Annotated in this window: 51 protein-coding genes and 2 pseudogenes (2 of these 53 running past the window's edge); 27 read left to right on the plus strand and 26 right to left on the minus strand. The window is 47.7% G+C overall.

Going from position 1 to position 57671, the window contains the following annotated elements:
* Positions 1-958, minus strand: partial view of a xanthine dehydrogenase family protein molybdopterin-binding subunit gene (locus tag D4L85_RS24440; protein ID WP_119756775.1) — the 5' portion only. Its footprint begins 1307 nt before the window's first position; only the first 958 of its 2265 coding nucleotides appear in the window; the start codon lies at positions 956-958; its stop codon lies off the left edge, out of view.
* Positions 955-1422 (minus strand): (2Fe-2S)-binding protein, encoded by a 468-nt coding sequence (locus tag D4L85_RS24445; RefSeq protein ID WP_119756776.1) that lies wholly within the window; start codon positions 1420-1422, stop codon positions 955-957. The genes D4L85_RS24440 and D4L85_RS24445 overlap by 4 nt, the downstream gene beginning before the upstream one ends.
* Positions 1423-1610: 188 nt before the next feature.
* Between D4L85_RS24445 and D4L85_RS24450 the strand changes: the two genes are divergently transcribed.
* From D4L85_RS24450 to D4L85_RS24460, 3 genes are all read left to right on the plus strand, one after another.
* Entirely contained in the window at positions 1611-3725 is a 2115-nt protein-coding gene (locus D4L85_RS24450; protein ID WP_119756777.1) for a PQQ-dependent dehydrogenase, methanol/ethanol family, read from the plus strand.
* A 61-nt stretch (positions 3726-3786) separates the two neighbouring features.
* Complete coding sequence (locus D4L85_RS24455; protein WP_119756778.1) at positions 3787-4152, plus strand: DUF2200 domain-containing protein; 366 nt, start codon at positions 3787-3789, stop codon at positions 4150-4152.
* 42 nt (positions 4153-4194) lie between these two features.
* The gene (locus D4L85_RS24460) at positions 4195-5493 is read left to right on the plus strand and encodes a hypothetical protein (RefSeq protein ID WP_119756779.1); all 1299 of its coding nucleotides are present in this window, start codon (positions 4195-4197) and stop codon (positions 5491-5493) included.
* Positions 5494-5713: 220 nt separating this feature from the next.
* Here the strand turns inward: D4L85_RS24460 and D4L85_RS24465 are convergent, their stop codons facing one another.
* From D4L85_RS24465 to D4L85_RS24475, 3 genes are all read right to left on the minus strand, one after another.
* Complete coding sequence (locus tag D4L85_RS24465) at positions 5714-6130, minus strand: putative quinol monooxygenase (RefSeq protein ID WP_119756780.1); 417 nt, start codon at positions 6128-6130, stop codon at positions 5714-5716.
* Positions 6131-6148: 18 nt separating this feature from the next.
* Positions 6149-8071, minus strand: a complete 1923-nt coding sequence (locus D4L85_RS24470; protein ID WP_119756781.1) for a pyrroloquinoline quinone-dependent dehydrogenase — start codon at positions 8069-8071, stop codon at positions 6149-6151.
* 73 nt (positions 8072-8144) lie between these two features.
* Positions 8145-8612, minus strand: a complete 468-nt coding sequence (locus tag D4L85_RS24475) for a cupin domain-containing protein (protein ID WP_119756782.1) — start codon at positions 8610-8612, stop codon at positions 8145-8147.
* 209 nt (positions 8613-8821) lie between these two features.
* Here D4L85_RS24475 and D4L85_RS24480 point away from each other — a divergent pair, with 209 nt between their 5' ends.
* Positions 8822-9724, plus strand: coding sequence for a helix-turn-helix domain-containing protein (locus tag D4L85_RS24480; protein ID WP_119756783.1), 903 nt, complete (start codon positions 8822-8824; stop codon positions 9722-9724).
* 39 nt (positions 9725-9763) lie between these two features.
* Here the strand turns inward: D4L85_RS24480 and D4L85_RS24485 are convergent, their stop codons facing one another.
* The 3 genes from D4L85_RS24485 to D4L85_RS24495 form a co-directional block, all read right to left on the minus strand.
* Positions 9764-10402, minus strand: coding sequence for a hypothetical protein (locus D4L85_RS24485; RefSeq protein ID WP_119756784.1), 639 nt, complete (start codon positions 10400-10402; stop codon positions 9764-9766).
* A gap of 246 nt (positions 10403-10648) precedes the next feature.
* Positions 10649-10891, minus strand: coding sequence for a DUF1059 domain-containing protein (locus D4L85_RS24490; protein WP_119756785.1), 243 nt, complete (start codon positions 10889-10891; stop codon positions 10649-10651).
* Between the two features lie 60 nt (positions 10892-10951).
* The gene (locus tag D4L85_RS24495) at positions 10952-11797 is read right to left on the minus strand and encodes a nuclear transport factor 2 family protein (protein WP_119756786.1); all 846 of its coding nucleotides are present in this window, start codon (positions 11795-11797) and stop codon (positions 10952-10954) included.
* Positions 11798-12096: 299 nt separating this feature from the next.
* Between D4L85_RS24495 and D4L85_RS24500 the strand changes: the two genes are divergently transcribed.
* The 4 genes from D4L85_RS24500 to D4L85_RS24515 all read left to right on the plus strand — a co-directional run bounded on the left by D4L85_RS24500 (position 12097) and on the right by D4L85_RS24515 (position 17050).
* Positions 12097-12864 carry a helix-turn-helix domain-containing protein gene (locus D4L85_RS24500; protein ID WP_160143973.1) on the plus strand — a complete coding sequence of 256 codons (768 nt, stop codon included), beginning with the start codon at positions 12097-12099 and terminating at the stop codon, positions 12862-12864.
* A 119-nt stretch (positions 12865-12983) separates the two neighbouring features.
* Positions 12984-14087, plus strand: coding sequence for an epoxide hydrolase family protein (locus D4L85_RS24505; RefSeq protein WP_119758926.1), 1104 nt, complete (start codon positions 12984-12986; stop codon positions 14085-14087).
* A gap of 247 nt (positions 14088-14334) precedes the next feature.
* Positions 14335-15387 carry a helix-turn-helix domain-containing protein gene (locus D4L85_RS24510; RefSeq protein ID WP_119756788.1) on the plus strand — a complete coding sequence of 351 codons (1053 nt, stop codon included), beginning with the start codon at positions 14335-14337 and terminating at the stop codon, positions 15385-15387.
* Positions 15388-15523: 136 nt separating this feature from the next.
* Positions 15524-17050, plus strand: coding sequence for a PQQ-dependent sugar dehydrogenase (locus tag D4L85_RS24515; protein ID WP_228450612.1), 1527 nt, complete (start codon positions 15524-15526; stop codon positions 17048-17050).
* A 123-nt stretch (positions 17051-17173) separates the two neighbouring features.
* Here the strand turns inward: D4L85_RS24515 and D4L85_RS24520 are convergent, their stop codons facing one another.
* Entirely contained in the window at positions 17174-17668 is a 495-nt protein-coding gene (locus tag D4L85_RS24520; RefSeq protein WP_119756789.1) for an LIC10604 family protein, read from the minus strand.
* Positions 17669-17671: 3 nt separating this feature from the next.
* The gene (locus D4L85_RS24525; protein WP_160143974.1) at positions 17672-18139 is read right to left on the minus strand and encodes a MarR family winged helix-turn-helix transcriptional regulator; all 468 of its coding nucleotides are present in this window, start codon (positions 18137-18139) and stop codon (positions 17672-17674) included.
* A gap of 171 nt (positions 18140-18310) precedes the next feature.
* On the opposite strand from D4L85_RS24525, the gene D4L85_RS24530 reads away from it, so the two are divergent.
* The gene (locus tag D4L85_RS24530) at positions 18311-19474 is read left to right on the plus strand and encodes an acetyltransferase domain-containing protein (protein WP_160143975.1); all 1164 of its coding nucleotides are present in this window, start codon (positions 18311-18313) and stop codon (positions 19472-19474) included.
* Positions 19475-19512: 38 nt separating this feature from the next.
* Here the strand turns inward: D4L85_RS24530 and D4L85_RS24535 are convergent, their stop codons facing one another.
* A complete protein-coding gene (locus tag D4L85_RS24535; protein WP_236849087.1) occupies positions 19513-20076 on the minus strand; it encodes a DUF3667 domain-containing protein in 564 nt (187 codons plus the stop codon).
* A 302-nt stretch (positions 20077-20378) separates the two neighbouring features.
* Here D4L85_RS24535 and D4L85_RS24540 point away from each other — a divergent pair, with 302 nt between their 5' ends.
* On the plus strand, positions 20379-21116 hold the full coding sequence (locus D4L85_RS24540; protein WP_228450616.1) for a response regulator transcription factor: 738 nt from the start codon (positions 20379-20381) through the stop codon (positions 21114-21116).
* 112 nt (positions 21117-21228) lie between these two features.
* Here D4L85_RS24540 and D4L85_RS24545 read toward each other — a convergent pair whose 3' ends face one another.
* From D4L85_RS24545 to D4L85_RS24570, 6 genes are read right to left on the minus strand one after another with little or no spacing between them, the layout of a single operon-like run.
* Positions 21229-21867 carry a class I SAM-dependent methyltransferase gene (locus D4L85_RS24545; protein ID WP_119756794.1) on the minus strand — a complete coding sequence of 213 codons (639 nt, stop codon included), beginning with the start codon at positions 21865-21867 and terminating at the stop codon, positions 21229-21231.
* A gap of 2 nt (positions 21868-21869) precedes the next feature.
* A complete protein-coding gene (locus D4L85_RS24550) occupies positions 21870-22877 on the minus strand; it encodes an NAD(P)-dependent alcohol dehydrogenase (protein WP_119756795.1) in 1008 nt (335 codons plus the stop codon).
* On the minus strand, positions 22874-23419 hold the full coding sequence (locus D4L85_RS24555; protein WP_119756796.1) for a DUF726 domain-containing protein: 546 nt from the start codon (positions 23417-23419) through the stop codon (positions 22874-22876). The genes D4L85_RS24550 and D4L85_RS24555 overlap by 4 nt, the downstream gene beginning before the upstream one ends.
* A 23-nt stretch (positions 23420-23442) precedes the next feature.
* Entirely contained in the window at positions 23443-23940 is a 498-nt protein-coding gene (locus tag D4L85_RS24560; protein ID WP_119756797.1) for a DinB family protein, read from the minus strand.
* Between the two features lie 30 nt (positions 23941-23970).
* Positions 23971-24210, minus strand: coding sequence for a YgjV family protein (locus tag D4L85_RS24565; RefSeq protein WP_119756798.1), 240 nt, complete (start codon positions 24208-24210; stop codon positions 23971-23973).
* 39 nt (positions 24211-24249) lie between these two features.
* Positions 24250-24666 carry a GNAT family N-acetyltransferase gene (locus tag D4L85_RS24570; RefSeq protein WP_160143976.1) on the minus strand — a complete coding sequence of 139 codons (417 nt, stop codon included), beginning with the start codon at positions 24664-24666 and terminating at the stop codon, positions 24250-24252.
* A gap of 228 nt (positions 24667-24894) precedes the next feature.
* Between D4L85_RS24570 and D4L85_RS24575 the strand changes: the two genes are divergently transcribed.
* Positions 24895-25788 (plus strand): LysR family transcriptional regulator, encoded by an 894-nt coding sequence (locus tag D4L85_RS24575; RefSeq protein ID WP_119756800.1) that lies wholly within the window; start codon positions 24895-24897, stop codon positions 25786-25788.
* 100 nt (positions 25789-25888) lie between these two features.
* A complete protein-coding gene (locus D4L85_RS24580; RefSeq protein ID WP_119756801.1) occupies positions 25889-26953 on the plus strand; it encodes a hypothetical protein in 1065 nt (354 codons plus the stop codon).
* A 9-nt stretch (positions 26954-26962) separates the two neighbouring features.
* Here the strand turns inward: D4L85_RS24580 and D4L85_RS24585 are convergent, their stop codons facing one another.
* From D4L85_RS24585 to D4L85_RS24595, 3 genes are all read right to left on the minus strand, one after another.
* Positions 26963-27337 carry a hypothetical protein gene (locus D4L85_RS24585; RefSeq protein ID WP_228450617.1) on the minus strand — a complete coding sequence of 125 codons (375 nt, stop codon included), beginning with the start codon at positions 27335-27337 and terminating at the stop codon, positions 26963-26965.
* A 210-nt stretch (positions 27338-27547) separates the two neighbouring features.
* Positions 27548-28123, minus strand: a complete 576-nt coding sequence (locus D4L85_RS24590) for a dihydrofolate reductase family protein (RefSeq protein ID WP_119756802.1) — start codon at positions 28121-28123, stop codon at positions 27548-27550.
* A gap of 305 nt (positions 28124-28428) precedes the next feature.
* Complete coding sequence (locus D4L85_RS24595) at positions 28429-30015, minus strand: Ig-like domain-containing protein (RefSeq protein WP_119756803.1); 1587 nt, start codon at positions 30013-30015, stop codon at positions 28429-28431.
* 345 nt (positions 30016-30360) lie between these two features.
* Here D4L85_RS24595 and D4L85_RS24600 point away from each other — a divergent pair, with 345 nt between their 5' ends.
* Positions 30361-31275, plus strand: coding sequence for an ABC transporter ATP-binding protein (locus D4L85_RS24600; protein ID WP_119756804.1), 915 nt, complete (start codon positions 30361-30363; stop codon positions 31273-31275).
* Complete coding sequence (locus tag D4L85_RS24605) at positions 31272-32048, plus strand: ABC transporter permease (protein ID WP_119756805.1); 777 nt, start codon at positions 31272-31274, stop codon at positions 32046-32048. The genes D4L85_RS24600 and D4L85_RS24605 overlap by 4 nt, the downstream gene beginning before the upstream one ends.
* A 102-nt stretch (positions 32049-32150) precedes the next feature.
* On the opposite strand, the gene D4L85_RS24610 is transcribed toward D4L85_RS24605, so the two are convergent.
* Complete coding sequence (locus D4L85_RS24610; RefSeq protein WP_119758929.1) at positions 32151-33188, minus strand: sterol desaturase family protein; 1038 nt, start codon at positions 33186-33188, stop codon at positions 32151-32153.
* A gap of 190 nt (positions 33189-33378) precedes the next feature.
* On the opposite strand from D4L85_RS24610, the gene greB reads away from it, so the two are divergent.
* From greB to D4L85_RS24625, 3 genes are all read left to right on the plus strand, one after another.
* Complete coding sequence (gene greB / locus D4L85_RS24615; protein ID WP_119756806.1) at positions 33379-33852, plus strand: transcription elongation factor GreB; 474 nt, start codon at positions 33379-33381, stop codon at positions 33850-33852.
* 268 nt (positions 33853-34120) lie between these two features.
* Positions 34121-35185 (plus strand): FG-GAP repeat domain-containing protein, encoded by a 1065-nt coding sequence (locus tag D4L85_RS24620; RefSeq protein ID WP_160143977.1) that lies wholly within the window; start codon positions 34121-34123, stop codon positions 35183-35185.
* A gap of 116 nt (positions 35186-35301) precedes the next feature.
* The gene (locus tag D4L85_RS24625; protein ID WP_119756808.1) at positions 35302-35862 is read left to right on the plus strand and encodes a DapH/DapD/GlmU-related protein; all 561 of its coding nucleotides are present in this window, start codon (positions 35302-35304) and stop codon (positions 35860-35862) included.
* A gap of 55 nt (positions 35863-35917) precedes the next feature.
* On the opposite strand, the gene D4L85_RS24630 is transcribed toward D4L85_RS24625, so the two are convergent.
* Positions 35918-36709, minus strand: a complete 792-nt coding sequence (locus D4L85_RS24630; RefSeq protein WP_119756809.1) for an HAD family hydrolase — start codon at positions 36707-36709, stop codon at positions 35918-35920.
* Between the two features lie 305 nt (positions 36710-37014).
* Here D4L85_RS24630 and D4L85_RS24635 point away from each other — a divergent pair, with 305 nt between their 5' ends.
* Positions 37015-38913, plus strand: coding sequence for a polysaccharide lyase domain-containing protein (locus tag D4L85_RS24635; protein ID WP_160143978.1), 1899 nt, complete (start codon positions 37015-37017; stop codon positions 38911-38913).
* A 58-nt stretch (positions 38914-38971) separates the two neighbouring features.
* Here D4L85_RS24635 and D4L85_RS24640 read toward each other — a convergent pair whose 3' ends face one another.
* The gene (locus tag D4L85_RS24640; RefSeq protein WP_119756811.1) at positions 38972-40144 is read right to left on the minus strand and encodes an ankyrin repeat domain-containing protein; all 1173 of its coding nucleotides are present in this window, start codon (positions 40142-40144) and stop codon (positions 38972-38974) included.
* Positions 40145-40411: 267 nt separating this feature from the next.
* Between D4L85_RS24640 and D4L85_RS24645 the strand changes: the two genes are divergently transcribed.
* A complete protein-coding gene (locus tag D4L85_RS24645; RefSeq protein WP_119756812.1) occupies positions 40412-41434 on the plus strand; it encodes an LLM class flavin-dependent oxidoreductase in 1023 nt (340 codons plus the stop codon).
* A gap of 122 nt (positions 41435-41556) precedes the next feature.
* On the opposite strand, the gene D4L85_RS24650 is transcribed toward D4L85_RS24645, so the two are convergent.
* From D4L85_RS24650 to D4L85_RS24660, 3 genes are all read right to left on the minus strand, one after another.
* The gene (locus tag D4L85_RS24650; RefSeq protein WP_119756813.1) at positions 41557-41985 is read right to left on the minus strand and encodes an EthD family reductase; all 429 of its coding nucleotides are present in this window, start codon (positions 41983-41985) and stop codon (positions 41557-41559) included.
* Positions 41986-42300: 315 nt separating this feature from the next.
* Positions 42301-42528, minus strand: a complete 228-nt coding sequence (locus tag D4L85_RS24655; RefSeq protein WP_119756814.1) for a helix-turn-helix domain-containing protein — start codon at positions 42526-42528, stop codon at positions 42301-42303.
* Between the two features lie 3 nt (positions 42529-42531).
* On the minus strand, positions 42532-43011 hold the full coding sequence (locus D4L85_RS24660) for a DUF2975 domain-containing protein (RefSeq protein ID WP_119756815.1): 480 nt from the start codon (positions 43009-43011) through the stop codon (positions 42532-42534).
* 461 nt (positions 43012-43472) lie between these two features.
* On the opposite strand from D4L85_RS24660, the gene D4L85_RS24665 reads away from it, so the two are divergent.
* From D4L85_RS24665 to D4L85_RS24700, 8 genes and pseudogenes are all read left to right on the plus strand, one after another.
* Entirely contained in the window at positions 43473-45272 is a 1800-nt protein-coding gene (locus tag D4L85_RS24665) for a hypothetical protein (RefSeq protein ID WP_160143979.1), read from the plus strand.
* Positions 45272-45973 carry a hypothetical protein gene (locus D4L85_RS24670; RefSeq protein WP_119756817.1) on the plus strand — a complete coding sequence of 234 codons (702 nt, stop codon included), beginning with the start codon at positions 45272-45274 and terminating at the stop codon, positions 45971-45973. Before D4L85_RS24665 ends, D4L85_RS24670 begins: the two co-directional genes overlap by 1 nt.
* Before the next feature lie 521 nt (positions 45974-46494).
* Positions 46495-47046: an RNA polymerase sigma factor gene (locus D4L85_RS24680; RefSeq protein ID WP_119756819.1), complete on the plus strand. Its 552-nt coding sequence runs from the start codon at positions 46495-46497 to the stop codon at positions 47044-47046.
* Between the two features lie 55 nt (positions 47047-47101).
* A pseudogene (locus tag D4L85_RS34835) lies at positions 47102-48094 on the plus strand (glycoside hydrolase family 43 protein); the annotation flags it as partial.
* A gap of 84 nt (positions 48095-48178) precedes the next feature.
* A pseudogene (locus D4L85_RS34840) lies at positions 48179-49114 on the plus strand (endo-1,4-beta-xylanase); the annotation flags it as partial.
* A gap of 121 nt (positions 49115-49235) precedes the next feature.
* A complete protein-coding gene (locus tag D4L85_RS24690; RefSeq protein ID WP_119756820.1) occupies positions 49236-51161 on the plus strand; it encodes an alpha/beta hydrolase-fold protein in 1926 nt (641 codons plus the stop codon).
* Positions 51162-51196: 35 nt separating this feature from the next.
* A complete protein-coding gene (locus tag D4L85_RS24695; protein ID WP_119758931.1) occupies positions 51197-53662 on the plus strand; it encodes a glycoside hydrolase family 95 protein in 2466 nt (821 codons plus the stop codon).
* A gap of 395 nt (positions 53663-54057) precedes the next feature.
* A protein-coding gene (locus D4L85_RS24700; RefSeq protein ID WP_160143980.1) for a hybrid sensor histidine kinase/response regulator transcription factor crosses the window boundary here: on the plus strand, positions 54058-57671 show its 5' portion. 550 nt of this gene lie beyond the right edge of the window; the window shows 3614 of its 4164 coding nt (coding positions 1-3614); its start codon is at positions 54058-54060; its stop codon lies beyond the right edge, outside the window.

A 57671-nucleotide genomic window follows, 5' to 3' on the forward strand; every position in this document is an offset into this window, starting at 1 on the left:
GTTGCAGCATGTCGCCATTGTAGGTGTGGGAGTTGTAGTCTGCGTTCGTGCCTTTGTTCCAGGTAACGTCGAGCGCTTTGCGGCCTTCCAACGCGGCCCAGGTGTTTTCGGCAACGACCACGACGCCGCCGAGGGGTTTATTTAATGTGGTAGGAAAGCCCGGCGGGTCCAACGTGAAAATTTTTATGACGCCCGGCACTTCCATCGCCTTATCGGCTTTAAAAGACTTCAGCCCCGCGCCGGGTTCAGGGTTGCGCTTGATCACGGCAATTTTTGTGTTCGGAAGATGATTGTTGTCGAAACCGAACTTTGCTTTGCCCGTGACAATGGCCTTCAAATCAACAATGGAACTTTGTTTTGATATGTACTTGAAATCTTTTGGCGATTTCAGCGTGATCTTGCTTTCTTCGGGGATGGGCAATGCCGCGGCTTTCTCCGCGAGGTATCCGAAGCCAAGCGATTTTCCGGAGGTATGAACTACCTCGTGATTTTGTGCCTTGCACTCCGATACGTCAACGCCCCACTCTTTTGCGGCAGCCTGTTCCAGCAATAGGCGCACCGTGGCACCCGCCTTCCGCAGGGGCGTGAAAAACATGCGCACGCTATAGGAACCGTCTGTATTTTGATCGCCGTATTTCTCATCGCCGACCGCCTGCACCACCTTCACCCGGCTCCAGTCGGCCTCCATTTCATCGGCCATGACCAGGGGAAGACTGGTCCGTATCCCTGTTCCCATTTCAGACCGGTGGGCAATGAGCGTAACATCGCCATTGCCGTTGAGGCTGATGAACAGGCTTGGCGAAAATACAAAGTCAGGATTGCCCGTGAGTTTTTTGGAGGTGTCCGAACAACTGAAGCTGAGGCCCAGCAACAATCCCGACATGCTCATGGAAGTGGATTTCAAAAAGTCGCGGCGGCTGACTTTAAATATTTTGGACTCGTTTATTTCTGTTTTCATTTTGCTGCTGTGTTAGAGGCCCGCTTAATGGCTTTCCGGATCCGTTCGTAGGTGCCGCACCGGCAAATATTGCCCGACATGGCGGTTTCAATATCCTTGTCGTTCGGTGCTGGATTTTTTGACAGCAGTGCAACGGCCGACATGATCTGACCGCTTTGGCAATACCCGCATTGGGGAACATTCTCATCCATCCAGGCTTGCTGCACCGGGTGAACTTTTTCTTCGGACGAGATCCCTTCGATGGTGGTCACTTTCTTATTTCCGATCGTGGAAACCGGCGTCGAGCATGACCGGACCGCAGTACCATCGAGGTGTACTGTGCAGGCTCCGCATTGGGCCATGCCACAGCCGTATTTTGTTCCTGTAAGACTGAGGTTATCGCGAAGGACCCAAAGGAGAGGCGTATTGGGAACGGCTTCCACCTCACGGTTTTCACCGTTGACGATGAGTTGGTATGTTGCCATGATGAAGGAGTTGAATTTTTTTGAAGTTAATGAAATTAAAAGAATGGTACAAAATGATCGGAGCGTAGAAATAGGAGGGCAGGGAGGTGAGTGGAACGGTACTCAATCGATAGCGCTGCCATCGCGATCCGCAAATTTGGATAAACTTCAGATATTATATTATCTTCACTAAACTCAACTCCACGCCTGTGAAAAACAAATGGTACTTCCTGTTGCTTTTCGTTATCATCTTCAGTTGCCAAAACGAAAAACCCAAAGGGTGGATTGATCAGGATCGTCTACAAAACCGCCAGGCCGCCGATTGGTTGACCACCGGCGGCAATCAAGACATGCAGCATTACTCTCCGCTGGATCAGATCAATTCAGGAAATGTAAAGGACTTGGGGTTTGCCTGGGAGTATGATGCCCGTTCACACATCGGCAATGTGCCGCGAGGTCTCGAGGCCACACCCATTGTCGCGGATGGGATCATGTATACCGCTGGGTCATGGGGAGCCGTCTATGCGTTGGATGCTAAAACCGGAAAAGAGCTTTGGACATTCAAACCCAAAGTAGATCCTGCTTACGTTCGCCGTTCGTGTTGCGATGTGGTGAACCGTGGTGTCGCCGTTTGGGAAGGAAAAGTTTATGTGGGCACGCTCGACGGATTTCTCGTTTGCCTCGATGCGCAGGATGGTAAAGTACTCTGGAACGTCGATACGTTTACCGACAGAACGAAGGCCTACACGATCACCAGCCCCCCGCAAGTGGCGGGCCATATCGTGATGATCGGCAATTCCGGTTCTGAGTTTGGCGTGCGCGGTTATATTACCGCCTACGATCTGAAAACCGGGGAACAAAAATGGCGCTTCTTCATCGTACCCGGCGATCCGGCGAACGGACACGAAAGCGCTGAAATGGAAATGGCCGCTAAGACCTGGGATCCAAAATCGCATTGGCAAAGTGGAGGCGGAGGAACGGTGTGGGGCGAATCGGCTTACGACCCTGAACTTAATTTGCTTTATGTGGGAACGGGCAATGCAGCCCCATACCCGATCTGGTTTAGAAGCCCTTCCGGCGGCGACAATCTATTTCTGGCTTGCATACTCGCCATCAATCCTGACACGGGAAAATTGGTTTGGCATTATCAAACCACCCCGGGAGAGATCTGGGATTATACCGCTACTCAAAATATTGTGTTGGCCGATGTTGAACTCGCCGGCAAGCCCCGGAAAGTTTTGATGCAGGCGCCCAAGAATGGTTTTTTCTATGTGTTGGATCGCGCCACGGGAGAACTTATTTCGGCGGAAAAATACACCCGGGTCAATTGGGCCAGTCATGTTGACTTGAAGACGGGAAGACCGGTATTAACAGAACAGGGACAATGGTACAAGGACAAACCAAAACTTGTGGTGCCGTATCTGGGTGGGGGACATGTGTGGCAACCGATGTCCTACAATCCAAACACCGGTTTGGTTTACATACCGGAGCGCTCCGTGCCCCAGGTGTTCAAAACCTTCGACACCTACGAATGGCTGCCCGATGTGGACAATACAAACCTGGATTATGCCGAGATGTATAAATTTCGAAAGCACGTTCTTGACCAGGTGAAAAGCGCGGAAGACACCGTTCGCGCAGAGAATTTATTGGCCTGGAATCCCATCACCCAAAAAGTTGCCTGGAAGTTTCCGGACGGTGGTCCCGACGGAGGAACCATGTCGACGCCTGAATTAGTATTCCAGGGAACCCGGACTGGCTATTTCAATGTACACAACGCGAAAACCGGAGAGAAGCTGAAATCTATTTTTACGGGTAATGGAATCATGGCTGCCCCCACAACCTATAGCATAGACGGCGAACAATATGTTGCCGTGATGGCTGCCTACGGAGGCGCCGAGACGAGCGGCTATTTGCCGGATGGGGTCATCTATCAATATGAAAACAAAGCCCGGATCATAGCGTTTAAACTGGGAGGAGGAGAAACACCGCTGCCCCCCAAACGGAAATTAGTGGAAACACCCGCGCCACCGGCTACGATGAAAATACGGGAAGACCTTATTGAGCGTGGAACTTATCTCTATAATTTCTATTGCGATATATGCCACGGCAAGTTTGGCGACCGTCATTTATCACAGCATCCCGACTTGTCCAAATTACCCGAAGCCAAGCACTTATTGTTTAATGATATTTTATTAAAAGGGATTCTATCGCAAAATGGAATGGCAAGTTTTAGCAATTCGCTGAGTGAAGCCGACGTGGAAGCCATCCACAACTTCCTGTTAAAGAAACAGACGGAGTTGTATAAGAAGGGCCAATCGAAATAACTTCTCCATCGATGATAGCGTTTCTCTACAAATACAAACACAACACGCTAGAATTTAAGGTATGAACACTTCGGACACCCACAATCAACGTATCGCAAAAATGACCTTCGCTGCAGTCTATCCGTTGTATATTGCAAAGGTAGAGAAGAAGGGCAGAACCAAAGCGGAACTGCATCAGGTCATCACGTGGCTAACAGGCTTCGATAACAAGAAGCTGCAGGAGCTCATAAAAGAAAAGGTAACGTTTGAAACGTTCTTCCAGCGTGCTTCGCTAAACCCCAACGCACGCCTCATCACGGGGGTCATCTGCGGGTATCGCGTGGAGGAAATCGAGGATCCATTGACGCAGCAGGCCAGGTATTTGGATAAGTTGGTAGACGAGTTGGCGAAAGGTAGAAAGATGGAGAAGATCTTGCGCAGCTCGTGATGCCACGTTACCTATAAAATATCTCGCAAATCAAACTGCTGAATGGCAACCTACGATAGCACAATCTATATCAATCAAACGCTTGGGCTTACGGCCGGTGAATTATTAGACAAACTCGAACTGAACAAAGCGTGGTCAAGCCATGACAGGCTAAAGATAGGCCCGCCCAATATCACGCTTGCTAATGCAATTCTGAAAGAAGAGGTGGCTGTGGGCGAATGGAATAACTGCACGATCATCAGTTCGAATGCACTAAGCAATATATGGATCGGTGCCGTTCCGTTGCGCTCGAAGCTGCTGGACCTGTTTCCAGGCGCACAAATGCTTTTTATTTTTCATGAAAGTGTGGCTAACGCTACTTTCATCGTTTGGGTTGATCAGGGCGAAGTGCAACGGAAGAAGGTCACGCAACTGGGTCATATCGCCCAGTATCAGGGCGATCTGCTGGACTTCGGAGCGCCTTTGAAGGAAGAGTACGAATATTACCAGGTGTCGCCGGGAGAGGACGCAGCCCTTAGAAAAAATAAAGATTACAAGTCCGGGCAGCATGACTACAACATCGCGCTGGAATTATTGCGCAAGTACGTACTAAAGGCAGATGTTCCCAATCGAGAGGAGCTTGTTCTGAATAAGAATATCGATACGTATTTCACAGACGACGACCTTCTTGACCGCAATTTTCAAATCGACAGGAAAGAGAGTGATAAAGCGGTCTATGATGTGACGTATCAAAAAGTAAAACCCTCTGGCTTTAAAAAGGAGTCCAGAAAAACGAACGTGGGCTCCGACAAGATTTTTTCCAAAGAACTCGAGGACGGAATTCTGATTGTTCGCAGTGGATTCGCGTTGAATGCCTTCAGTTCGTCACTGACCTTCGAAAGTCAACAGTTCACCGAGGTGTGGCTTAAGGTCAATCAATACGATAAAAGCCCGGTACGCGGCCCCGCGCTCGTTAGGATGTATATTGCCAAAGTAAATACGAAACGCGCGTACGGGCAGGCTTTGTCCGATATCGAAAACAGATGGGACCTACTCGCACCGAAACTACCAGCGCTCAGGAATATCCGCAATATCGAAGAATTTTATCAAAGAGAAGGGCTGCTTGAAAGCCGGTTCCAGGTCTTCCTAACAAAAGATACGACGAACCACATCGCCGTGAATAGCTTCCAATCCTTTCTGACCGACCGAATCATTCTCTCCTATTGCAGCGGGAGTTCCGGCCACGCGGAAACGGTGCGGCAGTGCCGGGAAATGTTCCAGGTCTCTGTGAATCCCGCATCGCCCTCCAGCCACGACCAGCAGACGTTTCTACGTGCCGCAGCGCTAAAAGTAGGTCTCTAATGCGCTGCGCCCGTATGCATCGGAGCGGCGACCTTAATCCTTTACAAACCTATTTTGACGCTGCTTTTCTACACTCAAATGTCATCCACAAATTCTGAAGCACTTTCCAAATGTTGTCGATCGATGGTGCCGGAGTAGATTTGCAAATCTCCTTTATCGGTGATGTTAGATGAAGAGGCAAAAGCTTTCTTATCAAAGGACTTTGCTTTTGCAGCTTGGCTTAGTGCTTTTTTTTCTTTATCGCTGCACTATCCACTTTGATTTTCATGTTGGGAATCAGGGGTGTGGTTTCAACAAGTTCGAGAGACTTAACCATGTCCTTTGTGCTCGTTTTATAGCGAATAAAGTGTGGAGTTTGTAAATGCGACCGGTAGGCAGCAGAGTCAGCGTAGATTTCCAGGATCGTGAAATGGGTTGGATTATCCTTTTCTTGAACAGCAAACAAGGTGAGCACTCCGGGTTCTATTCGCACGGACTCTTCAGCTTCTTCCTTCAAAATCGCTATGTACTGCTTCAACTGCTTGGCATCGATAATTAGTCTGGCCAGGCGGACCATTTGCTTATTTTCATCCTGCGCGGAAACATTGCTGTAAAACATGACGGCGAATAGGAGGGTGGTTAGTAATCTTGAGATCATCTTGAAAATATTTATTTGCTAGTCGGGTAAAGCAAATGCCATGATATAGCCAGACGGATTATCGGGTGTCCCACCGACCGAGATCGCTATGTACTGCTTGCCTTTGACTTGATAGGTGCATGCCGTTGCGTTGGCTAAAGCGGGCAACGTTGTTTTCCAAAGTAGCTTGCCGGTGGATTTGTCAAGCGCTCGCAACTTTTTGTCATCTGTTCCACTGATGAAGATCAAGCCTCCGGCGGTGACGACGGGACCTGCTTTGCCTTCCTGGCCCGTTTCTGGTCCTCCTGTCTCTTGCCGGGCATCGTCGTTACCCAACGGTATCTGCCAGGCGTACTCGCCGGTTGACAAATTCAGCGCGCTTAGCGTTCCCCAGGGTGGCGTGATGGCTGGATTGCCACTCGGATCTTTCCAGGTTATGTAGCCGGTGATGTTAAGGTACTGGTCAGCGCTTGCATATCGATCGATCGTTTCCAACTGACTAACCGCTTTTTTTGGTGTCGGATGTTCGGTTGACGCAAGCTTTGGATCGCCTTTGGTTATGGTCTGAATGTCCGGGGCATCGTTTGATTTTATGTATAGAAAATTAGTAACGGGATCAAAGGCTGCTCCGCCCCATTCTCCACCACCGCGTGTGCCCGGCAATTGCAGCGTTCCTTTCAAATCGGGAGGGGTGTACAAGCCTTCATAGCGCAGTGATCTGAATTTTTTTACCAGTGAATCATGATTGGCTTTTGAATAATTCGTCAAGTCAGCTTCCGTGATCCGCTGACGGGCGAAAGGCTTCGGCTTGACCGGAAAAGGTTGTGTGGGAGATGCTTCTTCACCGGGAAGATTTGATGCGGGCACCTTTTTCTCCTCGATTGGAAATAAGGGCTCGCCGGTTTCCCTGTTGAAGACAAAGACAAACCCCTGTTTGGTGATTTGGGCAACAGCGTCGATAGCCTTTCCATCACGGTTTAGGGTCACGAGGTTTGGTGGCGCAGGCAAATCGTAATCCCAGAGGTCGTGATGCACCGTTTGAAAATGCCACACATGTTTTCCCGTGGATGCATCAAGGGTCAGCACGCAGTTGCCATAGAGGTTTGTGCCTTTGCGGTCCGTACCATAAAAATCGTATGAGGGCGAACCCAACGCGAGAAACACCATGCCTCTCTGGAGGTCCAGACTCATTCCTGACCAATTGTTGGCGCCACCCACCACTTTATAAGCATCTTTCGGCCACGTTTCATAACCGGGTTCGCCGGGTAATGGTATGGTGTGAAATGTCCAGACAAGTTCACCGGTTTTGCAATGGTATGCCCTGATGTAGCCGGGTTGAGCGCCATAGACGTCTGGAACCCGGCAACCCATAATGATAAGATCCTTGTAGATGATGCCGGGGGAAGTAGCGGTTACAAAAATATTTTCAGAGGTATCGCGAAGGCCAACACGAAGATCCACTTTTCCATTTTTTCCGAAGGAGGCGATCGGCTTGCCCGTGTGCGAATCCAGTGCAAACAGGGTATTGTTGGCTGTAAATAGTATGCGTTGGTCATCTCCGCTTTCCCAGTAGGTGAGGCCGCGATTTACTTCGGCACCCTCATCGCCGTTGAACGGATCGAAAGACCAACGTTTCTCTCCGGTTTCTGCATCCACAGCATAAGCCGATTGACCCGCCGATGTCGCGTATAACACACCGTCCACAATAATTGGATTGCACTGGCTGGGCCGGGTTCCCGGTATTTTATCCTTGATGGAAAACGTCCACGCGGATTTTAGTTGACTGACATTGGAGACATTAATTTGATCCAGTGGCGAGTAGTTGGAGCTGTTAGCGTCTGCCTTATAGACGGCCCATGTTCGCTCCTGGTCAACGCGGGGCTTACAACCACAAAAAAATGCCAACGCAAGTACCGCGAAGCATTGAAGACTGCGTTTGCCCGATGTTAGTTTTTTTTGCATGCGCGTAATTTCTAATGATTTATGATTTCCTTCTCAGCTATTGATTTCTCAAGAGTCTGTGTTCTTTAACGCTTTATTCTTTGCTTTGATATTCTTCATCCGATACCCGTTCGAGCCAAGTCACGACCCCGTTCTTTATTTCCGGATTCATGACCACTTGAACAAAACCACTTTCGGGTGTCGCACCATGCCAGTGTTTCACACCGGGTTGGATCGTAACGACGTCTCCTTTTTTTAGTATTTGTAATGATTTGCCATGCTCTTTAAGATAGCCGGTTCCTTCGGTGATCACGAGCACTTGTTTCCCGGAATGGGTGTGCCAGTTGCTATGTGCGCCTGCTTCGAAAGTGACCTTGGCAATCGACCAGTAGGCCAGTGAGTCTTGTGCTAGGGGATATACCCAGACATTACCTTTGAAATATGATTCAGGGGCTTTGTTCCCTTTTGGCAGGGCGGCGGGGTCAAAGGATTTGGCGGTCTGACCACTGCTTTGAAGCGATATCAGACTGAGAAGTAATGAGATTATTCCAAGTGCTTTCATAACGCATAGGTTTATCCGACAGATTTTCCCGAAATACAAGTGGCTGCACGGATGCGATTCGGGTACTGAATGTGTTGCACAAATTTCCCTTATTTTTTTAAGGCTACGCTTACCCGTTTTACGGATTGATATACCAGTTTTACGGGTCGGGAGTGGGCATGGCCTGATTGGAGCACAATTCTCGTATTTTTGACTCACATCTAAGGCTTATGGAAAAGGAAATAGAGAAATTGACCAGCGTCGCTCAATTTAATTCGCGCAGGGGGCAGGAGACATTGCACCCCTTGGTAAGTGTTCTGGATCAGTCCAAATCCAAACCCATCACCGCCAACCGGTACCTGACGGAAATCTATGTCATCTTCCTAAAGGATTTCCGGTGTGAAGAGTTTCAATACGGAAGAAACAAATATGACTACCAGGAAGAGACCTTGTTATTCATGGCGCCGGGACAAGTGTTTGGGTTTGATTTGCCCGATGACGTCACCGTCCAGCCGAGCGGGTGGGCCTTGGTATTTCACCCGGATCTAATAAAGGGAACGTCTCTGGGGCGAAAAATGGATGAGTATGGATTCTTCTCTTACGACGCAACAGAAGCGTTGCATATTTCGGAAAGGGAAAGGCAGATCGTACTCGACTGTTTCCGAAAGATCAGGGAGGAACTGGAGCGCAGCATCGACAAGCACAGCAGAAATCTGATCATCAGTAACATCGAACTGTTCCTAAATTACTGCGTTCGTTTCTATGAACGCCAGTTTGTGACACGCGAGTCGGCGAACAAGGATGTTTTGACGCGATTTGAATCTTTGCTCAAAGCATACTTCGAATCCGATTTGCCCAAAACGCTCGGGCTCCCCACCGTTGCCTATTGTGCAGGAGAATTAAATCTATCGTCCAATTATTTTGGTGATATGCTCAAGAAGGAAACAGGCAAATCGGCCTTGGACTATATTCAAGCGAAAGTGATCGACCTGGCGAAAGAAAGGATCTTCGATCGGAGTAAATCGATCAGTGAAATAGCCTACGAAATGGGATACAAATACCCACAGCACTTTACGCGATTGTTTAAGCAGCGTGTTGGCATGTCGCCGATGGAGTATCGAACAGCAAATTGATCGTAAAGGCTAGACCTCTCATTGAGGTCACATGCAAACCTATTTTGATGTTGCCTTACTACACTCAAAGGTTGTCCACAAATTATTGAGTTCTTTCCAGATGCTGTTGTCAGCCGGCCGGGGTGATATTTCATAGAACATGAACGTATTGTTCTGTTCCAGGGGACACAACTTTATATGAACGACACAATTCAGTGTTATCGGCAGTTGCGCCATATAGTCCAGCATATCGATGGTGCCGGAGTAGGTTTGCAGATCTCCTTTGTCGGTGGCGGCTTGCTTTATCTTGACCTTGACTTGTACCAGCTTTTCTTTTGGTATTTTTCGTTTCTCAATGTTCCGACCAATCAGTCCATTATAATAAGCTGTTAGATTTTTTTCAATGGTCTGTGGATTACTTTCCGGACGGCCTTCGAGATGCCATAAAAAAGCATACGTCCAATAGTCATTGGCTTTTGGGTTCGACCAACCTGGAGCAAAGCGCAGATCTTCCACGCCTTTGTAAGGAATCGATGGAGCAAAGTCTATCGGCACACCCATGCGCTCTACACCCCATCCCTGTGGAATGGTAAGGGCATAAGAAGGAACATATTTTTCAGCGTCAAATGCCGGCGTTTGTGCCCAGGTGCTGGCCGTCACCATGAATAGGGCAATCAAGAAAGAAGCAAGTCGTATCATTTCCTTCGGTGGTTATATTATTTATAAATGTATATAATATAACTCAAATTTCCAGCTTGCTGCCAAAAAAAGTCTTTGTTCAATAGCGATTTTCCTTCAACCTAGGTCATTGAGTTTAAAAGAAATGCCGGCACTGTTATGGAAGCATGTGGAAACCGATAGCGATACTGCTAAATATCGCGACAGATGGATAGGGGAGAGTGAGGGCTGAGAGGAAAAAACCGGGATCAAAATAACAGGGGATCCTTATCCGTTGTCGTCCGGTGTGTTATTGAATATTTCCCGCTTTTCATCCATCCAGGCCGTCATGGCGTCTTGGGAAGTCATGCTGGCTCGCATGGCATTCATCGCCTCAATATGCGCGGCATCTCCTTGCTGGACCTTTTCACGGGCGTGCTTGCTCACCATCATGGCGATCTCATCAAAGGTGTTTGCCGTAAAGGTCTGGGCGCAGGCTCCGCCCAATTGCTTACAGGTCATCGTTTTCATTTTATCTCAGGTTTGCTGCCAAAGATATGAAAAGAACTTTGTCGCAAGACGGCATAAGAATTACTTCCGCACGATCTTGTCCCCCGAGGTATGCGACGAGATCGCCCGCCATTCGCCGTTTCGCTTGATGAGCACATTGGAGGATTGATAGAGCACATCATACCATCCCTTCTTGTCTTTCGCCCGGATGGTGCCCGTGCCCGAAACAACGGCGGTATTGTTTTCGAAGAGGTCAAGCCTTTCGATCTTGAATTCGAAGGAGAGGTAGGTCGGCTTGTGGGTTTTGATGTAGGCGAGTTGGTCCTTCTTGGTGGACGGAACGCCATCGGAGTCGATCATTTGAAATTCGTCGGCCAGGATGCGGTCGAGCAGCACTGTGTCCTGCTCCCGGTAGGCTTTTGGCCATTGTACTTGCTTCAGGTTTCTTAACGTGGCTTCGTCCGTCTCCCGATTTCGCTTTTTGTTGTGGGCGTCTACTACGGCATACCAGTCCTTGTTGTCGTAGTAGTCATATTGTTTGATGATCTTGCCATCTTTAAAATGAAAGATGTTCACAAACCTCATCTCATACGGAGCGTCTGCATACCGGGCGGCCAATAAGCCTTCGGTTACGAGTGTATCTCCCCGTACAATTTGCTGATCGACTCTCCACGTATAGTGATTGTTGATGTTGTTCTGATCGAAATTCCGGAAAATGCGCTCCTTCGTTTTTCCGACCCAGTCGTAGGTGGGGTCGTCAATAGTAACCGAATCCGCGTAAAATGGCGAAAGCCGTCCGGCGGTGGGCGTGTTGGAATAGGCTTGGTAGTAGTCCCTCACAAAGTTGGCAGGGATACTACTTTTTTTTGCCTGGCCCCAGGTGATGAAGCCACAACAGACCAGGATCAGGAGGGAGAGTGATTTCATAGTATAGGATTACGGTTCCGGCAGGTTTGTGTTTCCTGATCCGCCAGACGCCGCCCAGGAAGGGATAGACGGCCGGTTAGATCCGATGGAAGAGTCGTTCCTGGCTTGGGATGGATTGCCTGTTCTGTTAACGAAGTATGATCCCCCGTTGTCGCAAAAATTTAACAAAGGTTGAACGGATAGTTCCGTACATTGTAACTCCTTAAACTGATTTTTTGAAGTACAAAAAGTTAAGTATGCAGGTGCACAAACACACTCCGAAGTTTCCTTTATCGAATTTTATCGAACACATGGTTTATGTGAAAGGATCTTTACCCATTCCATATTTGAAAGAATTGCCGGATGGTGGAGTGAATCTGGTGATCGAACTGAATGATAAGACCGTCAACACCATTTATCCCGAAGGAAACCTTCAAAAAAAACATGAAGTGAAGCGGGCGTGGATTTCCGGATTGCAGAAACAGGCCATCCTCTACAAGAACAACACGGATTCTACGATCATCAGTGTCCGGTTTACCACCGGGGGCTTTTTTTGCCTCACCAAAATACCGATAACGGCTATTGATCATGTGGGCATAGAAGCAGAGGCGCTGCTGGGTCGCTCATTCAGTCACTTGTATGAAAGGATTATCAATGCTTCCGGCAGTTCGGAAATGTTTGCCCTAATTGAAAACTACTTTTTACAATACCGGATGGATCATAGTACCGAACATGAGATCGTGCGGTTTATTGATGAGAACATTGACAAGCCGATCGATTGGTTAATTCACAAGTCCGGCTACTCGCAAAAGCATGTGATTCACTTGCTTAAAAAACATGCGGGCTTTTCCCCAAAATATCTTCAACGCTTGTACCGTTTCCAGTTGGTGATCAAAGAGGTTCAAAACCAACAAAATAAGATCGATTGGTTTTCGGTTGTTCATCGCTATGGCTATTATGATCAGGCTCACCTCATCAAAGATTTCTCGCATTTCTCCGGGATCAGTCCCACCGACTATGTGAATTCCCAAGCGGCCATAGCGGAAAACAGCCTGGTGTCCGATATGATTTTAAAGCTTCCTTCCTGATTTGCATTGATTATGAGGTAGTTACATCCTTAAATCCCGTGTCTTTCCCAGGTAAATTTTTTACAATGGCAGGGGGAACCCTGTGCCTAGCTTTGATCTATCAAAAAACAAAAACAGCTATGAAACCTTTTAAGATCGAAGTGCCCCAGGAAGTATTGAACGATTTATCAACACGGTTAAAGCAGACCCGTTGGACGGACGAACCAGAAAATGCCGGCTGGAGCTATGGTACCAACCCCGACTTTTTGCGCGACCTGGTGACGTACTGGCAAAATGAATATGACTGGCGAAAGCACGAAGCCGAGATCAACAAACACCCGCAGTTTAAAGTTGATATCGATGGTGTGACCATTCACTATATACATGTCAAAGGAAAAGGGCAGGGGACCTCACCCCTTATACTTACCCACGGATGGCCCGACTCCTTCTATCGCTTTCTCAAAGTTATTCCATTGCTCAACGCTTCTTTCGATGTTGTCATTCCCTCGATACCGGGCTTTGGTTTTTCACAACAAACGGCGTTGAATGTCGATCGTGTGGCGGATTTGTTTAACCAGTTGATGACAAAAGTGCTGGGCTACACCAACTATTTTGCCGCGGGAGGCGATATGGGAACAGTCGTCACCAAGTCAATGGCGGTACAATACCCGGAAACCATAAAAGCCATTCATTTGACCGATGTTGGTTATCCCAACGGCACCGAAGACTGGAGCACCATGACCCCGGAAGAACAAGCTTTCGGGCAGCAGATCCAGCAATGGTTCTTTACCGAAGGAGCATTCAACATGATCCAGTCCACAAGACCACAGACCCTGGGCTACGCGTTGAATGACAGCCCCGTGGGACTCGCGTCGTGGATGATGGAGAAGTTTTATGCCTGGAGCGACCACGATGGAAATATTGAGAATTGTTTAACAAAAGATGAGTTGATCACCAACGTCATGATCTATTGGGTTAGTCAGTCGATCAATTCCTCCATCAGGGTTTACGCCGAAAACGCACGGGCCAGTTATATGGGAGGTTTAAAATCTTCGCAGCGGGTTGAAGTGCCCACGGGAATCTCGCTCTTTCCTAAGGAAGCTCAGTTTCCCAGAGCATGGGCCGAACGAATGGCCAACGTCGCAAGCTTCTCGGTGATGAAAAAAGGTGGCCACTTTGCAGCGTTGGAAGTACCGGATCTTTATGCTAAAGAACTTATCAACTTCTTTGGTCAGCAAAAGTAAGAGACTAAGCAAGAGCCCGGTGAGAATTTTGTCACCGGGCTTTTTTTTGATGTTTGTGAATTCTTTTCGTCCTTCAGCGACCATTAGTTCTTTCGAAAACTGATAGTCAGGGAGTTATGCCCGAGTGGCGTATGCAGCAGCACAATAATTTCCTCACATACCCTGAAGAATCACTAAAAATGCTGATTTTAACTACCGGTTTGATTGGGATTGCCCGGTCAAATTCAGGATCAAAAAATCGAATGGCATGGGTAACGGAGCGTTGTTTTTTATTAGTGCCCTAGGGGCATTTAACGGTTTAGTGCTGGGGATCTACTTTCTCTTCTTTTCACGGAGAGGAAAAATATCCCACTACTTCCTCGGTGCTTTATTCATAGCCCTCAGCCTCAGAATTGGGAAATCGGTTCTTTTTTATTTCAATTCCAGCTTACTCAAGATCTATTTGCAGATTGGTCTTTCTGCGTGCTGGTTTATCGGCCCATTCGTATGGTATTACATACGGTCCGAAAAAGAACAGATCAAAAAAGTGCCTCGCCGGTGGATCGGGGGCATTTTGTTGTTGTCGATCATCATTATCTCAGTCGGCTTGATCTTTCCGTATCAGCAACATCCCGAAGTGTGGAACAAATACATTGTTCAATTGATCTATACACAATGGGGCATCTGCCTGCTGCTCTCGGTGGTTGAGCTCAAAGACGTGATCAAAAAGATCGGGCAGCCATCCCCATGGAAGCCTTTTGAAATATGGCTAATCACGACGTTGACGATCAATCTGATGATTTTCATTTGCTACCTGTGGGCCTTGTTGGGGCATTCGAAAGGCGTGTACATCAGCGGTGCCATCATTTTTTCGGTTGTGTTATATGCGGGTGGACTCGTTTTATTGCACCGAAGAAGACGTGATGATCTGTTTTCGTCTGTCCAGGTCAAATATGCCAATAAGAAAATTGGAGCGGATGATGCACAACGGATGCTCAGCAGGCTGGAGCGGGTCATGACGGAAGAAAAGGTCTTCAAAAATCCCAACCTGAAGCTCCACGACCTTGCCCAGGAGATCAATGCATCACCGCATCAACTCTCGCAACTTTTGAATGATAGTCTGGGTAAGAGCTTCACGCTCTACATCAACGAGTATCGGATCGAGGAAGCCTGCAGAATTTTGTCGACCGCCGAAAATTTAACCATCGAAGCAATCGGTGAGGAAGTGGGCTTTAACTCAAAATCGACGTTCTTTTCCGCATTCAAAAAGCTGAAGGGCATGACCCCCGCGATGTATCAGCAAGGCACGGTAAGGGTATGATGTAGACTCACCATCCAAAAATCATGGTATAACCCATTTTTAGTACGGTTTTATAGAACCGTACTACGGAATCGAGGCAACGCTACCACCTGAAATGCCTCACGGCCCATATTTGCAGGGTTAACTAACCCCGCAAATGAGATACTCAAAGATTTCGGCAGTGATCATATTTCTGATGGTAAGCTGCAGTGTTCTTTCCTACAGTCAAACCGCACAACCGTCAGAAAGGATGGTGGCGGAAGGCTTGATACAAATTTACTTCGACGGATGGGCGACCGGCGACACGGCCAAACTCGGCCGGGCGATGCACTACTCCTGCCAATTAAAGTTTTTCAGGGATGGCAAGTTCACGGTGATGGACCGGGCAAAGTATCTGAGCCTTTACCGCTTGCACCCCAGGAACAAAGACCTGATCACGCAAATTGTAGCGCTCGACATCACGGGAAACACGGGCAGCGCAAAAACAGAGATCATTACCGCCAGGGACAAATTCACGGACTATTTCAATCTGATGAAAGTCGACGAACAATGGTTCATTGTTGATAAGATCTCTTCGAGCGCGCCGCATAAAATGGTTGAGAAACCTGGCCCCAGCCCGGAGAAGGAAATTGTGGTCGATGAATTAAGGCGTCCGTGGAGCATGGCCTTTTTGTCGGAGGATGAAGTGCTGATCGCCGAGAAGGAAGGTGATTTGATCAAAGTGAACCTACTCAATAAGGAAAGGACCAGGATCAGTGGATTTCCTTCCGATATGGCGGATAGCATTGAGTTCTATCATCCCGGCGACAACACGGGAAAGTTTGAAGTGCTCCTGGACCCCGACTTCAGCAAAAATAAATACATATACATTTCGTACGCCGCTCAAAACGATAAGGGAAATGCCACTAAAATTATCCGGGGAGTGCTGGAAAACAATTCGCTGACAAAAATACAGACGCTTTTCGTGGCAACGCCTTATACGTTCGAACGCCATCACTACGGCGGCGGAATGACTTTCGGAGGCGATGGTAAACTTTATTTTACCATTGGCGAAAGACTGTTCAATGAAAAAAATGAGCCCGCTTTGCCGATCGCGCAAAACGTCCAGGACAAACGGGGTAAGATCTATCGCATCAATCCGGACGGATCGATCCCCAAAGATAATCCCGACTTCGGACCGGGCGCTGTTCCAGGATTATATGCTATGGGCATCCGGGCCGCACAAGGCATTACGTATAATCCTCTTACAAACAAAATATGGTTCAGCGAGCACGGCACGATTCAGGGAGATGAGCTAAATATTCTAACGCCACGCGCCAACTATGGGTGGCCTGTTAAAACCACGGGTAAGTACCGACACAGTGAATATGTGCCGCCGGTGATCAACGATACATTCACCGATCCGGTATGGTCATGGCTCCACACCGCGGCACCCACGGGATTGTTGTTCTATACCGGCGACGAATTTTCAGCGTGGAAGAACAACCTGCTCGTTGCTGGTCTATCCCGGGGCAGTCTGTGGCGAATGACGGTCGAAGGCGATAGGATCAAAAGCGCTGAAGAGTTGTTTGTCGATGACAGAAAAAGATTGAGGAAAGTGGTACAAAGTCCGGGCGGAAAATTGTATGTGTTGACAGATGAGATGCATGGGATGTTGATCAGGATCAAGAATGGGAAAGGGTGAATGGCTAGTTTCGGATGGACGACATCCATCCGGCAGGGTAGGAGTGCGAGAAAAATGGCTTGCGGGGAATGTGTCGCTTCGAAAAAACCAAAGATCCCGAAGGAGATTTCAAAACACCACCGCCTATTTTGTTAAATGATGGTTTAGGTTTTTCAGATACGTTTTAAGCGTCGCGTCATGTCCAAAAACAAATTTGGACATGAACCGGAAGAGCGGATTATATACTTCGCCATTTTCGGTGATGGTCAATTCGGTGCCTCCGTCAACAGCCTTCAACGTAAAGGTCCAGGTGCCTCCAAACGGCAAGCCCTTTGTCGCGATCTTCGTCATGAATACTTCTGTTTCTTTGATCACTTGCCCCTCGTACGCGATGACATCGCCGTGTTCCGAGGTTTCTTTCCAGTGCAGGTCGTCGATCACTTCCAGGTTTTTTAGGTCCCTTCGCCATTGGGCATAGTCCTTGGGTGTTGTAATGACTTGCCAGAGCTGCAAAGGCGCCACGGCGTTAAACGTTTGCCTCACCGTAGCCTGATGTTTTATGGGCATGAAATAGCCGATCAAAAAAATGATGGCAACAACGACTACGATCGCAAATAAGATGATGATGATCCACTTCATAACTTATTGATTTTTTCTTTTGTCGCTCCGTTTTGCCCACGCCTTTTCAAAACTCTTGCTCTTCATCTCCATTTCCGCCGCGGATGCCAGCAGCCCAAGTCCATGGAGTGCAGCAGCGCGCTCCTCTTTGGTGAGTCTGGCCAGCACCGACTCGACAAGTTTAGGGTCCAGCACCGACTTGCTTCGCTTGACTTTCAGTCCGTGTGTAGTTAACAGCAGTCGCACCTTTCGGGAGTCTGTTTTATCCTTCTCGCGCTTCACATAACCGAGTTTCACCAGCCGTTCAATCGCTATAGACATCGTTGAGGGAGTCACGCCTAAATGCAACGCCAGCTCCTGCAAGGACAGGGGCTCATCGCCATCCAAATGATCGAGCACGCTACCCTGATGGGCAGTGAGTTTCACGCCTTTCACCGGATCGTTTACGTGCCGTGTATGGCAGGCAAAATAGATCTTCGGGTAAAAGGACATCAAAAGGGTTATGTCATCCACCGGCATGGCTATCGAAAACGAATATATAATTTGTTTTGACGAATCAAAATATATGGACGAAATTTATTTTTGTCGAATAGTCTGTTTTCCAGGCGATGTATCCCCCAATCCATGGCACCACTTTTTGGTCCGCAACAACTATCTTCGCGCATGCTAAAATCAATCGAAAGCTCCCAGAATAGCCATCGTCTCGAATCCATCGACATCGTGAGGGGATTGATCATGATCATTATGGCCTTGGATCATGTTCGCGATTTTTTTAGCTACACGGCCTATCGCCCGGACGATGTGACGCAAACCTCCGTACTTTTGTTCTTCACGCGTTGGATCACCCATCTGTGTGCTCCGACTTTCATTTTCCTTTCAGGGATCAGTATTTATCTCTACTCCAAAAAGGAGGGGGATCTAAAAAAAACAAGCGTATATCTCTTCACCCGTGGGCTATGGCTGATCGCGGTGGAGATTTTGATCATCAGTTTTATACTGACACAAGGCTATCAACTAACGCTGCTAGAAGTTATCTGGACGATCGGGTGTTCAATGATCCTGCTCGCGGCCCTCATCTGGCTGCCGCGTTGGCTGCAGATAGGTCTTGCGTTGGCGATGATTGCCGGCCACAATGCCCTGCCCATGCTGGAAAAAGTATCGCCCGATAACATGGTGTTGGCCTTTTTGCATAACTCTCCGTTCTTCATAGGCGAGCCGCCAATTTTAGTCGCTTATACGATTGTTCCCTGGGTTGGTGTGATGCTGCTGGGGTATGTTATCGGTCCGTGGTTTTTCTCTCCGGCAGAAACGCGGAATAAATTATTGCTAAGCAGTGGTGGTTTAGCACTGGTCCTTTTTTTTGTGTTGAGGTTTTTAAACCTCTACGGAGACCCGTCGCCCTGGAGCATTCAGGAACGCGGTGGGATTTTTACTTTGCTTTCATTTCTCAAAGTATCAAAATCTCCGCCATCACTTTTATTCCTGTCTGTAACCCTCGGTGTGGCATGCATACTATTGACACAAGCCGAGCGAATTCCCGCCAGGGCTAAACAAGTTCTGATTACCTATGGCCGGGTGCCGTTGTTCTATTTTATAGCGCACCTGGCACTCATCAGTGTTACATCCTTTTTGTGGACCTACTTCGCATTCGGCAAGGGAGTTAACCTGTCTTTTACACCGGCTAAGGATTGGCCCGCGGAATATCACCCGGGTTTGCTGCGGGCTTATTTTGTATGGCTGCTGCTCATGGCCGCGCTCTATTACCCGTGCCGTTGGTATGGCCATTACAAAACAAAAACCAAGCGATGGTGGGTGTCTTATTTGTAACGGGAAATTCTGCGCGTGCGATCCACCTGAACATCACTTCAATGTTTTATAAAATCGACCAGAAGCCCTAAAAGGATCACGGAAACAGAAAATGTGACCATCCCTAACAGGTAGGAAGCAAGTGCCTTTAAATAGCTGACCACTCGCTTTCTATCAAAAAAATGCCCGATGGCCCAGGAACAATAGAGCACTCCAACAACGCCCGATAGCTTCATGGTGTGTAGTCCCGTTAACCCTTCGAAAATCGCAAAAACGGATAGTATCAACATCGCCATCCCCATGACGAAGCATAACAGAATTAAGATCTCAAAGAAATTGTAGTGCGCCCTATAAATGAGTTTTAGCCAGAAGGCGATGAATACGCCCATGATGATATTCGCATAGCCGTAATGATTCTGAACCCAGTTGGAAATTAAACTGACGGCTGAATTTTTTGTGTCATTCATGTCAATGTACCCTTGTTCAATATGGAAGAAATGTTCTATGGTTGAATAGATCAGCGAGGTTACTACGAGAAACAGTACCGGTTTCACAAGCCTGCTTCTGTCAACGGTGATAAACGCATGAACACTTGGTCCGGGTTTACGCAGGAGTTCCTTCACCGTATACACGATACCCTTCTCGAAATGTAAGACATGCTGAATTTCATGCACGATATAATGCCAATCAACTCTGTCAATTTGTAAGGGTCGACCACAGTGAGAGCAAAAATTGCCAGTCATTGCCGTATTGCAATTCCTACAGTTCATCGCGTTATAAGGTTAGTTGGGCTGGGCATCCTATTTCCGTTTAAAGACGCCTTCATCCGCAAAAGTCCGCACAAAACGGTTTTCAAAGCCTACACTTTAGTGTAGATTTGTTCTGAATTCCCCCGTTTTGAATGAAAAATAATAGGAGCTCAACCTTGCTCACCAAGAATCACCTGGGAAAAATACCAGACGATGAACGCCTTCATCAGAATGACTATTTGGAAGCCGTAAAGGCTTTTGCCCGGTTAACCTACGAAAGCGTATATGTCATCAACTATGAAACGATGGCTTTTGAATACGTTTCAGAAAATCCGTTATTCTTATGCGGATATTCCCCTGCGGAAGTAATGGCGCTCGGTTATGAGTTCTATTTCAAGAATGTCCCTGAGGATGATTTGACGTTATTGCATGTTATAAATGAAGCTGGATTTGATTTCTTTAAAAATTTACCCGGCGAAGAAAAAATACAATACAGCATAACGTACGATTTTCACCTGCTCCATCGCGATGGCAAGAAGGTCCTGATCAATCATAAACTTACGCCATTATTTCTTACCCGGGAAAAGAAGATGTGGAAGGCAATGTGTATAGTATCTATTTCGCATCATAAAACTCCGGGCAATATTTGCATACACAAGCAGGGCTCTGATGCCCTCTGGAAGTTAGATTTAAAAGATAAAACCTGGCGTAAATCCGAAAAGCCCAAACTTACAAAAAGGGAAATTGAAGTCCTGCATCTGCACGCCCAAGGGCTGTCAATCCATGAGATCGCAGAGAAAGTATCGGTCACCCCCGACACCGTGAAGTACTACCGGAGGCAGATTTTCGATCGTTTGAATGTAGGTACGATTGTAGAGGCGCTTTCTTATGCGGTTAACAACAAGATGATATAGGCCACAGAGTCGTATGTGACCTATGCCATAAGAAAATCGGATCATGGCGTGCCGCGGATCAATACAGATGCCACGAAGAGGGTAGATGCGTTCCTTGGACGATTTGCTCAAACTATATCTTTTCAGCCCACACATAAGCCCGTCTGGTGGCATACTCGGCATCCGGATAGGGGAGACGTTCCACGGCATCAATTATTCTGAAATGACTGTCGCGAAGCAGGTTTAGTATACGGTCCGTTTGCAAGAAGTGCAAATCAATATCAACATCAATATCGTTTGCCTTATCAAAATGCACCGTCTCTTCTCCCACATGAAACGAGAATAGAAAATGTGCACCTTTTTTCAAAACGCGATTTACTTCTCTAAAGGCCTCGGCGATCTGATCATAGTCAAAGTGCACAATGGCATAAAAGGCTACCGCCGACGCAAAGTGATCTGCAGGGTAGGGTAGGCCAAGAAGGTCCCCCGTCTCGAACCGGAGATATGGAAAAATGCCCCGGGCCACATTCACCATTCCCGGCGAAATATCAATACCCACGATGTCCTCCAGCCCCGCGTCAAACAAAAATTTCGTGGTTTGTCCAGGTCCGCAACCAAAGTCAGCACAGGTACCTGCATTTTTATGGAGCCGTGCAAACTCATTCAAGATCAAACGATCAAAATGTTTTTTAGAGAGCTCATCCAGGCGGGTGGCTGCATAGCTTTCGGCTGTAGCATTATAACACGTTATTATTTTCTCCTGCGGCTGCATTTTCAATCTGTATTTTGTAAAACCATTTTCATCGGAACCTTTCCTTTTTTTACGAGATCAATGGCTTCATTGAGTTGGGAAAATGCCATGACCTCTACCATGCTCTGGATGTTGTGCTTCGCGGAAAACGCCAACATGTTTGTCATATCTTTGCGACTCCCGGTGTAGTTGCCATAGATCGTCCGCTGGGCATAATCATACAGCAATCCCATATTGAGCGGCAGTTTATTCAAAGGTTGCGCCACGACACAAAGCTTGCCCTGAGGGGACAGCATTTGTAAATAGGCATTCAAATCAAAATTCACATTTAATGTGGAAAGGATAAAGTCGAATTTCCTGGTGAGCGCTGTGTTGGCACTGAGGTTTGAACTATCCACAAATTCACCTCCGAGCGTGCGGATCATCTCACTTTTTTCACGACTGCGGGAAAATGCGGAAACATCGTGGCCCATCTTATGAAGAAATTGGATCGCCAGGTGACCGAGACCACCAATGCCCAGGACGGCTGTTTTGGAATTTTCAGGCAAGTTCGCGCGCACGATGGCAGCGTACACCGTCAGGCCTGAAGACAACAGCGGCGCTGCCTTTGCGGAATCGAGCTCTCTTGGGATCTTGAAGGCAAATCTTCCATCGACAATAATATGCTTTGCAAGCCCACCCGGGAAGTCAACGGCGATCACTTTCTGTTCGGGACAAAATTGCTCGTTGCCATCCCAACAGAATTCACAATGGAAACAAGCCGCGAGCTGGTAGCCTACACCAACGCGATCTCCATTTTTCAGATGTTCTACAGCGGAACCCCTTTGTTCAATGGTGCCGATAATTTCATGGCCGGCCACCAGCGGAAATTTTGAATCGCCCCATGCGTTGTTCATCATCTGAACGTCGCCGGTAGCGATCGCGCAATGGGAGATCTTTACCAACACTTCATTTTTATCCAGTCGTCTTTCGTAAGCAAAAGGCTCGGCTTTGCCACCAGGTTGTTTTACCGCATACGCTTCTATTTTCATAGGGACTTAATATCGTTGGCGACAAGGGTGAGGTCGTTGTTAAGTTGATGCCCGCCAACGGGAATTTCGCGGAAGGAAGCCCAGGGAAGTTGCTGCTTATAAATAGTGAAATGACCAAACGGGACTTCTTCATCATCGAGACACTGATAAAGGAACAAAGGAATTTTCTGGTCGATTTTTTTGGCAAAATTTGGCTGGAGTTTAAACGCCTGAACCCAATCTTGGTCACCGCTCCAAAAAGGTGTGCCGATAAGAAAAATACCCGCGATCTTTCTTTTGATCTCCAGTTCAGAAAGACATGCCAGTAGCATGGAAGCTCCGAAAGAGTGGCCGACCAGGATAACGCCATCTTTACTGGCGGAAATTTCCTTGCTGATCTGCTCGCGCCTCCCCAGGTCCGGTGTTCCATTGTTAACCAGTAGCGGATAGTGAACGGAATATCCAGAACCTAGCTTCAATTTAAGGGAATCGACAAGTTTTGCATCCGTATCATAGCCCTCTTCCGATCCGCTCCCGTGAAAGAATATTATGTGTTTTGCCATGGTGTTGTGATTACGCTTTGTTATTAAAACTTTTCTGCCGTCACTTTGTTAAAATCAATCACCTGCTTCGTGTGTCTTATGATGTGGTTTTCATAGAGAATCGCGCATTCGTATTTTGTCAGGTTCCCCCAGACGGGCAACTCCCAATCAACACAAGTCTCGGTTAGATCTTCCTGGTCGATCATCCGGAAGACTTCGTCCCGCGATGCACGTAAGGAGACGATCAGGTCCTCTTTTGTATAGTGCTTTGCGTCAGGTTCAATATCGGGTGCGTTGGTGAACTTCTTCCCAAAATCCAGAAACAGCGCCTTGATCGCATCGGCATTTTTATCGTATGCGCGTTCTGTCTTTTTAGTGGAACCTAAATTCGTGTCCGTCCCTTTTAGGATGTGGTTGGCAATCTGGCCTACCGACCAGCCACCATCAGCCCGTTTCCTATTGACATCATCGTGTTGCTGAAGGGCATGAATGAAATGGTCAAAGACCGTTTCCATCCGGAGTTTCAATTCGTTTTTGTTCATGGGGGAATAATGGGATAGTATGAGATGCGATTAGTCCAATTTTTTTGACAGCGCCATTGGCTTTGGGTGCTTAAGTCTATAGATACTCACGGAATGAATGACGACAGCGATAAAACTCCCGGTTACAATGGGTGCTGCGCCTACGAGGAAACCATAGAGGATATAAATGGCGTTTGCCACGAGCGATAACGTCCTCAAATACAGAATGTCTTTCATCGTCATGGATGTCAGATTCAAGGTAAGCGCCAGAAAACCTAAAGCGTTGGTCATGGGATGATGGTTAAAGGTTCAGCATAATAACCTAATGCATTACTGGACGTTGTTGTTTGCATATTCCAACAGCATGATATAGCAGGGGCTGAGGTGCGTGTCGGTAAGATGAAATTGATCGGTGACGACAATCCGAAAGCCGAACTTCTCGTAAAAGGAGATGGCGGTAGTATTCCCGACCCACACCACCAACCACATTCCATTTTGTCCGCGGGATTTTGAATAGTCGATATTATGACGCAGGAGTTTAGCGCCCAGCTTCAGACCGTGAAAAGAATCCAGCAGATAGATTTGATCCATTTTTGAAACACGCTCCAACGCAATGGCCGGATGGTTCATCGTAAGCGCCATTTTGGAAAACCCGGCTGCAGTAGCTTCATGCTCGATGATGTGATAGATATTGACAGGATTGGCCAGTTCCTTTTTGATAGCATCCAGGTTGTATGCTTTCTTCATGTACGTAGCGAGTTCATGTGCCGGGGCGCTGTCTTGGTGGGCTTTATAAAAGGTTTCCGCACCCAGTTCATGAAGTACTCCGGCATGTTGTAGTGACGCTTGGATGATCATTTGTGACGTGTATGACGATGTCTACTAAATTTCTTTCGATACCCAAAGCAAGCTAAATTGTATGATAACTAAAAATACTTAATTTGCATTAATCGATAACAATAATGCATCAATAGAATGACCACCGATCAGCTAAAAAACTTCCTTGCCGTGGCGGAAGTATTGAATTTTCACAAGGCCAGCAGCAGCATGTATATCGCACAGCCTGCGTTGAGCCGCCAGATAAAAAACCTGGAAGAGGAGATTGGCGCTGAGTTATTTGATCGAACAAAAAAACAGATCAGGCTTACGGCTGCAGGTGTGTTCTTTAAAAATGAAGTCACCCGAATCCTTAAGCACTTAGGACAGGCGCAAAAGAAGGCTGGCCAGATCCACCGGGGGGAAGCCGGAGAAATCATGATTGGGCATGTGAGTTCGGCCATGTACTCCGTGTTGCCTTATTTTCTAAAGACGATCACCACGTCATACCCTCACTTGAAAATTGGACTTTTAGAAAACTCGTGCAACCTGATCTTTGCGAAGATCCTGGATCGCGAACTTCAGTTTGGAATCGTACCCAACGAAGTCGGACCCGACGGCATTGGATCGGCGATGCTGTACAAAGAAAATTTTGTTGTGGTGATGCCCAAGAATTTGAAAGTAAACCTCAAGAAAAAGGTAGACCTGAAGACATTGGCGAATGCCGATTGGATCTTACCCGCGCGGGAAGATGGACAGGTGTACCACGATCTGTTATCCGGAATTTTTCAGAAAAATGGGTTTGCGCCCCGGGTAGTTTTTCAATCACCCAATGCATCAACAAATTTAAGAATGGTGAGCGAAGGCCTGGGAGTGACCATCATTGCAAAGTCGGCCGTGAAAGGAGTGAACCTGAACATAAAATATTTCGAGCTTACGGACATATCTGAAAAAGTAGAGATGCGATTTGTCTGGTCGAAGGAGAGAGAAGAAGAATTGAATGAATACAGGGAGCTTTTCCTGAAAATATTCAGGGAAATAAGACGTACCTGAGCCGGCAAGGTGCATGTTGATCGTAGCGAGTTGCGCGAGTTGACTAAAAATTTTAAAGTCCCCTTAAAAAACAGTATCATTGGCCGTCAAATGCTGTTTTATGTTCGCAAGGACTGTTATCATCGCGGTGGCAACTTTAGCCGTGTCGTTGCTACAATCAAATTCTCAACCGGCAGCCATCGATTACCTGACGCTGAACTACAATAAGACGGACCACTTCGACGGCATGACGCCCAACCGGCTGCGGAACCTCAAGGGCCATATCCGGAGCCTTACGCAATATGTTTATCCGCTCGAAGTAGGGGGCGATGGCTCCACGCATCGGGGTAAGCTGATCCGGGGCACAGCCGTGTACACACTTCTGTTTGCAAGCAATGGAATCATCACGGAAGAGTGGAGCTATCGGGTTGAAGATATCGTTGTCTGCAAGACTTGGTATCGCAGCCACCGTTTGTACCAGACCGACAGTGTCATTCACTGGAGCGACGAGGGGAAGGTGACGTCGCGAGAGGTTTACACCTATGACAAGGACGGGATGCTGGTGGGCGGATATCTTCAGTACGGCGATCAGCGCAGGGAGAAAGTTTTGAATATTGTTACGTCTGGCGACACGCTTGTGGTGGCGGAGCGGTCGGCAAAGGTCTCCTATGTGAACGGACGTCGCGTGAAAGTAGCCGGCAATAACGGAATCCTGGTGTATCGATACAATTACTTTCCATCCGGAGCGCTGCAACGGAAGATCACCTTTGAAAACGGGAAGGTGGTCCAGGATGAACAGTTCGATGCGTCGGGTAACCTCGTGTATTGGCTACTAGCCGAGTATAAAGACGGACGGCTCAACTACAGCAGCGAGCGAACCCTGATGTACCGTAATGATCTGTGCGTTAAGGAAATACAGAAACATTTCGACGCATCTCGCGCATGGACCGAAACATTCACGTACGAATACCGGGACGGGCGCCCGGTACGGACATTCAGGGAAGGACAACCTTTCGATTCTTACGAATACAATGAACACAACGATCTGCTGAGACAGAAGAATGCTTTGTTCAATGAGAGCTATCGCTATATCTCATACGATGCACAAGGCAACTGGACGGAGCGAATCATGCTGGCGGACAACAAGCCTTTCCAGGTGCAGATAAGGAGGGTTGAGTATTATTAAGGGTTAAATCTAACATACCCATCCCCGGTCCCAGATCTCTTTCACTGATCCTTTCTTCTTGCGCAAATGATAGGTGAGGGCCAGGTAGATGAAATAGCTGACCTCTTCGGGAATGTCGTCCTTTGCGTCGAGGAGAATTCCCCGCGTGCTGTCGAAGGTTAACGGTGTACTTACTTTTTGCTTGAACTCCTTCACCACGTTGCTCTGGCAGTGAACAAATATGCCATACATTCCTTCCTGTGAGCCAACGCGATCGATCCGGATGGTCGTCCCGCTTTGCGTTTCACTGGTGAGGTAGCTGGGGGAATCCCATTTCAGGGTTTCCTCGAGGGGGCCGACGCCGGAGGTTTTCGAGGCCACGTCGAATATGAGTTTCCTTAACAAAAGGAGCCTTTTTCGGATCGCTGGGGGCGTTTTTTCAAATACGGCCGCCACCTTTTTTGACTGAAAGGCGTTTTCCATTTTCTTATTCATACCCCCAATATACCAGACTCCATCTGACAAGTGTATGTCAGGAGAAAACGGAGGATATAACTATTCCGCTCAAAGACTTTTTCTGGATTTACGCTGCTGGTGCCGGACCCAACGACCGGCTTATTTGCCGTACGTGTGTACTACGGCCCCTCCCGGGAAAGCCTTTACACCCATCAGCTTCAGGTAAAGCGGCATGGCAAGCCCCGCGAAGATGGGCACGCCTGAGCCCAATGCGACGGGATGGGTGGCCAGGTGGTATTCATCGATGAGCTCCGTTGTGATGAGGCTCTGCATAAATCCCGCGCCGCCAATGGCTACGATCGGTTTCCCCGGTTCGGCTTTGAGTTTCGTGATCGCTTCGGCAAGATCGCCGTCGAAAACCCGCGTCTCGGCCCAGGAAGCTGCGGCCGGTGTCTGTCCGGCGGGCGGCGGGATCGTAAATCCTTTTTTTGAAAAAACAGCCTTAGGGATCTCGTTCATCGGCGCGGCAAAAGGCCCCGTCGCCGTCGGCCAGTAGGGGGCGATAACCTCAAACGTCGTCCTGCCCATGATCAGCAGCCCTGCCTGCCGGACTTGCTCGACACTCCAGGCCAATGACTCCTCATCCCCGGTCTTGAAGACCCAATCTTTCTCGCCCTTGGCACCGCTGACAAAACCGTCGATCGAGATCGACATCTTCATGATCAATTTTCGCATGATTTAAATATTGTTTCCCAAAGGTACCGCGCCCTTTCCGGGCCCGCGGGGTGTTAAAGCGACAATCCAAGGGGGCGATTGCGTTTTAATGGTTGGAGAATCAACATGGTCCCGCGGTTGCAACGGCGACTTAACTATTATTCCTTCTCATCTAAATCTTTCGCCGTATGTACGAGCCGTTGGCACGAAACGCTATACCCAAAAACGAGTGCGACGGTGAGATCCTTTTCATAGGTTCTCACCGTCGCAGACTTGCTTGCCCATCTTCAATCGCGTAGGAAGCGTGGGGCTATCAGCACACGAAGCTATTTTCTAAGGGCAGTGCTCAACGAATGCTTTTTGTTCGACTTCTTCGACCGGCCGTTGGCAGGAAGATTCCAATAGGTAATTTCCGTAAAATTCTTGCCATCGTCATACAACTCGTCGAGGCTGTAGGACGAGGTGCTGATAAACGATTTCAAGGCGTTATAATTATCGACGCCATCATACTTATAAACTTGATAGGATTCGGGTGAACCAAAAGCGGGGATATCGAAAGCCTTCAACGGATCGGGTAGTTTTAAGGCCGGCACCACTTTATTGCTTCCTTCCGGAAGGATCAAATACCACTCCGAATCTGCCGATTCAAAAAATGTCGAGATAAAAACAAAATCACCGGCAGCGCTATACGTGAGCTTTTCATTGGCAAAACCAAACGAAACGGTGTTGGTGATCTCGGTAACGGAGAAAATATTGGTATGGCTTCCGCTGTAATAGCTGAGATCATCACCGCCCATTTCTATGATAGAATAGTAAGCTGCAAAGGCCGTTCCCGGATAGTAAATATCAAAGGACTCGACGCCGCTGTTGCTACCGCCATTGGAAAAGGTTCCCAACGCATAGGGGTGGGTGTAGTCATTAAGTGTCGGATAGGCCTTCACGTAGACAGAAGCGTACGATGCCCCTTCCGGCAGCGTAGCGGTCAGTTTCGACAACGGCTGGTTGACCTGGTTTAGATTAAGTGTATTATTGCCAACCACCACATTGGGGAAGAGCGCATATCCAAGGGGCGTGCCACTGTCTTGGGTGCGACGTGTAACGTACAACTTACTCGGCGTCGTCCCCAGGTGGATCGATCCGGTGGTGCGGGAGTCGTCCAGCTCCGTCTGCTCCCGCGCATTGGAATAGATATCATAAATGGAGTTGGTTACCGCGTTTGTCAAGGTAAGGCTCGCCTCCCCGACATTCGTATCGTCATCGGTGTCTCTATCATCCAAAACTTTCCAGGCTTGTCCTCTTCCAATTTCGGCGTACGTCCACAGTCTTACCTCGTTTTGTCCGCTGTAATTCTTCATCAGTACTTCGGTGAGAAAGAACTTCGTTCCCATAAAGGTCGGCGATTTCAATACAATATCATTGCTGTTGGTGTATTCCGTAGAGGCAATGAGATTGCCATTTTCATCGGAAAGGAAAACAAAACCGCGCTCATTGCTGTCCAATTGATTGGCTGCGATATCAACGGTCAGCAGGGTATTCTTCACCGTTACGGTAACTTCCTTCTCAGTTTTGTTTCCCTGCCCATCGGTAACAATTACTTTAACAGTGTGCACGCCGTCGCTGGCCTGGCTGGCATCCCAGGTCGCGTCTGTAAAAGGCGACTGGGTCAGCTTGGCGATCGAAACGCCGTCCACGAGATATTCTACGGAAGCAATTCCCATATCGTCCGACACCGTCAGCGAAATGGGAACATTATTCCACACCTCCATCGCCGCCGTAATGTTTGAAAATGTGATTTGAGAGTCTACGTTCTGTGGTACAACTTCATCATCCTTACTACAGGATTGAATCCAAAGAATTGAACTGATGAGCATGCATTTGCCAAGAAACGATAATGTTTTGTGGTTTTTTTTCATGTATAACGTACAATAAAGTTTACCTCAAAATTAAGACCTCTGCAAGGCTAAAAAGTGCAGGATGGCACCTACACCTTACGTTGTAATTTTAGTTTCGCTTTTTTCATACTTTAACCTCGATTTTATCTAGCGCTGGCGTTGAATGGCATAGCGCAGCCGTTACAAAAAAATCTAATCCGGAAACATTAAAAATCGCAACAGGCTGGGAATCAGTTGATACAGAAACCGGGCGAACAAATATATCCCACTTACGGGGATTCACCGCCGGGCCCGAAGATTGGTCATATCCGGGTTTATTTTTGCTTTTTGTCCGTAACAATCCGGTAATTCATACGTCACGGATACATGGAAGAACCATGGATCATTGAGACACGCAGACTGAGCTACACCTTCGCCAAGGCGTCAGAACAAACATTATTTGACATCAACCTACAAGTACCGCGCGGTAGTGTGTATTGTTTCGTCGGGCCGAATGGCGCGGGTAAGACCACGACACTGCGGTTATTGCTTGGTTTGCTCCGCAGCCAGGCAGGAAGCATCCGGATTTTTGGCAGAGACTTCTTTGCCGATCGAAGAAAGATACTCTCGCAGATCGGGTCCTTTATCGAACAGCCTTCGTTGTATGAGCATCTTACCGGACGGCAGAACCTTGAAGTATACCGGCTGACCTATGGTCGGGAGCGTTCGCGCATCGAAGAGGTGCTGAAGATCACAGATATTCTCGATGCCGGCAACAAGTTGGTGCGGGCGTATTCGCTGGGCATGAAGCAACGGTTATCGATCGCGCTTGCACTGCTGAACGATCCGGAGGTATTGATCCTGGACGAGCCTACAAACGGTCTTGATCCACAGGGTATTGTTGACATGCGCGTCCTGATCCAGGAGCTGAGCGGAACCTATGGAAAAACGATCCTGCTGTCAAGCCACTTGCTGAGCGAAGTCGAAAAAGTGGCTACGCATTTCGGAGTATTAAGGGGTGGCAAGCTTCAGTTTCAGGGTACAAAAAGCGAATTGATGATCCGGCGGTCCCAGAACACGGTGTTGCGTCTGGAAACAGCAGATGTACAGAAGGCGATGTCCGCATTGCAAGAGCGTTTTGAGACAATATGCCTGGATGAGACATTCGTTCTTGTGAAGCATATCGCCAGGGAACAAGTCCCTGAGTTGACCAGACATCTCGTCGCGTCTGGTGTAGGCATTTACAACATCGGCCTCGTTCACGAAAATTTCGAAGAAACCTTCTTTCATCTCACCACATGAAACAGAGCTTTATCGCCAACACCCGCAGCGAAATTATTAAATGTGGAAATTCGGCTGCACTCTGGCTTACCCTGGGAGGGGCGGCATTCATCCCCGTGATCAACATCATTAAGACCCTTGCCAAACCGGACTACTTTCTGCCGAAATTTCAGCAGGATCCCTGGGGTACATGGCTCGACCATAACTGGCAGATCGCTGCAGGCTTTTTCCTGACGATGTATATCATTTGTGTGACGAGCCTGGTTGTCCAGATCGAGTATCGGAACCACGGATGGAAGCAGTTATTTGCATCACCACGCAGTTTTGCGGACATCTATTTCTCCAAGGTGCTGACCATCCTGCTGATCATCGCGAAATGTTTCGTACTGTTCAACATCTTCGTTGTCTTATCCGGATATGTTACAGGACTCCTCAATTCAGGATATGAATTTTTAAATCGCGACATCCCTTGGGGCAGCTTAGTAGGGATGACGGCTAAGATGTTCACCTCAATTTTGTCCATGACCGCGATACAATATGTGCTGAGCCTCAGGTTTAAAAACTTTATCATCCCAATGGGCATAGGGCTTGCGCTGTTCACGACAGGGTTCATGATCCGCCAGTGGGAGTTGATCGACTATTACCCTTATATGCACCCTTTCCTGGTGTACTTCAAGAATCCCGGACTGCCCAGCGGATCAGGTGATAAAGCTTTGATGCATTCTGTTGTTGGATGTTTTCTGGTGCTGGCCATCGGTTACCTTGATATGCTGACCTGGAAGGAGCGGGGGTAAATTATAAGCAGTTGGCAGATGAGATGAATGGGACGTTGAGCAGGGTCAAGCAAGGGAAAGGGTGCATTACGCGCCGTATGAAGCTCAACGTAAAACACTGGCCTATGCGCTTTTGCGCCGGTCGCCGTCAGGCGGTGAATCCATCGACGGCTTTCCCGCATGCGTCTTCAAATATTGCTGCCGGAGGTCTTTCGCCAGCATATGATTGCCCGTGTGATTCCAACCCGGTGGCATGATCAGGTATAGGAATTTATTCTTTATCCCGGGAGCCCGGGCGACGTCTTTCGCCAGATAGTAAAATTCGCCAAAGTATACATCGAAAAAATTCCCCGCATTGATACTCCGCGTGATACCATACTGGATCGCGATGTGATCCTGTTCGGGCTGATAGGTCTTGAAGACCCGGTCCCAGATGTTCAGCAGGTTGCAGAAGTTGGTGTCCATGTACAGCGGGTTGCGTGCGTGGTGTACGCGGTGGTGGGAGGGGGTGAGGATGAATTTACCCAGGAAACCAAAACGCGCGTTCTTCATGAAGTTCTCACCGACATGAATAAATCCACCCCATGTGCCGTCAACGAACATGATGGCAAACAGCATGACCGGGGGGACGCCCGCCAGGATACAAATGGAGGTCCGGATAAAGTCGGCGTACGGGCCTTCCAGGAAAAAGTGAGCATACGTAACCGACAGGTTCATTTGTTCCGGGGCGTGGTGGGACGAATGCAGGCACCAGAACAACCTCACCTTATGGGCAAGAAAGTGATAGATGAAGTGTGCAAACTCCCAGACGATGTAACCATAGATGAACCAGTACCAGGTAAGGGAAACCGGCAGCAACGCATAGGGCGAGAACAAACCGATACAAAAGGCGACGACACCAAACGAAATAAACTTCCCAATAATGCGGTTGAATATGTAAATAAAGAATGGGATCTTATACTCTGCCCGGTTGAAATTCTTATGGGCAAAGGCCAGCAAGATCTCAATGATCACGATGAACGGAATGAGCGGCGAAAGAGCGGTTTGAATTCCCTTCCAGGTGCGCAGCGAATGGTAGTCGCCGGAGCGAATGATCTCGACGAGTCCGTCTATGGAAAAGAAGCCGGTGAGCTCGTTCCGTAGTGTTTCCAGTATTTCCAATGCAGGCGTGGTTTTGGTAAAACCAAACTTAAGGATTTTCAAGGGAATAGAAAAGGACAATTACCTTCTCCGCCCAAGCGACGATGATCGAAACAACACAAAGCATTGTTCCGATAATTCACGGCTAGCTTGTATTTGATGGGTTTTATTTAGATGTTTCGATTTGTTAGTGCTCTGTGATGACGTAACCATGAAAACGCCCTTAATTACTCCAGAAGGTTTAGAAAAACTAAAAGCAGAGTTGGATCATTTGTGGCGCGTTGAACGGCCCGACACCACGCAAAAGGTATCCTGGGCCGCAAGCCTTGGAGATCGTTCTGAAAATGCGGATTATCATTACAACAAAAAGCGCCTGCGCGAAATTGACCGGCGCGTGCTCTATCTACGCAAATGTATCGACGATTTGAAGGTCGTGAACTATTCACCGTTCCAGGAAGGCAAGGTCATGTTTGGTGCTTGGGTAGAAGTTGAAAATGACCGAGGCGGAAAGAAACGCTTCCGTATAGTCGGCTATGATGAGATCTTTGATACCAAAGATTACATCTCCATAGACTCACCGATGGCACACGCGCTGATGAAAAAAGAAGTGGGCGATGAAGTCGTAGTGAAAACCGGTGCGGGCGAGTTTGTCTGGCGTATTACAAAAATTGAGTACCAGAAATAAATGTTTGGTGATGAGTGACGGAATAGACCTGGATAATCGATTTAAAGAACCAGCCTTCAAGAAAGATTGGGGACAGACTTATGAGACTATTGACTAACCTCAAATTACAATCCATAGAATGTTTAGAAATCGGTTTTTAACAGGGTTGGGTGGCTGCCTGTTCTGTGCGGCGCCATTGGCCATACACGCACAACAAAATGAAACGGCCTGGTTCAAAGATGTCACAGCAACGCAAGTACCCCTTGACGGTAAAGAGCATGCGCTGAATGTGGTTTTCCTGGATGTGGATGGTGATCGTGACCTGGATGCGATCCTGGCGCTGGAATCGGAACCCAACCGCTTATACCTCAACGATGGTAAAGGAAAATTTACCTGGAAAAAAGGTGCTTTTGCAGAGGAGAAACACGATTCAGAACATGTGCGGATAGCCGATTTCAACAACGATCGTATAGCCGACATTATTTTTGTAGCAGAAGACGACCAGACACACGAGTATTACCTCGGCAAAGGCGACGGTACTTTCATTGACGTAAGCGACCGCCTCCCGGCCAAAAGCGAAGCGAATGGCCTGGACGTGGGGGATGTGAACGGCGATGGACTCCCCGATATTGTTGTAGGCAATTCCGGTTCCAAAGCACAGGATTTTTTATGGATCAACAACCTGGAAAAACCTGGGTACTTTATTGATCACACCACCGACGGTCTACCCGCCAGCGAAGATCAAACCCAGGCCGTAAAACTGGCTGATTTAAATGGTGATGGTACGCTGGATTTGGTAGTTGGCAATGAGGTGCCCCCGAATCGTCTGTTTTTTAACGACGGCAAGGGAAAGTTTACAGAGCACCCGGAAAAACTTGAACTGCTGGTGCCGTTGCATACCCGCGATGTGCTGGTGTTTGATGCGAACCGGGACGGGCATGCGGATATTCTATTTGTTAACCTTACCAACAACGGTGGCCAATGGGATAAGGATCCTACAGCCCGTTTGCTGATCAATGACGGCAAGGGAAATTTTAAGGATGAAACAGCCAAAAGAATTCCAGCACAGAAATTATCCAGCTATTCGGGTGCGATTGTAGATTTTAACCACGACGGTTACGCGGATATTATTCTAAGTGCAATTAAAACACCACCCTTTGAAGCTGCCCAGGTACAGGCCTTGCAGAATGATGGCAAGGGCGTATTTACCAATGTAACCAGTAAGGTAATCCCAGGCACAACGGTATCGCGTGGCTGGGGCATTGCTGTGGGAGATGTGAACGGTGATGGTGTACTGGATTTGATGATTGGCGGCTGGGGAGCGCAGGTGCGTTTGCTGCTTGGAAAAAAATAAGTTAGAGCAGGTCGATCTGAAAGCTACTTTGCGTCTTCGCTTAGGCAAGGGATTTTCCGGTCACACCTTTCATGAAGACCCACCGAAGTTTAACATAAACCAAAACATGATAAGCGATGTCGAACAACCCAGATATTTTTGAGAGAATGCTTGCCGGGGGCATCATCCGGAATGATGAAATGGGCGACGCTTGGGAAGTTGTTTTTCGCGCGCAGAAATTGTCACCAGCACTTAACGCTTCCACAACCATTGACGAAATGCGCGCCAGGTTGAGTGAGCTCATCAACACCCCAATCGACCAGAGTACAACGGTCTTTGTACCGTTCTACACAAACTTTGGAAAACATATCAAGCTTGGCAAAGGGATTTTTATCAATCATGCCTGCACATTTCTCGATCTCGGTGGAATAACCATTGAAGATGATGTGCTGATCGGACCGAAAGTTAATCTGATCACCGAGAATCATCCGGTTGATCCTTCGAAAAGAAAATACCTTGATTTGAAGTCAATCTTGATCAAACGAAATGCGTGGATAGGGGCGGGTGCGACAATACTGCCTGGCGTTACTGTTGGAGAAAACGCTATCGTTGCGGCCGGAGCGGTAGTAAATAAAGATGTCCCTGATAACAGCATCGTCGGAGGAATCCCCGCCAAATTCATGAAGGCCATTGAATAAGGATCGCTAGTCTCTATATCAAGTAGAGGACAAAAGGGCTCTAAAATTCATTGGCCTACAGTTGTTCCAGTATACTCAGCACACCACGATCGTCGTTGCTGCGGGTCATAAACTTCGCGGCGTGCTTCACTTCGGGGTGGGCATTTTCCATAGCAAAGCTAAAGTGTGCTTCGCCCATCATTTCAACATCGTTGAGGTAGTCGCCGAATACCATGGTGTGTTCACGGGCGACCCCAAATTTTTTCTGCACGATATCGAGCGCCCTTCCCTTGTGAGCCAGCTTATGTGAAAGGTCGATCCATACGTTGCCAGACACTTTTACCTGCAGGTCATCCTGATATTCTAAAAAGTGAGAATAGCTATTTTGCTCGGCGCCGGATAAATCGCAGATGGCGATCTTGAGAAATTCATCATCATCGACGTCTGCGATGTTGTCTACGATGGCGTATGCGTCATAATACATGGACAGACGCGCAACAAAGGCGGGATCGTCGTTGTCGATGTAGGCGCTCTCCTTACCGCAAAGGATCGTCAGTAGGTTCGGAAGTGCTTTTATGCGCTTCAGGATCTCGCGGGTAAGATCCCGATCCATTTGCTGGAGGTGAAGTTCTTTGCCCTGATGCATCACATAACTGCCATTCTCGGCGATGAAAATGATGTCGTCCTGGATGCCCGGAAAACAGTTATAAAGATTCTGGTATTGCCTTCCGCTGGCGGCAGAGAATAAAATATCCTTCGAACGCATTCGATTGAATACCGTAAAGAAATCGGGACTTAATTCGTGTTTGGTGTTGAGAAGGGTGCCATCCATATCGGAGGCTACAAGTCTTACTGATGAAAAATCCATACGTACGTTTCCCGGTGAAAAGAATCGGGGACAAAAATAGCGTAATCCATCACATTGGGACGTGATTTGTCTTTTTATAATTTAATGGTGCTCTTCCGATGTTGCTGGAAAGCATCTGGGATCTTCGGCGATCGTGTTCCTGCAAGAATAAACCCTCGCGTAATTTCTATAGGCCCGTTTCCCGCTTTCTGTTATCTTACGTTATGCACGTGTTCATAACCCTTGTTTCAAAGCGACCTGATGGTCTACACCGGCGATTTCGGAGATTTGCCGTTTGTGTGATGAGACACACCAAAAATATCCTTTTGATTTTTGCCGTAGGTATCACGGGCGTTGCCACAGGGCAAGGGCTCGACAAATCGCTCGTCAGGAATCAAACCAAGACCGCGGAGTTCATCATTGAGCCGCCCACCTTGTTGTGTGCAGGTTTTGAGTGGGTCATCTCCGGCGATGAGAACCGGAACGCCACCGTGTCAGTTTCCTATCGCAAAAAAGATACGGGTGAGTGGCGGAACGGACTACCCTTGTTGCGTGTGGGCGGAGAAAAGATCTATGGCCATGATCAGCCGTGGGTCTATACTACACCCAACCTGTTTGCCGGAAGTCTTTTCAATCTTGAGCCGGGAACGGTATACGAATGCCGTTTCCAGTTGTCTGATCCGGATGGCATCGAAGGGCAGTCCACGCAAACCGTATTCGTTCAGACCAAAACAGAACCCAAGCCCTATGCACTGGGGCAAGTCTATCACGTCTATCCCCCGGGTTATAAGGGAACAAAACAAAGTCCTGCGTTTACAGGGTTGAACGAAGCCTATTACGGTATCGGCAATACCGGCGACTGGTGGAATGTTCCTGAGCCACGTGTACAGCCAGGCGATGTGATCCTGGTGCATGCCGGCCTTTACAAAGCACACCGGCTCAAGTACGCCGACTCCCTGGCGCTCGATTTCGACGGCGCCTATGTGCTCACACAAAAAGGCACCGCCGAAAAACCGATTGCCATTAAAGCTGCCGGCGACGGAGAAGTTATTTTCGACGGGGATGGTTCCTACCGCCTCTTCGACGTGATGGCCGCCGATTACCATTACTTCGAAGGGCTCACCATCCGGAATACAGATGTCGCATTCTACGGGGGATTGAAAAGAGTGATGGGCTGTAGCGGATTGACCGTTAAGCATTGCAAAATGGAAGACATCGGCATTGCCGTAATGACCTATAACGCCGACTCCCGGGATTTTTATATTGCCGATAACATCATGGTCGGCCGGCATGAGCGGGATACGCTCATCGGGTGGTATGGATTCGAGAAGCCGGCGCCGTTAACATCGTATTTTGCCATCAAGGTATATGGACAGGGGCACGTGGTCTGCCACAACTCCATTGCTTACTTTCACGATGGGATCTGCGTCGATACCCATGGCCTGCCCGAGGGCGCAAAGAAATGTGTTTCCATCGATTTTTATCGCAACGATATCTTCAACGTCGCCGACGACTTCATCGAGGCCGATGGAGGCTCTCATAACATCCGCGTATTCGAGAACCGCGGGTTCAATGCCTATCATTCAGCATTAAGCGCACAACCTGTTTTCGGCGGGCCGGTCTACTTCATCCGTAACATCTGCTATAACATACCGGGCAACGCGTTAAAATATATGGTCCGGCCTTCCGGTATCTATACCTATCAAAACACATTTGTTGCAGAAGCCACGATCAGCGCTTTCTCCAACGGACATTTCCGGAACAACTTGTTCATCGGCCCGGATGATGTGAGGCCTTCGCTGAGCGGCACCACGTTCACCAACTACACCACATTGGATTATGATGGCTACCGCAAGAAACCCGAAAACCAAACCAACTACCGCTGGCGGTACCCGCTGCACGATTCACTGAACCACGCCGATGAAAAAGAGCTTGGGTGGGTAGAATTTAAAACACTCCGCGAATTCACGAAGAAGACCGGATACGAAGTACACGGAGTAGAACTCGAAAAAGTGATCTTCGAGAATGTTCCGCTGCCCGATCCGCGACGAAAGGGACATGTGTACCCGGTGGCAGGTTACGACTTCAGACTAAAACCCGCTTCCAAGGCGGTCGATGCCGGATGCCTGCTGCCGACGATCACCGATGGATATACGGGCAAAGCACCGGATCTAGGTGCGCTTGAATCCGGAGTGGTTGCGCCACAGTACGGACCGAGAAAATAAAGAGCGACCGCTAACTTTAATAGGTTTTACCATGAAATTGGATTTCTTTCGGATGCTGTTACCGCAGGCAACGGTTTAGAAAATCGAGTATTTCTACACGGTTTTCATCAGCGAGATTGCGAGCCATTGAATATGCGTTATATCCATGGACGTTTGCTATATTGGGGTCAGCTCCTTTGTCTATCAAAGCTTTTATTGCTTTTTTTTCGCGGCTTATCATGTCGTCACGTTCTGCCGAACTTCCCGGCTTATAAGCGATACTTCTGTTCCCGCAATCATACAGTCGCGCCAGTTGTTGCGCTTTTATATTCAAAATAGTATCCCCGCCAGCATCCCGCTGGTTAATATCTCCACCAGCCTGCAGAATCAGTTCTAGGGCAACCGAATTGTTATTGTACTTTACACATTGGTGTAGGGCCCAGCGGATATGCGCTCCCTTTTCAAGGAGGAACGCCACGATCTCGTTATTGTTAAACCAACAGGCTGCTTCGAGAAAAGTCTTATTCTGGCTTTCCCACTTCCCATTGATATCAATCTCTCCTTTTACGACCAGTTCCTTAAATAATTCATTATGGTTACCGGAGATGAGACTGTGCTCAAAGGTTTCATTGGCGGATTGATGAGAAGGCTTGAGGGTATTGTATTTTGGATGGGCACTATATTTTTTTGGCACCGCCTTTTCTTGCTTGGGTTTGGATACTTCGGCATAAGTTCCATTATCTTTGACGGCGTCCCAATAGCCGTTTCCGTCAATACCTCCGAAGGCAACTACGCGGTCGTTATGCATTAAAAAGCTCAGACCGTGGTCATCGTCCCAATGGCATCCGCCCGTGATTTCATAGTAAGAAGTACCGTTCTTGCTAACGATCTTCACATCAATGGTACCGAGGTCGATCAACTGCCGGATGCGCTCTGCCGTGAGATTGGCATAGGCGGGGTCCCGCTGCAATCCGTAGATCTCAATGATCTCAGGTAACTCCTGAAGTGTTCTGTTAATGATGACATCCCGTATTTTTTCCTGATTTTGAAAGATATAACCTATGGCTTCAAACTGTTCAGGATAAGGATCTGGATTGTCTGTCAAATCGTCTTCAATTCTTAAGGTCATTTTCCCATCGCTGAGTATATCCGAATCTCCTGAACGATACCGCCCATTTATGATTTGAAAACCCGCAAAAGCAATGAGTTCTATTTCGTATTCCCAATCGCCATTAAAATGGATAGCGTCCATGTGTATTATTTTTGATGCAGTATATTCCTTTGCCTGTTTCTTTGCAAGTCATTGAACCGGGATATAGCAGGAGGGAACGCCAGCTCCACCGTTGGTACGGCTACGGACGTTCAGCCCTTTCCAGCCCAAATTTATAACCACATTTCTCAGTTCCGTTTCTGTGGCCCCAGCATTAAACAGCGCACCCACTGTATTGATGGGGACACCCACTTTATGCCCGTAATTTTTATCTTTGCGGGGCTATTTTAAGCCTAAGAAAGAAAGTTTATGAAGAAAATAGGATTTTTATCGTTCGGACATTGGGCGAATCGCCAGGGCTATCAAGCCCGTACCGCGAGCGACACATTGCTTCAGTCAATTGATCTGGCGGTTGCTGCCGAAGAACTGGGGTTGGATGGCGCCTATTTCCGGGTGCATCATTTCGCGGCCCAGCTGGGATCTCCATTTCCTTTATTGTCCGCTATCGGTGCCAAAACAAACAAGATAGAGATTGGAACCGGCGTGATCGATATGCGTTATGAGAATCCGCTGTATATGGTAGAAGATGCCGGATCGGCTGATCTCATTTCCAGGGGTAGGTTGCAACTGGGGATCAGCAGAGGTTCGCCGGAACAGGTGATCGATGGATGGCGGTATTTTGGTTATGAACCCAAAGCCGGAGAAACCGATGCGGACATGGGCCGGCGTAAAGCATTAGAATTTTTGGATAAGTTAAGAGGTGTGGGATTCGCCCAACCCAACCCATACCCGATGTTCCCGAATCCGCCGGGTTTGTTACGCGTAGAACCTCATTCGGCGGGATTGCGCGACCGGATCTGGTGGGGTGCGGCCTCGAATGCTACGGCGGTCTGGGCAGCCGAAAACGGAATGCACCTGCAAAGTTCCACCCTGAAATTTGATGAAAGCGGCAAACCTTTCCATGTGCAACAAGCAGAGCAGATCAGGTTGTACAAAGAAGCCTGGAAAAAAGCAGGGCACCAGCGCGAGCCAAGGATTTCGGTAAGCAGATCTATTTTTGCATTGGTCTCGGATCAAGACCGGTATTTCTTTGGACAGGACACCAAAAGCACCGATCAAATCGGTTTTATTGAAAGCGACAAACGCGCTATTTTCGGAAGAAGCTATGCGGCGGAACCGGATCAACTCATCAAGGAATTGGCTGGAGACGAAGCGATCAAGGAAGCAGACACACTGCTTTTGACGATACCCAATACGTTAGGGGTGGATTACAATGTTCACGTGCTGTCTTCTATTTTAAAGCACGTAGCTCCTGGATTAGGTTGGCGATAATTTTCAGACGGCTAAATAATGGGGAGGGAGTGTGAGTGCGAAGAAAAAAAAGAGTGAGTATGTTCGCTCTTACGCTCACACTCACTCTGTTTTTTTTTATTGAAAATGGGGGAGTTCCCTCACTATTTCACTACCTCACTCACCAAAATTACGGGAGTCGCATTCGTGTAATTCACGAAGTCAGCTCTGATGGCGTCTCTGTTCGGAGCAATGGCCGCCTGATAGTCGCTTAGGCTTTTCACATAGAAAGTCCCGATAGCCATATACGGCAAGGGTTGGTTAGGAATACCACTGGCAAGTCCTTTTTCAATGGTATATTTTACCAGATTTGAACCTAGAAAGGCCGCGACCATAGGCATGTGCTTCGTTTCATAATACTCCATGTTGAAGGTCTTGCCTTCCTCGAACGGGTACATGACAGAAACTTTAACCAATCCCTTTTCCACGGCAGTCAATTTGGAGTTTTTAGATTTTGAAGATTGCTTTTCTTGACCGAATGACGCAAAACACGTGACCATAAGTAAAGTTGAGAGGATGATGCTTAATTTCATGTTTGATTTTTTAGGTTGATGTAGATCGATTAACAGCTTAGCTCGAAAGCTGATAATTCAAATGTCACCACTCGATCGCTATTTTCAAAACGATAGTTTATGTAGTTTGACACGGCCTGCTTGCCGTTTGTCGGAAAGAAAACGTAAAGTAGTTGCCAACGCCAAAGACTTGTTTAGGCTGCGTGCAACGCGGGGCAATCAATAATCAAATCGACTTGTCAACGCAACCTGCCGGCGCTGTCCCACATGACCAAACTTACTCCGAAGACAATGCCTGTCCGCGTAGGCTTCCGTAGACTGGACTTATACCTTCTGTTAACGGTTCGTTGTTCTTTTTTTGTCATTTACATATTCCAAAATGTCACCCGGTTGGCAATCTAATGCTTTGCAAATGGCGTCTAAGGTGCTAAAACGAATGGCTTTCGCCTTGCCTGTCTTTAAGATAGAGAGGTTGGATAATGTCAAATCTACTCTTTCGGAAAGTTCGTTCAGAGAGATCTTTCGTTTTGCCATCATCACGTCTAAGTTTACAATGATTGGCATGGCTTAAATGGTTAAGTCATTTTCAGATTTCATATCGATCGCATTCTGCAAGATCTTTTCAAAGATGGCTGCAGCCGTGGCCACTACGACAGAAGCAAAAGTCGTCACCATACAAATCGCCAGAAAACCTGCAGGATCATCGTCCTTATGATGGGCTATCCTTATGTATAGACCTGCCAGTACTATTAAAATACTGAATACAATGGCACAATACTTTATACTCTTCAAAGCCCCAACAGAGTCTGGCGAGAACACTTTATTTTGTCCGATGTATCCCAGCAATTTGAACGCCTTATACAGCGCAACGAAGAAAGCGCTTGATGCTGCGTATCCATACAAGATGAACGGGTCAGCGTAAACGCTTAACAAGTCTAAGTTTGCGGCTCTTCCCTCGGTTAAGGGAAGCCCAATCAAAGCGGCAAGCACCACAACGCCGATAAGCACGATGACGGCCTGAAGAAATAGTGTTGGAATTCTTTTCATAACTGATTTTGTGATTTAAGATTCTACTGCAAACATAATAAATAATTATTGATAAACAATAAATATTTATTGTATTTAGAGGATCGGAAAGAAAGTGGCCTTGTTGCTTAGACGAGCAGGGGACTATTACCCGAGGCGCGAGTACAGCTTATTTTGTTAATATTTGATCGGTAAACGCACACCCAATTTTTGCCTTGTCGATTTTTGCATCGACTTGATTTTGAGCGTCTTCCAAAAATCAGTTCCAAACCAAAATATTCTCAATGTTGATAGACAGTGAGTTGTATCGGACCGAGTAGCAAAATAGTACAGTATTCACTACACCAATTTTGTTCCCGAGTAGATCGTCACTGCGTTTGCCTGACTTTCGGTCGGAAAAAAGAAGTATGTTGCGAACTTTTTAGACATGTATCGTTGCCTGTTCCTTCGCCTTTGTGCGCTCGTCATGCCGATGAGTATTTTTGCTCTCCGCATGTGTCTTTGATGCTGATGAAGAGTATTTCAAGGATTTAGCAAAACCGGATCCATCTACAGTAGGGGGGAGTATTACGATTGTAGATCTTGGAAACTACAACCCGGGAGATACCATCGATCTCTTTGGCTCCACGACGTTCAACTTTTCATTGAGCGGAACGCACGGCAAGGTTGAATCTGCGACCCTTTCTCTGGATGGGGAGAAGGTATCCAATGGTACGACCGGCTCCTTTACGATGGAGAAGCGCCAGTTGAGCGACGGCACTTTTGCCCTAACGCTTGAGCTGATCACGGGGTCCGGAACGGGAAGCCTGGCCGAAGCGGTCGGTTCCGAAAAATTCAAGATCACCCTAAAATGGATTGCCAGGGTTGACTTGAGTCCGCCTCTCCAACCCGTGCCTACGCTTGATATTGTAGATGGATTTCTCACCGTACAATGGCCGGCCTACACCAAGCCAAACTTTCAATCTTATTTGATTACGCGAGAGTTGCCGAGTGGAGCGACGCAAAGTTTTGAGATCAAGGACAAACAGACCGTCAGTTGGCGGGACGAGAGTTACGCGGGCGGGCTCGCCGCGCCGGTCACCTATACGGTTTCAGTCGTAAGTGAAATCGGGAAAGTGACTTCGGCACCTATCGATCGGGTAGACCCGATCGACTTTCGTTTTTCTTTTAACACATCGGATTCTACATTCACATACAAGTGGAAGCCGACCAAACTTTACGGAACGTTCAAGGGATATGAATTCGCTCATAGTGGTGGAAAGGATATCACCGTATTGACCGATGTCAACGATTCAACGTTCACCGATAAATTGTCGTCAATCCGTTTTGGCGAAGAGGCCGTTGTGGGGTTTGTCGTCCGGTCAAAAGCGGAAGGCTTCCCGGCTTATTCTACCTGGAGTACTTGCAAACTGGGTAAGCCTTTGCCTTTTGCAGCCGTCGGCAAGATCAGGTTCAATGCCTACTTGAATAGACTTGTTGCTGTTGATGCCGACAATAATCTGGTGGAGTTAAATGAGCAGTTCCAACCTGTAAGGACGATCGCGACATTAAGGAGCACAAGCTGGCGAATGCCCTACCCGGGCAACTACGTCTACAGTACGACCGCTGCGTTTGCGGCTGATAATATTTTCAGATTAAAACTCGAGGATGGTTCGGAAGCATCCTACGAATATGATTATCTCGACTCGTCGCCCTATTCCGTGGCAAGCAATGGACTCATATGCATTGACTACGATCGGCCTCCCATACATTTACCTTCAGGCGATAAGCCACCGCTATATGTAACGAGAGCCGTTGATCCCGCAGGAGGCACGAGCGTATTTGCTGAAAGCAGCACCACAACCAAATTGAGCGCCGTCATTTCCGAAGATGGCAGATATATCTGGGCGAACAACAATCGCGTTTTTAAAATTTCGGGCGGCACGTCACAATTGATTGGATCGTTCAGCGGACCAGGAACGTTTATCGGATTCCGGCAGGATAATAGTGATGAAATGATGTTTCGTGACGGCAACCAGATCAAGTTCTACGACACCAATACGTTCGCTTTGATCCGATCGATCAATCCTCCTGTGTCTACTTTTTCTTGGAACGGTTTGTACGACGTTCGAACAAAAAACATGTTCTGGACACGCAATGCACCCCCATCGAACCCATACACCGTTAACATCGAAACGGGAGTAACCAGGGCCATCCCGGTTGCAGACAACGCCGCGCCCGGCGACTTCTATATGATTGGCGACATATTGATATACAGAGGAAACTATATTCAAGTTAAGTGATGAAACATATTTTTCTCATCGTAGTAATCATTTTTCCGGGCTATGGCTTCGCGCAACTTCACGCATCTTTTTCTACCGGGTTTGCGGGATTCGACATGCAGGATATGAAGGCACATCAATTGGAGCTTAAAGCACAATTTCCGATTGATGTGAAGATCATGGAGTCGTTTCCAGCTTTCTGGTTCTACGAGCTTTCCTTAACCGGGGAGGTAACCGACCGGGTGAGCATCGGTGGCGCCATTGGATTTATGTCGACAGGTGGGCAGATGGATTATCGCGACTATTCAGGGGAAATCAAATGCAAACAACTGACAAGGGCCTGGACAGCCGCAGCCCGGTGCGACGTGTTGTTAAATGCCAACACCCACACGAAGTGGCCCGTATATTTTACCGGCAAGCTCGGGACCGCTATTGGTCGTTATGATCTGGAAATTTTTTCTGAACTCAACAATGAAAGAGACACTGACAATGTTAAATTTCAATCAGCGAACCTTTTCATTGAACCCGGTGTGATGATCGCTAAACGTATCGTTGGTCCACTGAGTGCCAACCTTAGCGCAGGGTTTAATCTTAATGTCATCAAAGGCAAGCAAAAATTAGTTGACAACAACGAACTGTTTCTTCAGGACAATTCCCGAAATAAGGTAAGCCTCGATTGGAGTGGCTATAGACTCGCTGCGGGATTATCAGTTGCTTTTTGAAAAGGTCTTACGGTAGGGCGAGTCGCTCACGATCTTCGGGCGTCTATTTTCCGATACAGAAGTCTCTCAATCCTGATAGACAGCGAGTGAAATACTCCGCTTAAGTATCAATCCGTATACGAACTCCCATCTAAAAAATTCAAGTGAATTCTTGAAAGGCGGCGAGTCTGAACATCGTTGTCTTTTTCAAGATTCGTAAAAATGGAAACGAGGTTTTGGCCAATTTTGAAACGCGTTTAAGGCCACTAAGATGTTGATAGAGAGTTATTTATTACAGAAGGATTAGTAGCCCAAACCTAAGGGCCTTGTAAATGTAGGAAATACATTTATTTTTACACAACCGATTGCGCTGCGCTATTAGTCGATGAATCCATTAGGAAACAACATATCAATAGGTAGGCTTTTCACGCCTCTGCTTATAGTCAAAATGACTATAATATGGCTTGTTGTCCAACGAATACACAACCGTCAGTCGGGACGCAGGGGATCATTTGGATTAATGAAATAAACTCCTTTCAGTCATGGCAACTTCGTTAGAATTTTATTCTGGTCGGGTGCTGCCCATAGTGGATAGCTTGCTCGAAGTTCGAAAAAAACTATTTGGCCGACGCGAGACGGTCTCGGCGCAGCAGATTTATGACCGGTTTGTGCAAGAGCTTTTTAGTTATGGTATGCAATTCTCCAAAGATCGTGATGCGGTGAAGGAGGCCCTGGTGGAGCTATTTGTCCAAATCAAGCGTCGTGGCCAATTTTATGCCGACCGTTCAATTCAGGTATCTCTTTTCACGGAGTTTCGAAAAATGCTTCGTCAAGCGATTTCTACCTCGGATCTGCACGTCTCCGGTGACGAGCATTTGAGGCAAACTTTTGAGCCAGGCGTTCAGCAAACTATTGGAAAGCTTACACCCCTTCACCAGGAGGTGCTCTTCCTGATACTGAGTTGTGGCTTTAACAACCGCGAGGTTGCGGGCATAATGGGCGTCGGGATTAAAACAGTTTCACAATGGGCGGATGAAGCGATGGAATATGTGAGTCAGCAAAAGATGGGTTCAAATGTTCTCAAACAAAAATGATGATCACTCACGCTATAACCAATATCTTGATATGAAGACACTCGTGAGCCTCGCGATGCTCTTGATCGTTCCAATGTTGACCGCGAATGCGCAGAAATTTGCAACCGACCCGTTGGTGAGTCACCTATTCACAGCCGATCCATCGGCACATGTTTTTAACGGGAGAATATACATTTATCCCTCACACGACATCGAAAGCAATACGGCAGAGGATGACGAAGGTGGCCATTTCGATATGAAAGACTATCACGTATTGTCAATGGACTTCATGGGTGGAAAGGTGACCGACCATGGCGTTGCGCTCGACATTAAAAATATTCCGTGGGTGGGCCGTCAACTTTGGGCGCCCGACGCTGCCTATGCCAACAATACCTATTACCTGTACTTTCCGGCAAAGGATAAGGACGGAGTATTTCACATCGGTGTGGCGACCAGCAAGAATCCCGAAGGCCCTTTTGTTGCTGAAAAAAAACCGATTGCCGGAAGCTATAGTATTGATCCCTGTGTATTCAAAGACGACGATGGTTCCTTTTACATGTATTTCGGCGGCATCTGGGGAGGGCAATTACAACGGTGGGATGATAATAAATACAACGCCAAGGGGGCGTTAAGAAAGGCAGATGAAGAAGCCGTGTTGCCGCGCATAGCAAAACTGTCGAAGGACATGAAGAGTTTTTACGGTGAAGTTGGAGAAATTGCCATCGTGGATGGAACCCAGAAACTGTTCACGGAAAAGCAGAATGATAAGCGATTTTTTGAAGCAGCCTGGATGCACAAATACAAAGGCAAGTATTATTTCTCGTATTCCACCGGCGACACCCACAACATTTGTTATGCGATGGGTGACTCACCGTACGGTCCCTTTGTCTATAAAGGCATACTGTTAAAGCCAGTCGCGGGCTGGACGAACCATCATTCCATAATTGAATTCAAGGGAAAATGGTATCTGTTCTATCATGATGTGCAGTTGTCGGGCAAGACACATTTGCGCAACATCAAGGTCACCGAACTGACTTATAACGATGATGGGACCATCCAGACTTTGTCATCCTTTGCCGCGGATGACAAAGGATTGAAGGATTATTATAAAGATTACTTTCCGATGGGCGTAGCGGTTTCACCGCGAGCGTTGCTTAATGACGATGCGCCATTGATCAGGCGTGAGTTCAATAGTCTCACGCCCGAGAACGCCATGAAAATGGGACCGATACATCCCAAAGAGCAGGAGTATTTCTGGGCCGATGCCGATTCTATCGTCGCTTTTGCACAGCGCAACAGGATGAAGGTGCGTGGCCACACGCTATGCTGGCACAATCAAACGCCCAGTTGGATGTTTGTGGATGCAAGGGGCGACACCGTAACCAAAGAGGTATTGTTACAGCGTTTGAAGGATCATATTACGACCGTGGTCTCGCGCTATAAGGGGAAGGTTTATGCCTGGGATGTTGTCAATGAGGCCGTCTCCGATACGCCCGGTGAACTCTATCGCAAGTCGGCGTGGTATAAGATCTGTGGCGAGGAGTTTATCGCAAAAGCATTTCAATACGCCCATCAAGCCGACCCGGATGCTCAACTGTTTTACAACGACTACAACGAGATCGATCCGGTCAAGCGCGAAAAAATATTCAAGTTGGTGACAGGATTAAAACAAGCGGGTGTGCCGATTCACGGCGTGGGTTTGCAGGGCCACTGGGCCATCAGCGAACCCTCTGCCGAACAACTTGACGCGACCTTATCCCGCTTTGCCGGGGCGGGACTAAAAATTCAGATCACCGAACTGGACATTTCAGTCTATCCGAAGGAACACAATGCCCGCCCGAAGACGGCGCAAGATAGCAACACGGAATTCACACCGAATAAAGAACAGAAACAAGCGGAAACCTATCGCATGTGCTTCGAATTGTTCAGAAAGTATAAGCAGTTTTTATCGGGTGTAACCTTTTGGAATATAAGTGATCGAGGCTCCTGGCTGGATAATTTTCCGGTTCGGGGCAGAAAGGATTATCCATTGTTGTTTGATCAGAATCTTAAAAGGAAGAACGCCTACAGCAAAGTGGTAAGTTTTTGACCTCCTGTAATTGAAATCTGTGAACTCAAGAAGGAACAAGCTTTTCCTTGCAGGCAGTTTGCAAAAAAAGTTTTAAGAACCAATACCCAAAATGACCGACCAAACATTGTCAATACGCACTATGAAAAGTCTGATGCTGATCCTCTTGATCTTTACGACCCTTCACTCTGTTACACATGCTCAGCCATCAAACCTGCAAGCACCTGCTGGCTTTGATGTATTTCAAGCCAATGCTCCTCATGGAAAGATCGATACCGTGAGGTATCCCTCGAAGACCGTGGGGGTTACGCGAAAGACCCTCATCTATACACCGCCGGGCTATTCCAAGAAGAAAAAGTATCCCGTGTTATACCTTTTACACGGGATCGGAGGAGATGAGAAAGAGTGGCTGAATGGCGGTGCACCACAAATCATCCTGGATAACCTGTACGCGCAGAACAAACTGGAGCCGATGATCGTTGTGCTGCCCAATGGAAGAGCCATGAAGGACGACCGGGCAACCGGAAATGTCTTTGACAGTTTAAAAGTAAAAGCATTCGCTACGTTCGAAAAGGATCTGTTGAACGATCTGATCCCGTTTATTGAAAAGAATTATCCCGTCTACAAAGACAGGGTGCAGCGGGCCGTTGCCGGGTTGTCGATGGGAGGTGGGCAGTCGCTCAATTTTGGCCTGGGCAATCTTGATACCTTCGCCTGGGTGGGAGGCTTCTCCTCGGCGCCGAATACAAAAGCGCCGGACGCCCTTGTTCCTGACCCTGCTGTTGCCAAATCGAAACTGAAACTGCTCTGGATCTCATGCGGACTGGACGACAACCTCATGCTGTTCAGTCAGCGTACCCATGATTACTTACAGCAAAGCCATGTGCCCCACATCTTCTACGTAGAGCCAGGAGGTCACGATTTTAAGGTCTGGAAGAATGACTTGTACATGTTTTCGCAGCTGCTATTCAAGCCCGTTAATCCTGATCGCTTTCCGCGTTACACCGTGCTGGGCGCCGCGGTATCTACGAATGTGCGGTCGGCCCGGTACCCGCGTATAGTCGGTGGAAGCCGAGCACTATTCCGGGTAAAGGCTCCGGAGGCTCAGAACGTACAAATTGATCTCGCCAAGAAGTATGATATGGTGAAGGATGCGAGCGGAATGTGGGAGGTTACCACCGACTCCATATCACCGGGGTTTCATTACTACTCATTGATCATCGACGGTGTTGCTGTTGCAGATCCGGCCAGCGAAACCTTTTATGGAATGGGTCGCATGGCAAGCGGATTTGAAATGCCATTTGAAGGTGATGATTTCTATGCCGAGAAAAATGTTCCGCATGGGGATGTTCGAATGAAGCGGTATTACTCGACAGTTACCGGCACCTGGCGCAAAATGTATGTGTACACACCGCCAGGATACGATGTGAACGCAAGTGGGAAATATCCCGTGTTGTATATTCTCCACGGCGGCGGCGAGGACGAACGCGGTTGGGCAACGCAGGGAAAAACAGACCTGATCCTGGACAATCTCATCGCTGAAAATAAAGCGAAGCCTATGATCGTCGTAATGGTAGATGGTAACATGGGTACCGGGGGCATTGCCAATTTTGGTGAGCAGTCGTTGCGCATGTTTGAAAACGAATTGAAGCAGGCCGTGATCCCGTTTGTGGAAAATAATTTTCGCGTGACAAAAGATCCCAATGGCCGTGCCCTCGCAGGCTTGTCGATGGGGGGATTACAAACGCTCCACACCGGTGTGAGGAACACAGACATGTTTTCATACCTGGGCGTCTTCAGTTCCGGGTGGTGGGCCAACCAACCCAATCTTTCTCAACCGCAATACGACTTTATGAAAAACAACGCAGCTTCCATTAATCGCAACGTGAAGAGCTTTTGGATCGCGATGGGAGGGAAGGAGGATATCGCACACGATAACTGCAAGATCATGATGCAAAAATTTGATGAGATGGGAATCAAATATGCCTACAGCGAATATCCGGGTGGGCATACCTGGCCGGTGTGGCGAAACAATCTGTATAACTTCGCTCAGGTGTTGTTCAAATAAGTGACGTCAATATGAGAATAGAAAGTAAAGCCATTATGAGATTATTCTTCGTCATCCTTCTTCAAGCCATCATTATCCCGGCCGCTTCTCAGCAGACCGGGTTGAGATTATGGTATAACAAACCCGCTGGTGATACATGGGAGAATGCACTGCCCATTGGCAACGGTCGGTTGGGTGCCATGGTATATGGGAATGTGAATGAAGAGATCATTCAACTGAACGAGCATACGGTTTGGAGCGGTAGTCCCAACCGAAATGATAACCCCGACGCTTTGGCTTCATTGCCGGAAATCAGGCAACTCATTCTCGATGGCAAACAAAAGGAGGCTGAAAAGCTTGCAGACAAATCCATCATCAGCAAAAAATCACACGGTCAAATGTTTGAACCCGTGGCGAATCTGCATTTGCGATTTGATGGTCATACCGATTATGCGGACTACTACCGGGAGCTCGACATCGAAAACGCCAAGAGCATTACGCGTTACCGGGTCGGAAATGTTGTCTATACCCGCGAGACGTTCGCTTCGCTGGTTGATCGGGTCATCGTCATACGCCTGACCGCAAACCAAAGCAAAAGCGTTTCGTTCGTGGCTTCATTATCGACACAGCAGCCTAAGGCTACGATGACGACATCGCCCAAGGGAGAGTTGACCATTCAGGGTACCACGATTGATCATGAAGGCGTTGAAGGCAAAGTAAAATTTTTGGGACTGGTGCGGTTCAAGCCGGAGGGTGGAACATTGACGACTATGGATACCTCCGTGGTCGTGAAGGCGGCTGACGCTGTGACTGTGTACATCTCGATTGCCACGAACTTCAATAATTATCACGACATCACGGCCAATGAAAAAGAGAGAGCGGTGAACGCCATGGACCAGGCATTTCCGAAGCCCTATGAAGCGATGAAGAACGCACACGTGAAAGCATACCAGAAATATTTTGACCGTGTAAAACTCGACCTTGGTACAACCGCGTCAGCCAAACTCCCGACAGACGAGCGATTGAAACGCTTCAACGCGGAACCCGATCCTGATTTAGTGACGCTTTACTTTCAATATGGACGCTACCTGTTGATTTCTTCTTCACAACCGGGTGGTCAGCCCGCCAACCTGCAGGGCATATGGAATAGTCGAATGAGGCCACCGTGGGATAGCAAGTACACGATCAACATCAATGCCGAAATGAATTACTGGCCGGCGGAAAAAACCAATCTTGCTGAACTGCATGAGCCCTTCTTAAAGATGGTCAGCGAACTGGCGGAGTCGGGCCAGCAAACGGCACGCGTGATGTATGGCTCCCGGGGATGGATGGCGCATCACAACACCGACATCTGGCGTACGACAGGAGCGGTTGACGGTGCTTTCTGGGGCGCATGGACGGCCGGCGGTGGATGGACCAGCCAGCATTTATGGGAGCATTATCTCTACCACGGAGATGTAAAATTTCTCGGATCAGCATACCCGGTATTGAAAGGCGCTGCGCTTTTTTATGTGGATTTCCTGGTGGAGCATCCGCGCTACCATTGGCTGGTGGTCAATCCGGGCATGTCACCGGAGAATGCACCGAAAGCACATGAAGGATCTTCGCTCGACGCTGGAACCACCATGGACAACCAGATCGTATTCGATGTTTTTAGTACGGCAATACGTGCTGCCGAAATTTTAGATCGCGATAGATCATTTGCCGATACGCTGCGGCGAATGCGTGAACGTTTGCCACCCATGCATATCGGTCAGCACGGCCAATTGCAGGAATGGCTGGATGATATCGACGACCCCGATGACAAACACCGTCACATCTCTCACTTGTACGGATTGTTCCCATCGAATCAGATCTCGCCCTACCGCACCCCACAATTGTCCTCGGCGGCAAGGAATACATTAATTCAACGGGGAGATATTTCTACTGGGTGGAGCATGGGTTGGAAAGTGAACTGGTGGGCTCGCATGTTGGACGGAAACCATGCTTATAAGCTTATTCAGAATCAGCTTACGCCGGTGGGTACTAACGAAGGCGGAGGAGGCACCTACAATAATTTGTTCGACGCGCACCCTCCCTTTCAGATTGATGGCAATTTTGGCTGCACGTCTGGAATTGCAGAGATGTTGGTACAAAGTGCCACTGGCGAAATTCATCTGCTCCCGGCTTTGCCGGAGGTGTGGAGAAAGGGTAAGGTCAATGGGCTGCTCGCACGCGGCGGTTTTGAAATAGTTGAACTCCAGTGGCAAGATGGCAAGCTGGTGAAAGCCATTATTAAGTCGAACCTCGGGGGAAATCTCCGGATCCGGGTGCCTAATGATATGAAGCTGACCAAAGGGAGGATCGTGAAACAACCCACTGGCGAAAATCAAAATCCGTTCTTCCGTGTTGAGCAAACCCCGTCGCCGCTAATCTCTGCATCGGCGACGGTACAATTACCTCAACTTTCTGAAACAAAATTGTATGATATAGATACCCGAGCCGGCGGTGTGTATATGCTGACGCCGGAAAAGATCAAATGATGTAAAATGAACCAAGCCGCCGGCGGGCAGAGAAACACGATTCGATAAAGAGCAATGATTTTGTGGCATCACGTACCGATGCATTCTTCGCCGCCGGGAGCTCTTGAAAGAACTGTGGATACGTGTTTAAACGCTTAAAACGGCACGTTGAATTGATCAACCGCTAAAAAAAATCTTGTTATTGGGCTAGGTGCTTGTAAATGTAAAGAATACATTTATTTTTACACAATCGTTTGCAATCCATGTAGAACGGCAAAGCAACACCGCCTACATGGCCGTTCTTACGGTCCTGCTTATAGTCAAATTGACTATAAGTTTCGCTGGTTTTAAAGTTGAATGAAGTTGGCTTCGTGCATTTAAATGGTTCATTGATGCAACCAAAAAAGAGCTTTCTCATGGTAAAAAAGAGCAGCAAAAAATTTCAGAAATGCATCTCTTTCTTGAAGGTGGTAAGCGTCACCATGTTTTTATATCCATTGGTGATGGCCCTTCTTGCATGCGCGCTTTCAGCGTCTGGTCAGGAGTTATCGCCTTCCTTCATCCCCGTTGCCCCCGAGGCATTGTCCAATGCTTCTATCCGGTGTGTTTACAAAGACAGCAAGGGCTACATGTGGTTTGGAACGGACGATGCGTTGATCCGGTACGATGGCAGCAATGCTTATCGATATGTTCACGACCCGGATGACCGGACCTCCGTTGCGAATAGTACGATTAACACTATTTTGGAAGGTGACGACAAACGCCTATGGGTAGGCACGGCGCAGGGATTGTGCATCTACAATCGTGAATTGGATAATTTCATAACCGTTGATTCCATTAAAGCGAATCACAATTATCTGAATAACCGATACATTACTGATCTCGAATTCGATTCGCAGGGCCGGCTTTGGATCGGCACGCATGAGGGCGGTATCAATATATATGATCCTGCAAAAATGGAGTTCTCCTACATTACCGATCCTCCCCAAGACGGCGTGATACCGTCAACTAATTTTATAACGGTACTGGTAAAGCGGGGAGATACGATGTGGTGCGGTAGCAGGGGGGGACTCTTGTTATATGATGTGAGAACGAATAGGCGTCTTCCTTTGGGAGCGCTTCAGCGGTTTTCGAATGCTCACATCGGTACGATCGTTCCGGAAAAGTCCGGCGACATATTGATAGCAACCACAACGGGCCAGATCACCCGTTTGATCTCGAAGGGCAGGCATTACGCCTTCGAGGAACTATTGTCACGCGACGCACTGGGCAATAGTTCAAATGCCATCCTTGCGTTAAGTATCGATCACAACGGAAATATCCTGGTAGGGGGTGAGAGTTCGGGGTTTAATCGGATTGACCTGAAAACCAATAACGTTCATCGTTTGCTTGGCGAAGAAGGTAATCCAAAACGCTTACCCACGAATTCGATTCACTCCATTTATGCTGACGATCTCGGGCTGATCTGGATCGGGACCTTCAGTGATGGTGTATTCGTGCTGGACAATACCCGGAAGAAGTTCGAGACAAAGGAAAAATCATTGGGAAGAAACGCTTTCGAAAATAATGAAGTAAGGAGTTTTGCTGAAGACAGCCAGGGAAACCTGTGGATGGCCTTCTATGGTCATGGTCTTGGCAAAATTGATTTTAATAGTAACCAGGTTGAATCTGCCGTTCAGATCAATCGCCAATTGAACAACAAGGATGTGACCTCCGTAATTTCTTGCAGAGATGACCAATTGTGGCTCGGCACTGCCGGTAAGGGAGTTATCCGGATAAATCCGCAGAGCAATCAATTGGTTTACTATTCTCTTCGATCAAAAGGATTCGGTAATGATCAGGTTTTTTGCCTGTACGAAGACAAGATGGGAACGGTTTGGGCAGGAACGTGGGGAAGTGGGCTTTTCTTCTACGATAAAAAAACTGACAAGTTTGTCAGTGCAACAGAATACGATCAGCCTACGCATATTCCGAACACGGCCTATATTTCAGATATTGTTGAAGACTCGGAAGGAACATTCTGGATCGGAACGTTATACGGGTTATATGAGCTAAAGAGGAAGTCAGGAAATTCATTTACATGCCGGCAGCACATTTTTGAAAACAGGATGGGGAGCATTAAAGGGTCGCAGATTCAGGCCATCGTGGAAGATAAGAACAGCCACGATTTATGGATTGGAACAACAGAAGGTTTAAAGCTTAAGAAAAAGAACAGTACACAATTCTTGTCTTATGAGATGGCGAGGGGAACCACCGACAATGCTATCCGGTCTATTCTGATCGACAAGCATGGCAATGTCTGGTCAGGTGGCAACACGGGGCTTTCTAAATTTGATACAAGGACAAACACTTTTATAAATTACACGCGCGACGATGGATTGAAGTCAAATAATTTTCTGCCCAAGGCTGCGCTGCAGACATCAACCGGAAAATTTTTGTTTGGAAGCAGCAATGGCTTCGACAGTTTCTTCCCCGACAGCATCCGCACAACATCCGCCTCCGGAACAGTCGTTTTAGCTGATCTGAAAATCAATAATCAATCAATCAAACCTGGCGCTGATTCGCCGCTGAAAAAACACATCAGCCTAACTTCGAAACTGGACCTGTCTTACGATCAGAGGTCGTTCGTGATTGACTTTGTTGCCCTTGGGTACAGCCCGTCAGCAAACTATACTTACTACTATAAGCTTGAAGGATTTGACAAGGACTGGAATTGTACGAGACTTAGCCGTAGTGCTACTTACACCAACCTCGATCCGGACACCTATGTGTTTGTCGTCAAGGCCGCAAATCGAGACGGTGTCTGGGTGGATAAGCCATTGGAACTAGCGATAACCATTCGTCCGGTTTTTTGGAAAACGTGGTGGGCGTTTTGTATCTACATTTCGATTGGTATGGTGTTTATTTATGCGCTGATCAAGATCAGGGTGGAGAGATTGAAGATGAGAAACGAGATCACCATCGAGAAACTGAAACGCGAGCAGGAACATGAATTGAGCGAGTCGAAGACGCAATTTTTTACGAACATCGCGCATGAGTTCAGAACGCCCTTAAGTTTGGTTTTAATTCCGCTCGAAAGTTTAATGGGATCTAACGAAGTTCCGTCTGTGTTTCGGGAAAGGATTTTTGCGGCCTATAAGAACGCCGACAGAATGAAAAGACTGGTCAACGAATTTTTGGATTTTAACAAGCTTGAGGTCGGAAATCTTAAATTGAAAGTTCAACACAGTGAGGTAGTTCAGTTCATTGCAGAATCCTGTTCCGCTTTCAATGAAATGGCGACGAAGCGGAGAATACACTTTTCCGTAAGCTGCGAGGAGCCCGTCATTATGGGATGGTTTGACCGTGATAAATTGGAGAGCGTAATCTTCAACATTCTTTCAAATGCTTTCAAATTTACCGCCGATGGAGGGGAGATCAAGTTGCAAATAAAGACCAGCCATTCGGTTATTTCCGATGGTACGCTTTGTCGATGTGTAGAGTTAATGATAGAAGACAATGGGATTGGAATACTACCGGAGGAACTTCCCCGCATTTTTGAAAAATTCTATCAAGCGAAGTCCTCCGCAAAAATTTCGACTCCAGGAACGGGAATTGGGCTGTCATTGACCAAGGCGCTCGTCGAACTTCACCGCGGGACCATCACGGTAGAAAGTACGCCTGATCAGGCAACCGTCTTTACCATTTTACTGCCCATCTGCTCGAATGCTTACGAATTGGATGGGAACGTGGTAGCCATTCCGGACGTCATCTATATTAAAGATCACGAAGAAGTTGCGATCCCACCAACGGCTGAGGAACATCAGGATTTTGGCAACGGTATGGACAAGCCGGAAATATTGATTGTGGAGGATAATTTCGAGTTAAGAGCATACCTCGTTGCCGAGCTGCAAAGGGAATTTTCAGTGCTTGAGGCAAGAGACGGAGAGGAGGGCTTGGAAGTCGCGTTAAGTGAAAATCCGGATCTTATCATCAGCGATATCATGATGCCGAAAAAAGATGGCATAGAGTTTTGCAATGCCATTAAGTC

Origin of the sequence: Chryseolinea soli (assembly GCF_003589925.1) — a bacterium.
GTDB classification, from domain to species: domain Bacteria; phylum Bacteroidota; class Bacteroidia; order Cytophagales; family Cyclobacteriaceae; genus Chryseolinea; species Chryseolinea soli.

Excerpts from the sequence above, each read along its gene's own strand:
- D4L85_RS24445 (WP_119756776.1), bottom strand. The coding sequence starts at position 1,422 with ATGGCAACATACCAACTCATCGTCAACGGTGAAAACCGTGAGGTGGAA.
- D4L85_RS24455 (WP_119756778.1), top strand. The coding sequence starts at position 3,787 with ATGAACACTTCGGACACCCACAATCAACGTATCGCAAAAATGACCTTC.
- D4L85_RS24460 (WP_119756779.1), top strand. The coding sequence starts at position 4,195 with ATGGCAACCTACGATAGCACAATCTATATCAATCAAACGCTTGGGCTT.
- D4L85_RS24465 (WP_119756780.1), bottom strand. The coding sequence starts at position 6,130 with ATGATCTCAAGATTACTAACCACCCTCCTATTCGCCGTCATGTTTTAC.
- D4L85_RS24470 (WP_119756781.1), bottom strand. The coding sequence starts at position 8,071 with ATGCAAAAAAAACTAACATCGGGCAAACGCAGTCTTCAATGCTTCGCG.
- D4L85_RS24475 (WP_119756782.1), bottom strand. The coding sequence starts at position 8,612 with ATGAAAGCACTTGGAATAATCTCATTACTTCTCAGTCTGATATCGCTT.
- D4L85_RS24480 (WP_119756783.1), top strand. The coding sequence starts at position 8,822 with ATGGAAAAGGAAATAGAGAAATTGACCAGCGTCGCTCAATTTAATTCG.
- D4L85_RS24485 (WP_119756784.1), bottom strand. The coding sequence starts at position 10,402 with ATGATACGACTTGCTTCTTTCTTGATTGCCCTATTCATGGTGACGGCC.
- D4L85_RS24490 (WP_119756785.1), bottom strand. The coding sequence starts at position 10,891 with ATGAAAACGATGACCTGTAAGCAATTGGGCGGAGCCTGCGCCCAGACC.
- D4L85_RS24495 (WP_119756786.1), bottom strand. The coding sequence starts at position 11,797 with ATGAAATCACTCTCCCTCCTGATCCTGGTCTGTTGTGGCTTCATCACC.
- D4L85_RS24505 (WP_119758926.1), top strand. The coding sequence starts at position 12,984 with ATGAAACCTTTTAAGATCGAAGTGCCCCAGGAAGTATTGAACGATTTA.
- D4L85_RS24510 (WP_119756788.1), top strand. The coding sequence starts at position 14,335 with ATGGGTAACGGAGCGTTGTTTTTTATTAGTGCCCTAGGGGCATTTAAC.
- D4L85_RS24515 (WP_228450612.1), top strand. The coding sequence starts at position 15,524 with ATGAGATACTCAAAGATTTCGGCAGTGATCATATTTCTGATGGTAAGC.
- D4L85_RS24520 (WP_119756789.1), bottom strand. The coding sequence starts at position 17,668 with ATGAAGTGGATCATCATCATCTTATTTGCGATCGTAGTCGTTGTTGCC.
- D4L85_RS24525 (WP_160143974.1), bottom strand. The coding sequence starts at position 18,139 with ATGTCCTTTTACCCGAAGATCTATTTTGCCTGCCATACACGGCACGTA.
- D4L85_RS24530 (WP_160143975.1), top strand. The coding sequence starts at position 18,311 with ATGCTAAAATCAATCGAAAGCTCCCAGAATAGCCATCGTCTCGAATCC.
- D4L85_RS24545 (WP_119756794.1), bottom strand. The coding sequence starts at position 21,867 with ATGCAGCCGCAGGAGAAAATAATAACGTGTTATAATGCTACAGCCGAA.
- D4L85_RS24550 (WP_119756795.1), bottom strand. The coding sequence starts at position 22,877 with ATGAAAATAGAAGCGTATGCGGTAAAACAACCTGGTGGCAAAGCCGAG.
- D4L85_RS24555 (WP_119756796.1), bottom strand. The coding sequence starts at position 23,419 with ATGGCAAAACACATAATATTCTTTCACGGGAGCGGATCGGAAGAGGGC.
- D4L85_RS24560 (WP_119756797.1), bottom strand. The coding sequence starts at position 23,940 with ATGAACAAAAACGAATTGAAACTCCGGATGGAAACGGTCTTTGACCAT.
- D4L85_RS24565 (WP_119756798.1), bottom strand. The coding sequence starts at position 24,210 with ATGACCAACGCTTTAGGTTTTCTGGCGCTTACCTTGAATCTGACATCC.
- D4L85_RS24570 (WP_160143976.1), bottom strand. The coding sequence starts at position 24,666 with ATGAAGAAAGCATACAACCTGGATGCTATCAAAAAGGAACTGGCCAAT.
- D4L85_RS24575 (WP_119756800.1), top strand. The coding sequence starts at position 24,895 with ATGACCACCGATCAGCTAAAAAACTTCCTTGCCGTGGCGGAAGTATTG.
- D4L85_RS24580 (WP_119756801.1), top strand. The coding sequence starts at position 25,889 with ATGTTCGCAAGGACTGTTATCATCGCGGTGGCAACTTTAGCCGTGTCG.
- D4L85_RS24590 (WP_119756802.1), bottom strand. The coding sequence starts at position 28,123 with ATGCGAAAATTGATCATGAAGATGTCGATCTCGATCGACGGTTTTGTC.
- D4L85_RS24595 (WP_119756803.1), bottom strand. The coding sequence starts at position 30,015 with ATGAAAAAAAACCACAAAACATTATCGTTTCTTGGCAAATGCATGCTC.
- D4L85_RS24600 (WP_119756804.1), top strand. The coding sequence starts at position 30,361 with ATGGAAGAACCATGGATCATTGAGACACGCAGACTGAGCTACACCTTC.
- D4L85_RS24605 (WP_119756805.1), top strand. The coding sequence starts at position 31,272 with ATGAAACAGAGCTTTATCGCCAACACCCGCAGCGAAATTATTAAATGT.
- greB (WP_119756806.1), top strand. The coding sequence starts at position 33,379 with ATGAAAACGCCCTTAATTACTCCAGAAGGTTTAGAAAAACTAAAAGCA.
- D4L85_RS24625 (WP_119756808.1), top strand. The coding sequence starts at position 35,302 with ATGTCGAACAACCCAGATATTTTTGAGAGAATGCTTGCCGGGGGCATC.
- D4L85_RS24630 (WP_119756809.1), bottom strand. The coding sequence starts at position 36,709 with ATGGATTTTTCATCAGTAAGACTTGTAGCCTCCGATATGGATGGCACC.
- D4L85_RS24640 (WP_119756811.1), bottom strand. The coding sequence starts at position 40,144 with ATGGACGCTATCCATTTTAATGGCGATTGGGAATACGAAATAGAACTC.
- D4L85_RS24645 (WP_119756812.1), top strand. The coding sequence starts at position 40,412 with ATGAAGAAAATAGGATTTTTATCGTTCGGACATTGGGCGAATCGCCAG.
- D4L85_RS24650 (WP_119756813.1), bottom strand. The coding sequence starts at position 41,985 with ATGAAATTAAGCATCATCCTCTCAACTTTACTTATGGTCACGTGTTTT.
- D4L85_RS24655 (WP_119756814.1), bottom strand. The coding sequence starts at position 42,528 with ATGCCAATCATTGTAAACTTAGACGTGATGATGGCAAAACGAAAGATC.
- D4L85_RS24660 (WP_119756815.1), bottom strand. The coding sequence starts at position 43,011 with ATGAAAAGAATTCCAACACTATTTCTTCAGGCCGTCATCGTGCTTATC.
- D4L85_RS24670 (WP_119756817.1), top strand. The coding sequence starts at position 45,272 with ATGAAACATATTTTTCTCATCGTAGTAATCATTTTTCCGGGCTATGGC.
- D4L85_RS24680 (WP_119756819.1), top strand. The coding sequence starts at position 46,495 with ATGGCAACTTCGTTAGAATTTTATTCTGGTCGGGTGCTGCCCATAGTG.
- D4L85_RS24690 (WP_119756820.1), top strand. The coding sequence starts at position 49,236 with ATGAAAAGTCTGATGCTGATCCTCTTGATCTTTACGACCCTTCACTCT.
- D4L85_RS24695 (WP_119758931.1), top strand. The coding sequence starts at position 51,197 with ATGAGATTATTCTTCGTCATCCTTCTTCAAGCCATCATTATCCCGGCC.